Below are 57671 nucleotides of genomic sequence, written 5' to 3'. Positions count from 1 at the left end.
TTTGATAAGAAGTTGAATATTAATTTGAATGTGAAAGGTGTGTATAATACAAATCGTTTTGCAGATAAGGCTGCAATCGGTCTGGCTACTCAATACGATCCTACACAACCGGTGTACATGTCAAATTCCGATTATGGTAACGGTTATTATATGGCTATGGCTTCCGATAATAAACCTATTGGTATTGCATTGGCTAATCCGGTTGCTATGCTCGAACAAAAACATGATGAGTCTACCGTATATAGAAGTATCGGTAATGCGCAGATTGATTATAAGATGCATTTCCTGCCGGAACTCCGTGCCAACTTGAATTTGGGTTATGATATCTCAAAGAGTAAAGGTGATGTTATTATCGAAGATAATTCTCCCATGACTTGGTGTAGTGGTAACTACAAACAAGGGTGGGGGGATAACTCTCATTACAGTCAGTTGAAGCGTAACTTATTGCTGGATTTCTATTTGAATTATGCAAAAGATTTTGGAATACATAATATAGATGTGATGGCCGGTTATTCATGGCAACACTTCTACAAAAGCGAAAAAAATTCTTATCCTTATTCTGCGGCACAAGCTGAAATAGAAGGAAAGAAAGAATATAAAGATGGTGACAGTTATGAAACTGAAAATTACTTGGTTTCGTTCTTCGGACGTTTGAACTATTCTTTAATGAATCGTTACTTGTTGACATTCACATTGCGTGAGGATGGTTCTTCCCGATTTAACAAGGATAATCGTTGGGGACTTTTCCCGTCTGTGGCTTTGGCTTGGAAGATTAATGAGGAAACCTTTATGAAAAAGTTTGATTTCTTGTCCGATTTGAAGTTGCGTTTGGGCTATGGTGTAACAGGTCAGCAGAATTTGGATAATGGCGATTATCCTTATTTACCACGTTATATGGATAGTAAGGCCGGTGCAAGTTACTTCTTCGGTGATACTCAATATAGTCTGATTGCTCCATTGGCATATGATAAGAATCTGAAGTGGGAAGAAACTACTACTTGGAATGCAGGTATTGATTACGGTTTCTTGAATGGACGTATTACCGGTGCTTTGGATTTCTATTATCGTAAAACAGAGGATTTGCTGAATACGGTAGCTATCGCCGCCGGAACAAATTTCAGTAACCAGTTGCTGACCAATGTAGGTACATTGGAAAATAAAGGTGTGGAATTTACAATAAACGCACATGCCATTACTACGAAAGACTGGAAGTGGACAATAGGCTATAACATCTCTTACAATAAAAATGAAATTACAAAGATGACTATCAATGATGATCCTAACTATGTGGGTGTTATTCATGGTGGTATTGATGGTGGTACAGGATATAATGTAATGATTAATGCTGTTAATAATCCGTATAACTCATTTTATGTGTTTGAACAGATTTATGACCAGAATGGTAAACCTATCGAAGGTGCTTACGTAGACCATAACGGTGACGGAAAAGTAGGAGAGAAAGATAATGACGGAGACTTAATCGCTTATAAAAAGTCTGCTCCGGATGTATTCATGGGATTGACCTCTCAACTTTCCTATAAGAATTGGGATTTCTCCTTTGCTTTGCGCGCAAGTATTGGCAACTATGCTTATAACAATGTACAATCAAACCGTGAGTCATGGGGTGGTTCGGAAATGTTCGATAATACGGGATTTTTGAAGAATCGTGTAACAAGCGCTACTTATACGGACTTTAAAGATGCCCGTCGTCGTTCCAGCTATTATGTTCAGAACGCTTCATTCCTGAGAATGGATAACATCTCTTTGGGATATACGTTTAATAAATTGTTCAATAATCGTCAGAGTGCCCGTGTTTATGCAACGGTACAGAATCCGTTTGTTATCACTAAGTATGACGGTATTGATCCGGAAATTAGCGGTGAAGGTATTGATAATAATATTTATCCGCGTCCTCGCGTGTTTATGATTGGACTTAACCTTAATTTTTAATAGAAGAATATTATGAGAACATTAAAGTATAAATATTATATTTCAGCGACGTTGGTTAGTCTGATGCTGTCAGGAACCTCATGTATCGGAGATTTGGACACTGTTCCTTTGTCTCCTACAGAGCAGACTTCCGACAATGTGTTCGGTAATGAAGAAATAACTTATGTTGAGAGTTTGGCAAAGATATATGCCGGTATGGCAATCGGTGGTAATAAAGGTGGTGACTCCGATCAAGATGTAGCCGGTATTGATGGTGGTAGCCAGGCTTCTTTCTTGCGTGTACTTTGGAATATGCAGGAACTTCCCACCGATATGGCACATTGTGCATGGAGTGACCCGGGTATTCCCGGTTTTAATCAGGTTTCATGGGGAGCGGACAGTCCATGGATTAAAGGTTCTTATTATCGCTTATTCTATCAAATAAATCTGTCGAATGCTTTTTTGCGTGAAACTACAGATGAAAAGCTGGCTGAACGCCGTTGCGATGCAGCCTTAGTGGATAAAATGAAGGAGTATCGTGCCGAAGCAAGATTCTTGCGTGCTTTGAATTACTGGTATTTGCTTGATTTATATCGTAATGTACCTTTGGTTACGGAAGATAGCGCTATTGGCGAGAAAGTGCTTCCAAGTCAGGTTACTCCACAGGAACTGTATGATTTCATTGAAACGGAATTGACGGAATGCGTCGACGATATGCTGGATCCGGTTGTTGGATATTCCCAACAGTATGGTCATGCTAATAAAGCGGCTGCCTGGAGTTTACTCTCACGTTTGTATTTGAATGCGAAAGTATATATCGGGCAAGAGAAATATACGGAATGTATAGATGCTTGTAAGAAAGTTATTGCTTCGGGGTACACCTTAGATCCAGAATATAAAGCTATATTCTGCGCAGATAATGACCACTCGGTAGAAATGATTTTCCCGGTTCGTTACGAGGGAGATCAGACAATGACATGGGGTGGAATGACGGCTTTCATTAACTGGGGAGCAGCCGATTTAAAGGATGAAGTCAATGGTAAGGATGCTTGGCAGGGTGTTCGTGCTAAATCTTCTTTGTTGAGGCTTTTTGAAAAAGAAAATGCTTCGGAGAAAGATATGCGTAAATCTATGTTGCATACAGAACTGACTACCAATATTGAGATTGTGAACCAGACGGAATTCTTAAATAATGGTATTCCGGTAGCCAAATATTATAATAAGTATAAAGATGGAACATTGCCGCCGTCTAAAGAGGCGTATACGGATTTCCCGCTATTCCGTTTAGGAGAAATCTATCTGAATTATGCAGAGGCCGTGTTACGTGGCGGAACAGGCGGAAGTCGTACTACGGCTTTGGGATATATAAACGATTTGCGTAAACGTGCTTATGATCAGGATGCTGCAGCTACAATTAGCGATTCAGACTTGACTTTGGATTTATTGCTGGATGAACGTGGACGTGAGTTTTTCTTCGAGGCGCAAAGACGTACGGATTTGATTCGTTTTGATGTGTTTACTGGCGACAGTTATTTATGGCCGTGGAAAGGTGGCGCCGCTGAAGGTATTTCGGTAGGTGATTATCTGAAGATTTACCCGTTGCCTTCTGATGAAATCGGCTCTAATACAAACTTAGTACAAAATCCTGGTTATCAGAAATAACCTATATATAAAGAACAAATTATGAAAAAGATATATTTATATACTTTATTACTGGGACTTGTGGGATTGACATCTTGTGAAGATGATGCAACTCCGGTGCTTAGTGTTAAGGCGAATGCGATACTTCAGGAACTTCCCAAAAGTGATTATGTGTTTACTGCGGATAATGCGTCCGAGCCGTTTACTGTTAAATGGACACCTACGGATTATGGCTTTCAGGCATCTACCTCTTATACAGTAATGCTTACTAATCTTGCCAATGAGAAAAGTGTGGAATTAGGAACAACCAGCGCCAATGAATTGAGTCTTACCAATGAAAATATTAACCTTTTGATGAATGACCTGAATGTATATCCCGGGCAAAAGGGTGAACTGGCTATTTCATTAGATTACTCCGCTTATGAAGGAAAGTTGGATAGCGTGGCTGGTAATGTCATTAAATTTAAGGCAACTCCTTATGACCCGAGAACGGTGAATATAGATTGGGATTATGCTTATGTTGCTGTTTATAAACCTGCCGTAACGAAAGCTGCCGCTAATGCCGATTGGAACTGGGCAACAGCTTATATGATTGGCGATGTGAATGGTGATGGTAAATATGAAGGTTGGGTTAATTTTGAAGAGGATAACTTGATATATAAGGTATTAGACGGAAAAACATATGAAGTTTTGGGTGAAGGTCAGACTGTTGCCAAGAAAGGATTTTATCAAATCAGTGTAGTGGAAGGCGAAGTAACTCAGTCTGCAAACCCTGTTCTGTGGGGAGTAGCCGGAGATGCCACTCCTAAAGGTTGGGGGGAAATGACCAAATTGGATTATAATTCGGAGACCCGTTTGTGGTCGAAGGTCATTAAGTTACTGGCTGGAAAGGAATTTAAATTTAGAGCAGATCCCGAACAATGGTATGGAATAGCTACTACTAACACCAATAATGATGGTGGTGTGCTTGGCGGTGAGGAAAATATAAAGGTGATAGCGGAAGAGGATCAGACTTATTTGGTTACTTTGAACTTAACGGAAGTTGGTAAATACTCGTATACTTTGGAAGCTGTTGACTTTGTTCCTTCTACAGAATTTATTTATCTGCCAGGAGATTATCAGAAAGATGGAACGGCGGATGCTTCTGCAGATGATTGCTTGAAGATTCAATCACCGGGTTTGGATTATATCTATACTGGAACATTTGTTCTTTATAAAGATAAATCATTTAATTTTTATGAAGATACAGATGTGTATTATGGTATAAATGGTGAAATCAAGTGGGAAGAAGATGGTTCCAAAGGAACATTCAACATACAGAAGAATGCCGGCGATAAAATTAAAATGGATAGAAGTGGTAATTTCCGTATGGATTTGGATACAAAGAATTTGACCGGTACTATAACTAAGGCAGGTTGGGAAGTGATTGGTGATGCTACCCCTGGTGAATGGAGTGCAGGAACAGTAATGGATTATGATCCGGAAACAAAACTGTGGTCTATCACCGTTACTTTAAAAGATGGTGGAATGAAATTCCGTAAAGATGGAGATTGGAGTAAAGGCGACTTAGGTGGTGATTTAAGTGCTTTAACTGATGGTGGTGGAAATATAACAGTTACTGCCGGAACTTACGAAATAGTACTGAACGTAGAAGCCAAAACTGCAACAATGACTAAGAAGTAAACTCTTTATTGAGTTATATAGAATAAGCGGATATGTTTTTATATCCGCTTATTTTTTATACGTGATAATTTAGAAATAAAGTCTGTTATTATTTATTCATACATCTTTATCAGCACCCTGTTCAGCCATTCCCACCGAAAACGGAACCAACGACGGGTGCTGATTTGTTTCCCGCCGAAGCGAAGTACAAACTCCCGATAGCCATGTCTGCGGAAAGGCAGCCCTACATCCATAAATTCAAGATGGCGGTAGCCGCGCTCTTTCGCATCGCGTAATGCCTGCCACACGGCAAGAATTCCGGGATATTGCAAAGCGTATGTCTTGCGCATGCCGCCGGAGAACCATAGGTATGCGCTGTCATCGGAATAGATGCAGGCGCTTCCACCGATAATCTTGTCTTTATAGGTTACAATAAAAATACGGCTTTGCCGGCTCTGTGTCATTTGTTTTTCCAACTGCTGAAAAAAGTCCATGCTGGGGAAGTGTCGCCGTATCTTGGCGGAGTAGTTGTGATGCAGCATTTTGGCAAAAGCGTGGATTTCTTCCGGAGTATGCGCTTCCTTTACCTTTGCCCCGTTTTTCAGTCCTTTTTTGATTTGGCGGATACGCGAGGGGCTGAAACGGACTTCCGCTTGCTCCACGTTATGCAGTGAGTTGCGTACGCGTAGCCAATTAACGGCAAAGTATCGGTTCTTACGGAATACTTTATAACCGGATAGCGAATTATCCAGATTACGGAACTCGATAAGAAAGGCTTCCCGCAGAGCTTCGTCTGTGAGGCGTTGTAGCATATCACTAAAAACAGCTTCCCTGTCGATGGTTTCATCAAAATATTCTCCTGTGCCGTATACTTCGCATCGCTTGATAATAGAGGGTGGGAACAGACGTACGCTTTTTCGTATGGCGGCAAGTAGTTTGGCTACGGGCACTCCGCCTTCCGATGCTACAATAAGCAAAGGAGTATATCCCGGAGTTGCTTCGTAGATGCGAAACAGCTCCGTGGAATGGAATGTATTGGTGCCCGGCAGTTCGGGCACCCGGCTCCCCTGGTAATATGTAGTCAGTTTCAAGGGCATTGCTGCAAATTTAAAAAAATAATCTTGTATCTTTGCATTGCTTAACAACAAAGTATTCATTTCTAAACGATATACATATATGGAAAGTTTTAGTGAATTGATAAAAAAACGCCGTAGCATGCGGAAGTTTACGGAAGAGGAATTGACACAAGAACAGGTGGTTACACTGATGAAAGCCGCGCTGATGGCGCCTACTTCTAAACGCAGTAATGCATGGCAGTTTATCGTGGTGGATGATAAGGAAACATTGAAAAAACTATCTTTCTGTAAAGAGCAGGCTTCACAATTCATTGCGGATGCGGCATTGGCAGTGGTTGTAACTGCCGATCCGCTGGCAAGTGACGTTTGGATAGAAGATGCTTCTATCGCTTCTATTTATCTGCAGCTTCAGGCGGAAGATATGGGGTTGGGAAGTTGCTGGGTACAGCTTCGCGAACGTTTTACCGCATCCGGAATGTCTTCCAATGAATATGTACATGACGTACTTGATATACCCTTGCAATTGCAAGCCCTCAGTATAATAGCGATCGGTCATAAAGGAATGGAGCGCAAACCTTTCAATGAAGACAATCTGCAATGGGAAAAGATTCACCTTAATAAATATGGAGGGAAATAAAGGTGAGCGCGGCAAAAGCAAACAATAACAAAGACACATATAAGGCTACGGCTATCACGTTGATTGTGTTCGGTGTGCTTTATCTGGTAGACAAGTTGCTGCATTTTTCTACATTGGGTTTGTCGTGGGTGATGAACAGGGATAACTTTCTGCTTTATACGGCAATCATCTTCTTATTATTCAAGCATGATAAGTCAGTGGGATTGGTGCTGATAGGTTTGTGGTTGATATTGAATTTCGGATTGATAACGGCTCTGCTTGGTACTATGTCGGCTTATTTGTTGCCGGTGGCGTTATTGGTTGTAGGCGGTATTTTATATTTGGTATCTACAAGATAAAATGAAGAGAAGCATAGAAGATACATCTATCGTATTTATCGGAGCCGGTAATCTGGCGACGAATTTGGCAAAGACGCTTTATTATAAAGGATTCCGTATCGTGCAGATATACAGCCGTACGGAAGAGTCGGCACGGACATTGGCACAGGTTGTGGAGGCCGCCTATACTACCGATTTGTCGTCTGTGGCGACAGATGCCCAACTTTATATTGTTTCTCTGAAAGATGCGGCGTTTGTACAGTTGTTGCCGGAGATAGTTGCCGGCAAGGAAGATGCCTTATGGGTACACACTGCCGGTAGTATTCCGATGGACGTTTGGGTGGGTAAGGTAAACCGATATGGTGTGTTCTATCCTATGCAGACATTCAGCAAACAACGTACTGTCGATTTCCGGCAGATACCGGTTTTTGTGGAAAGCAATTCTGCGGCAGATACTCAGACTTTGAAAGATATTGCTTCCGTACTTTCCGAGAAAGTCTATGAGGCAACTTCCGAACAGCGTAAGAGTTTGCATTTGGCGGCGGTATTCACTTGTAATTTTACAAATCATATGTACGCCCTTGCTGCCGAACTGTTGAAGAAATATCAGCTTCCCTTTGAAGTGATGTTACCCTTGATAGACGAGACTGCCCGCAAAGTACACGAACTCGAACCGCGTCTTGCGCAGACGGGGCCTGCCATACGGTATGACGAGAATGTCATCAACAATCACTTGCAGATGCTTTCCGATGAACCGGGAATGCAAGAACTGTATAGGCTGATTAGCGAAAGTATACATCAACAAAACAGCTGACTTCTGAGTAAAGAATAACGGTATGAGTACAATCAACTATGATTTGAATAAGATAAAAGCGCTCGCTTTTGATGTGGACGGGGTATTGAGCGCTAACGTTATCCCGATGAGTACGGAAGGTGAGCCGATGCGCACGGTAAATATAAAGGACGGTTATGCATTGCATCTGGCTGCCAAATATGGAATTCCACTGGCCATTATAACCGGTGGGCGTACGGAAGCGGTGCGCAAGCGTTTTCTTGCTTTAGGAATATTGGCAGAGAATATCTATATGGGGTCTTCCGTCAAAATACATGATTATCATGATTTTCGTGACCGTTATGGTTTGCGGGATGAAGAAATATTGTATGTAGGTGATGATATTCCTGACATTGAGGTGATGAGTACTTGTGGCTTGCCTTGTTGTCCGAAAGATGCCGCTCCCGAAGTAAAATCCGTTGCCCGCTACATTTCCCACAAAGAGGGTGGATATGGCTGCGGACGGGATATTGTAGAGCAGTTCTTAAAAGTAAAAGGTCTTTGGATGGCAGACGAGAAAGCCTTCGGTTGGTAATTTCTGTCAGTTGATAACTCGCAATTCATAATTTATTAGAGTCATGTTGGATAATCTCAAAAAATATAAAGTTATACTTGCTTCCAATTCTCCCCGCCGGAAAGAATTGTTGGCAGGACTTGGCGTGGACTACGAAGTGCGTACCTTGCCGGATGTAGACGAATCGTATCCTGATACATTGCAAGGAGCGGATATACCTCTTTATATAGCGAAAGAAAAAACGGATGCCTATCGGGATATGTTAAAACCGGGTGAATTGATGATAACGGCCGATACCATTGTCTGGTTAGATGGAAAAGTACTTGGAAAACCTAAGGATAGGGAAGATGCTTTATGTATGCTTCGCGCTATGTCAGGTCGTACTCACGAAGTATTTACCGGTGTTTGTATTACTACAACGGAATGGCAACGAAGTTTTGCCGCCCAGACGGAGGTTCGTTTTTCCAAACTGAGCGAAGAGGAAATCACTTATTATATAGATAAGTTCCAACCGATGGATAAAGCCGGCGCCTATGGAGTGCAAGAGTGGATTGGCTTTATCGGAGTGGAGAATATTTCGGGAAGTTATTATAATATTATGGGGTTGCCGGTACAACGACTTTATAAGGAACTTATCAGGATATAAGTATTTTTTATATTCGGGTATTTACCGGATGATTTTTAAACAGGCACGAATTATATGGAAGTTCACGGTTTTATAGACAGGATAGTCGTGAAGTTCCATATAATTCGTGCCTGTCAGCATTATAAAACGAGTACTTGCTTACTTCATAAATAATATTGACTGATATTTTGTGAAATACTTAAAATCGCTCGTAGAGATGTCTCTGAGCGGGTAATTAATTTGTGCCAGACCGGATTTTACCCTTTTTGTACTAAATCTTACTCACATAGTTTCTTCCATTTACGGATATTTGCACAGGCATTAGAACTGCTATTTGTGAACTTTGAATATTAACTATAAAACACTAATACTTATGAAGCGTTTAATGAAATTATTATTTATTCCGCTTTTAGCTTTTTTTTCCTGTACCTCGCAAGTTGACGAGATTTGGGATAATGGTAAGCTTCCTCAAGACGAAGGTAACACTTTTCGGAAAGATGAACTGCATCCCGTTGGTGTCCGTTTCAGCCAATCGAGTATTAAGACATTTGCCGCAGAGGGTATCTCCGAAATCGGAATTTATGTGTATATGTCCGATTCTCTTATTTATGGAGAAACGCAATCTTTGGTACATGGGGCTGTTGAGGTTCCTTTGCCTTTGGGAGAGAATTTGCAGACGTTTGTTGTAGCGAATGCTGATGAAGTGTCCGGTGCCGATAAGCTCTCTACTACCGTTATCCGTCAGAAAGACAATATGCAGAAACCTGTCTACATTTCCGGGATAATGGGATTTACTTCGGACAATTCCGTAAAATCACTCGATATTGAGTTGAAGCGATTGATGGGACAAGCAGTGTTCAGTCCCAAAGAAACAGCGGAGGAATTGGACGGTATTACCCATTTTGACGCATTGGATATAACATTTACCAATGTAGGCGTGGCTTACAATGTGAAGGATGAAAAAGCAGTCCTTGAAGATGTAACCGTACGCACAGACCGTACCGCCGGTTTCGAGGCTTTTGTCTATTCCTTCCCCACGGAGAATAACGGTTCGCGTACGTCGGTTGATGTTACTTACTTAAAAGAAGGAGTGGAAGTGAACCGTACGAATGGTGCGCTTGATACGGGTATTGCTTTTAAGTCGTCCAAGCGTTCGGTCGTTCACATGGAAATACTGAATGAAGATTGGGTAGAAACGGGATGGGAAGATATAACAGAAGAAACAGAACTTTAAACTCCTGCAAAATCTAATATGAGAAAAAGTATATCATCTGCTGTGGCGGGACTGATGCTCCTGCTCGGTATAGTTGCTTGTTCCGAAGACAGTAAATACAACTCTTCGGTAGTGAAGGATATTCAAATGTATTTGGATGATGAGGCTTATTCGCTGAATACAGGCTCATCCAACAAACCGCTGTTTATTTATGCTGCCGATGGCAGCTATGTGGCGAACTATTCTACTTTATACCGTTTCCAATTGCCTGACGGTACATATCGTATTGTTGCTACTACGGAAGCCGATTCGTTGCCGCATCCGGGCAATTTGAATGATATAGTGCTTAATCAAGACCCAAAAGCTGAGAAAGTCTATGCTTTGTCTGCTCCGGTGGAGTACGCTTCTCCTTTTAATGAGCCTTTGGAGATTCGTATGTATAACCGTACCGGTACGCTCCGTTTGCGGGCAACCGACCGTAAGGCGGACAAACGTTATTCTACGATACGCGCCATCGTCTCTACGCCTATATCCGGCTATAAGATTTCGGATGCCACGTTTGTGAAGTCGCCTATCGAGGTGGTACGCAATACAGCGACCTCTACGGGTGGTGTGAACTATACCGACGACTTGGTATTGTTCGAGACCGATACGGATAACGAAGCGGTAACAGTCCGTTTTGAATATTTGGACGCAAATCAGCAAGTAATACAGACCAAAGAGATAGAAGGAACTTTCCCTATTCTGCCAAAGAACCTTACAACGGTTTCTTTCGAATTGAACAATGCGGATGAACCGACTATTCAGGATTATACGGTAACTATCGCTCCGGAAGAATGGGAAGAAGAAGATATTAATCCGGATGCTCCTATTCGCGTGCCGGAGGGATATACATACGTTAGTCCGGGAGAGAATATCAATAACGTCTTCAATAGATTGAAGAACGATGAAACTGCAACAGACATCAAACTTTTCCTGAAAGCGGGGACAACTTATCAGTTTGTTGCCAAAACGTTGGATGATATGCCTAAGGGGCTTTCTATTATGGGGCAGGAACCTAAAGAGGGTGAAAACTTGGCTGTATTGGAACTGAAATCAAGCCTGAGCGTATCGAGTACGGATGATATTGAAGCGTTCCGCTTCGAGAACTTGGTGATAAAGGTGGATGCGCAGGATTTCTTTAAATTTAAGAACCAGGAATTCCATATCGGGACTATCTCATGGAAGAACTGCGAAATAAACGACTTGCAACGTACCATGTGGTATCAGGAAGTGAATGCTGCGCAAAAGCAGACCGTAAACAAGATTGTTATTGAAGATTGTCGTTTCTTCGGATTGAATTCAAATGAAAGTGGTTTGTTCGGCCTTGCTAAGCGAGATGCTCCGGTACACAACTTTGAATTTAGAAACTCTACTTTCCATGCTAATGATTTGAATAATGCATTGATTACAAGATTGGGAGCAATGACCGGTGATTTGAATGTTACAATAGAGAACTGTACATTTATTGCTATGAAAACGGGTATGACTTTCTTCGATTTGGGTGCTAAGAGTATAACGAACGGCAGCCTGACAGTGAGAAATAATCTTTTCAGTGGTGCTGTTGACAGTGAAAAAGGTACGTGGTTTAATATTCATGAAAAGATTATTACCCGCATATTTGAGAATAACTACATCACCAACGGCTTTACATTGAACAACTGGGGTGTGGGAGAAAATGAGAAACCGAAGCAAACCGTTCTCCGAATGGATGAACTATTCCGGGATGTAGCTAACAGAGACTTTACTATTACTGATAATAACTCTGAGATTTATACGAATAACATCGGCGACCCGCATTGGATTAAATAATCGAATACTAACGAAAAACAAATAAAAGCTATGAGATATTTTCTATTCATACTGTTAGCAGGCTTGTTAGGAGCATGCAGTGACGAGGGCGAATTGAATGGCGCCGTAGGAACCGATAGCTTGGAACTATCGAAAAAGGAACTGAAACTGTCCAATGTGGCTACTTCTTCCACTGTGGATATAACCGCCACCGGTGAATGGTTGGCAACCGTAGTAGAACCGGCCACCAATGATGCGGAGCAGGCTTGGCTTACGTTGTCGAAAAATAATGGTACGGGAAATGATGAACTTCGCCTGTTTGTAGCGGAAAATACAGACGGAGCCAAACGTACGGGTAAGGTTAAGGTTACCATGGCAGGTGCAGGCTCTACCTTGGAGCAAGAGATTGCCATAGAGCAATTAGGTTCCGACCCGGATATTCTGTTTGAATTTACTTCCGAACCTATTTCTTTCCGTGGTGCGGAAGTAGAGCTCAAAGTTGTAGCCAATATGGAATGGAAGATGGATATTGATGAACAGTGCGACTGGATTGAAGTTGTGGAAGAAACTCCGGTAACCCGTAACTTCTCCGAACAGATTCTGAAACTGAAAGTCGCGTTGAATACCGGTAATGCACGTACAACGGAACTTGTATTCAGTACGGTAGGTGAGTATAAACTACAACGTGTATTGAAAGTGATGCAAGAAGCGGTAAACGGTGTGGCTGCTATCGAGCAGGATGAATATGCTATTCCTTATAAATGCCGGACTTTGGTAATTCCTTTCACACAGGAAGGAGATGAACCGGTAGATAATTTCGATGCTATTCCTTCCGAGGCTTGGATTACTCATAACAAAAGAGAGTCTACGAGCAACGAAATAGTTTTGACGATTGCTGATAATGAAGATTTTCTGCCGCGTACCTCTACCGTGCGTATTTTGGATAAGACCATAACTATCTTTCAGTATGGTAAGCCTGATACCGGTATTGGTGATGACAAGAGTGTTGAAGCCCTTGCTTTCCCCGGTGCAGAAGGGGGTGGACGTTTCACTACAGGCGGACGTGGCGGAGTACTTTACAAAGTGACGAATCTGGATGATTACGGTTTGGGCGAAACTCCGATAGAAGGTAGCTTACGTTATGGTATCGAGCAGATTCAAGGTCCTCGTACTATTGTTTTTGATGTAGACGGTACGATTGAACTGAAGCGGGGGATTTATCTGGTGGATTATCCCGATTTAAGTATTATCGGGCAGACTGCTCCCGGTGAAGGTATCACGTTGAAGAATTACAATTTTTCATTCAATCTTTCTAAAGATCCGGAAAAGGGTGCGGGAAACAGTATTAATGCCATCGTCCGTTTCTTACGTATTCGTCCGGGTGACGCTTGCTCCGATTATGCGGAAGATGCTATCGGTGGCCGTTATTTCAAGAACGGTATCATAGACCATGTAACAGCCGGTTGGAGTGTGGATGAAACGTTGACTTTCTATGGAGTTCAGAACTTTACGGCGCAATGGTGTATCGCCAGTGAGAGTCTGAACTTATCGAACCATGCCAAGGGTGCTCACGGTTATGGCGCTATGTTCAGCGGTGACAATACTACTTTCCACCATATTTTGCTGGCGCATCACGGTAGCCGTTGCCCACGTATCTCCGATCTCTCGGAACCGGGAACTCAAGGCTCTTATGACTACTGCGGATATTTCGATGTACGTAATAATGTTTATTACAATTGGAGTGAGAGCGGTTTTGGAAGTTATGGTGGCAAATATGCTACATTCAACTTGACGAACTGTTACTACAAACCGGGACCGGCCACAGGTACGGGCTATAAGTCGTATCGTGTCCTTTCTACCGATCCTACGGCCAGAGCCTATATTAGCGACAATTATATAGAGGGTAATTCAAAAGTTAGTTCCGATAATTGGACGGACGGTGTTTGGGCGCAATTTGATAAGAGCCTTGTAGAACAGGGTGTGTCGGATGAAGAAAAGCAGGCTATGAAGATGGCGGACTACCAACCTTTCAGTAAAGTGACCAGCCATACGGCGCAGGTTGCCTATGAAAGAGTATTGGACTATGCAGGCGCTTCTTTGCGTCGAGATGAAATAGACCGGCGGATTATAGGTGAAGTCAGAGCGGGAAGCGCTCCCTGCAAAGGTTCTAAAATGTCCTATTGGGATGAGAAAGGAAATTTGGTAACTCTGAAGGACTCTGATAAGAAGCCGGGTATCATCGATACTCCAAGCGATGCCGCGGGCGGTTATGTAGAGATGAAAAAGGGATATCTCTGGCCGGATAGCGATAATGATGGCATACCCGATATTTGGGAACTCGCCTATGGCTTGAATCCTGAAGATCCGAGTGATGCAAATGTAATCAGTAGCAGTGTAGACCCTAACGGTCGCTACTCCAATTTGGAAGTTTACTTCCATAATCTGGTGCAACACATTGTCTATTATCAAAACCAAGGCGGGCAGCCCATGGAAAGAAAGTAAAGAATAACAGACATATATAATACTTTAGAAGAATGAATAAGTTAATCATAAGCATATTTACCCTGTTGATGGTAGCAGTCGGTGCTGTGGCGCAGACTGCCACTGTGACCGGTACGGTGACAGATGATTACGGACCTGTGATTGGCGCCACCGTAATAGTACAAGGTACAACAATTGGTTGTACTACGGATTTGGATGGAAAGTTTTCGTTGGCAAACGTTCCTAATGTAGATAAAGCTGTTCTGAAAATCAGCTTTGTGGGTATGGAAGAAGTAAAAGAACCTTTGAAAGGACGTACTTCGGGCATCAATATACACATGACAGAGTCTGCCAGTATGCTGGAAGATGTGGTGGTTATCGGTTACGGAACTCAGAAAAGAGGTAACCTTACAGGTTCTATTTCCAGTGTATCGGGAAAGATATTGGAGAAAGTACAGACTACTTCTGCGGCTGAGGCTATCGTAGGTAAACTGCCGGGCGTACAGGTAACGACAGTAGATGGTTCACCGGATGCGGAAGTTAAGATTTTGGTGCGTGGCGGTGGCTCTATTACGCAGGACAACAGTCCGTTGATTATTCTTGACGGGTTCGAAGTAAGTAGCTTGAATGATGTTCCGCCTACGGATATAGAGTCTATCGAGGTATTGAAGGATGCTGCTTCTACCGCTATTTACGGCGCCCGCGGTGCTAATGGCGTTATTTTGGTATCGACCAAGAATCCGACAGAGGGACGTGTGTCTATCAGCTTGAATACATATATACAAACTAAAACACTCTCCAATAAACTGGACGTGATGGACCCTTATGAATTTGTACTGATGCAATATGAAAATGCCCGTCAGAAAAGTTCCAATCCGACTGACTTCAACAATAAATATGGTCATGCCTACGAGCATTATATTTATCAGGGAGATCCCGGTACGGACTGGCAGGATGAAGTGTTCGGAACCCATCCCGTGGCTTCTTATCTTGATTTGAGCGTAAACGGAGGTACTGAAAAAGCAAAGTATAAACTGGCGTTTATTCATCAAGACCAACCCAGTGTAATGGTAGGTAATGGATTGAAGCAAAATAACCTGAATGCTTCCTTTAACTTCAAGCCTTTCAAGTTTCTTACGATGGAATACCGTACGCGCCTGTTGCACAAAGAAGTGGACGGTTCAGGTACGGAAGGTGTCAGTTTGCTGGATGCTCTGCGCCAGGCTCCTACCGAAGGGCTGGACGAATATATGACTTTACCCGAAGACGATACTTATTTCGATCCCGACCAATTGGAAGAAATCGTACGTTTCAATCCGAAGGAGGAATCCGAGAAGAACTATAAGAAGCGAATCAATAAATCGCTTAATACTATGGGAGCCTTGACATGGGATATTGCGAAAGGGCTGACTTTGCGTAACGAATTTGGTTTTGAAAATAATACGGAAGAACAGCGTAAGTTCTGGGGGATGGGAACCAAAAATGCCAAGAACAACAACAACCAACCCATGGCGGAATGGATGATGAAGCAAGGAACCAAATGGCAGTTGACCAACGTCTTGAACTATAATTTTACTTTAGATGATGATGCGCATGATATCCGCCTGATGTTAGGACAGGAAATCAAGAACCAGCAAACAACTACGAAAACGTATTCCACACGTTATTTTCCGGAGAATACAACCGCGGAGAAGGCGTTTGACAATTTGTCGCTCGGTACGCCTTATGAGAATTCCTCAAAGGCGGATTCTCCTTCACGTATTTCCTCTTTCTTCGGTCGTATCAACTACGGATATAAGGATAAGTATCTGGCTACATTTACACTCCGTGCCGACGGTTCGTCTAAGTTCGCAGCCAATAATCGCTGGGGATTTTTCCCCGCAGGAGCATTGGCATGGCGTCTTTCTAACGAGGACTTTATGCAGGATGTTACATGGATATCCAATTTGAAGTTACGTTTGAGTTACGGTACGTCCGGTAATGACCGCATTGATGCCGATTTATATCAAAAGCTTTACGGAGTAAGCAGCAAGACACCTGCCGGCTGGGGAGAGATGAGCCACTATTATTATCAGTTCTACAATACCAAGTACGTCTACAATCCTAATGTGAAATGGGAAACGACCGTTACCCGTAACTTGGGTTTCGATTTCGGTTTCTTCAAAGAACGTCTTAGCGGTACGGTAGATATCTATTGGAATACGGTGAAAGACCTGTTGGTTCCTTCGGACATCCCCGGCTATACGGGCTACACCAAGCTGATGACAAATGTGGGACAAACATCCAACAAAGGTATTGAGCTTCAATTGAATGCTTACATCGTCGAGACAAAAGATTTCTCGTTGAACGCGACTTTCAACATCGGTCATAATAAAAATAAGATTGATAAACTGGCGAGCGGAGAGAAAGAGTGGATACTTACTTCCGGTTGGAATAAGAGTGTGATGAACGCTGACGATTACCGCGCTTATGTAGGCGGAACCAGCGGTTTGATTTACGGATATGTCAATGACGGTTTTTATAAAGTGGAAGACTTTGAATATTTCGATTCCAAATCGCGCACATGGAAGCTGAAAGAAGGTGTGGTAGATTCAAGCCCGCTTTCAGACACTCCGCGTCCCGGTAATGCCAAGTTCAAGAAGTTGACTCCCGTAGACCCGAACAGTTCCAATCCTTATCAACTGACAGAAGCGGATCGTACGGTTATCGGTAATACTACTCCGAAGTTCTCGGGTGGTTTTGGCCTGAACGCCACATATAAAGGATTTGACCTCAGTATGTTCTTCAACTTCATGTATGACTTTGATGTATTCAATGCCAATAAAGTGATGCTTACTACATGGGCCGACAACCACGAGAACAATTTCGGTATGGAGGTAGCTTCGGACAAGCGTTGGCGTAACTTCGATGATATGGGTAATGAAATTCGTTACAGTCCGGAACTTCTTGCCGAGTTCAATAAGAATGCTACGATGTGGAATCCCACCTCTATCGGTAAGCCTATCAGCATGTCCTATGCGGTAGAAGACGGTTCGTTCTTACGCCTCAACTCTGCTACGCTTGGTTATACTTTACCTCAGGAGTGGACAAAGAAAGCCGGTCTGAATAAAGTTCGTTTCTATGTGGCAGGCAGTAATCTGTTCACTATCACCGGTTATAGCGGTTACGACCCGGAAGTGGACATCGCTACCGGACTTACGCCGAATATCGATAACAACCGTTATCCGCGTAGCCGTACATATACTTTTGGTGCGCAGTTAACCTTTTAATTGAATCTAAAAAAGAAGGAACAATGAATAAGAAAATATTATATGCATTCATCGCAGGTTCTATGCTTTCCTTGTCATCCTGCAATGATTTTCTGGATGTGACTCCTGCATCAGGCTTTACTCCGGAATATGTGTTCTCCTCTGAGGAAGAAATGAAATCGCTGATGACCCGCATTTACTCCTCCATGACGGAAGACGGGCTTTACGGCAGTAACCTTGCAAGCGGTCTTAATACGAATACCGATGTGGAGATGTCATCCTTTAAGAACAGCACAGTCAATTCTGCCGGTTCGGATATCGGTTGTTTCGATTCGCGCCCCACTTGGGGAACGCTGAACAGTACTTGGAACAATTTGTACTATGTAATCAACTATGCCAATGACTTCCTGCAATCTGTCGAGGAGTCTCCCCTTTGGTCGGAAGAGGTGTCAAAAGACGGACCTACCGAAACACAGCAAATGTATGGTGAAGTAAAAACGCTTCGTGCCATGTTCTACCTCGATTTGATCCGTACATGGGGAGATGTGGTGTTTGTTACAGAGGCTACGCGGTCTACCGATGATTTCTTTAGCCGCGGTACAACCAATCGTGATAAGATATTGGAATTTCTTATCGACGACCTTATTGCCGCAGAGCCGATGATGAAGTACGCGGCCGATTTGGATTATGGCGTAGAGCGCGCTTCACGCGAATATTGCCAGGCACTTATAGGGCAGCTTGCTCTTTATCGCGGTGGCTGGGCGTTGCGTGCCGATAAGGATAATCCGGCTAATGTGGGTTATATGGAACGTGGAGACAATTTTGAACACTATTATCAAATCGCCATAACCTACTTAGGCAAGGTTATCAAAGAGGGGAAACACGATTTGAACCAGAGCTTTAAAGATTTGTGGGTGAATGAATGTAACTGGAAAACTGCTAATAACGATGATGTAATCTTTGCTGTACCTATGTTGAAAAGCATAAGCAGCCGTTTTGGCTATAACATTGGCGTAACGATTGCCGAAGGCAGCCATGAGTATGGAAGCGCCCGTAATTATGTAACCTTTTGTGGCACGTACGTATTTTCATTCGATAAAGATGATTTGCGCCGTGACATGACTTGCGTACCTTACAAATACGACAAAAATCTCAATCAGGAATATGACATGGGAATTGCAGGTATGGGCGCCGCCAAATGGTCCAAACTCTATATGCAGGCTCCTTTGGGTGCTACCAGCGGTTCCAATACGGGAATTAACAATGTACGTATGCGCTTTGCAGATGTACTGCTGATGTATGCCGAAGCCGTAAACGAACTTTATGGCCCGCATGATGATGCTCAGGAAGCTTTGAAACGTGTGCGGCGCCGTGCGTTCGACTCTTCTCTTCATGCAGAAAAGGTAGATGCTTATGTAGCCGCGCTCACCAATGAACAGGACTTTTTTCAAGCCATAATGGACGAACGCAAGTGGGAGTTTGGCGGTGAAGGAATCCGTAAGTACGACCTCGCCCGTTGGAATAAATACGGTGAGGTTATTTACAATCTTTACAACCAGATGATTGATTGGGGGTTGGTTGCCAATGGTACTGCCGTTCCGGGTGTGGATAAAGTGCCTGAACGTATCTACTATCAGAGTGTGGAAGATTCTGAACATCCCGAACGCAAGGTTCTTGATATTGTAGGTATTGATGAATACGGTCCGGAAGTAGGGCGTCCTGCCGGTTACGAGATGAAAGAGTATGCCATTGCATGGCGGGTGCTTAATCAGGAGACGCAACAGTATGAGGCCGCGAGCGAAATCTATTGGAGTTTCCGAGGCTTCATCAATCAAAACAATGAGCAGACGGTAAAGCCTACCGATCCTCTGCGTTACCTCTGTCCCTATCCTTCTAAAGTCATTACCGACCACCGGGGACTGATTCAAAACTATTACGGATATTAATAACAGCAAAAAGAAGAAAGTTATGATAAAATTATTCCATAAACTGATAATGGCCGCATCGCCCGTATTGCTGTGTGGGGCGCTGCTTACCGGCTGTACGGATGATAAATACAATAAGATAGACGACCTCTTTCAGCCCCGTTTCGTGTTGGACGAGCCTGAAGTGACAGGAAACTCTATCAGCCTTGTGTGGTACGAGGTGAATGATGCGGTTTCTTATACCGTAGAGTACTACCTGGACCAGTATCACAACAATCTGTTCATGGCGCAAGAGACTACGGTGCCTCAGTTGTTTGTAGATGATATTCCTTATGGAACCACCTACTATATCCGTGTACGTAGCAATGCTGCCGATGCGGTCAACAATTCACAGTGGAGCTATGCTACGGCATCTACCGAGAAACGTCCGGAATTCACGCGTTTGCTCGAAGATGTTTCCAAGACGGAAATTACCGAAACGTCGGCTGTCATCCGCTGGAAGAAAAACTATCAACAAGACCCGGTGGACAGTATCAGTGTCATGCCGATGATGGATACAACGCTGCCGGGTGTCAGCCGTTATCTTACTATTGATGAAATGTTGCAGGGCTATGCCGAGATTGAGGGGTTGACAAAGAATACGCTTTATACCGTCAATGTGTATGATACCAACAAACCTCGTAAGTATGATAAACCTTACAACTCGGTGACGCTTCGTACCGCAGGGCCGTCGGCTTCTTCCATACCTGTGGGGCCGTCGGATGACTTGTCTGCCATGTTGCAGGAAAACGACCTCAACCCTGAAGTTCCCGAAGGAACGGAATATTATCTGCCTGCCGGTTCTTCTTATCGCGTCACTCCGTTCGAGCTTGCCAAAGGTTTCCGTTTGGTGGGCAGCAGTGATGGAGTCAAGCCGAAAGTGATTCTGGATGATTGGTGGAAGATTGCGGAGGGTTCGTATATTACATCATTGGAATTTGAGAATATTGAGTTCCAGCATGCTTCCAACAATAAATACTTTATGAATGCCGATAAATCGTTTACTCTTGAGAGCGTCAGCTTTGTCAACTGTGACTTCATCGGGTTGACCCGTGGATTCTGGCGTCATCAGCAAGCAACCGGTAAGCATATTATGAACTTTGAAGTAGAAGGTTGCCGTTTTGACAAATGCGGATGGCAGACGGGTAGTTACGGTTTGGTAGACTTACGTTCGTTCAACGACCCGACATCGTACGACCAGATAGATAAGGCGGCGTTCCGTAACTGTACTTTCAGCCGTGATAATGACGGAACGGCAGGATTCGGTTGGGGCAATCTTTTCTATGCGCCTTATGTGGATAAGCCTATACAGTTGGAATTCAAGAATATTACAATCTATAACTATAGTCTCAACAAGCGATTGATTAACATCAGCTCTGCAGTTGGTTCCGAACTTACCATTGAAGGTATGGTGCTTGCGTCACCTTCGGGAGACTTATATGTGGCGGGTGCTAATACTACCACTCATTTCTCCAATAACTATACGACAAAGGACTATGCATTGGGTGGTGCCAAGATGAATGCAACGGATTTGGATATCACGGCAGCGGAACTTTTTGTTGATCCGGACAATGGAGACCTTACCATCAAGGACGGTTCTTCACCTATTGTAATTAACCGTGCAGGCGATACGCGCTGGTTACCTTGATAAAAAATGAGATAAGTAATAGAAATTAATGGAAGAAACAATAGAAATTACAAACTTAATAATTTAATAGTATGAAACTTAGATACTTATTCTTTGCAGCGGCCGCTTCCACATTGGCGGCTGCATGCAGCGAGGTGGACGAATTGGCTTCCAATGCTTTGGGTGAAAAAAAGTTGGAAACCATACAATCCGGTACCGATCGTTTTGCTACACGTGTCAGTTTGGATAGTAAGTGGGAGCAAGGGGATGCCATCGGAGTGTATATGTTGGATGCGGAAACTGATAATATTCGAAACTCTGCCATGAATATACAATATAACGCAGATTTACAAGAAACATCAGCTACCACAAATTTTGTGGCTGCTGACGGTGGTATCGGTATTTACGATCAACCTTGTTACTTTATGGCGTATTATCCGTACTCTTCTGCTGATGCGGGTAAAGTTGATGCGGGTGCAGGCATTTATAATGTAGATATTGCAGACCAGTCGGCAGGTATTTCCGCACATGATTTGATGTGGGCGTCAACCGGTGACATGAGTACGGGTGATTTGTTGAGTAAAGGACTGTCATTGACCTTTCATCACCAGTTGGCTTTGTTGTATGTCAATATAAACAATGATGATGTTAAAGTAGAGAGTGTCAAAGTCAACGGATTGAATTCTACTGCGAGATTCGACCTTCTTAAAGGTGAGTTAGCCATAGAGGATATGCCGCAAGCGATAACATTACATAAATTGTCGGATAAGTCTTTCGTAGGTGTAATGCTGCCTGCCGGAAGTTTGGCGCAAGTAATGTCGGTTACTATTGATGCTAATGGTGAAAGATTCCAGTATATGGTGCCGTCAACCAGTAAAGTGACAAAGTTTGATCCGGGTTATGAGTATACATTTAATATTAATCTGAAAGATATGTCTGGTAACTTGGTTTCGGGAGGTAATGGAAGTACGGAAGGTTGGAAACCGGGCGAGGGAGAAGATGGTGATGCTACCGAAACCAATCCGGCAATACCAAGCGGATATGCGACGGTTCCGGTGAATGAGGCTACGGATTTGACTGCTGTATTGAATAATGCTTCGGGTAAGATTGCTTTGCTGTTTGCGGCTGACGCGTCTTATAGTTTTAGCGAGAACCTTGTCGTACCGGCCGAAGTAACGGAACTGATGTTGTTGGGCGACGGAGAAGAACAGGTGGAAGTTGCGATGAAAAGTATTATAAATACAGGTCTTCAAAGATTGGCTCTGAATAATCTGAAAATAACGGGTGATAAGAATACTTCTCTATTGAGCAATGCCGCAGATGATAATCTTACCAATCAGTTTGCGGCAGATGCAGTCATTGAAGTTAAGAAATGCGAGCTTAGCGGAATGAAGCATCTCTGTAATTGGAATGGTAATACGGAATATGATGCTGACAGAAACGCTTTGGCCTCTTTTATCGTAGACGATTGCTATATGCACGATATGACGGCTGTCTTTGAAGAATATCGTTCGAAAGAATTAGTATTTACCAATTCGACTTTCTATAAAATGTCAGGACAGGCTATTCATCCGCATACTTATGGAACGGCTCCCAATCCGACCATTATTGTACAGCACTGTACTTTGGTAAGTTTGGATAAGACACCTATTCAGGGAACGAGTAATGGCTGTGTTATAACCTACGAAAACAATGTGTCTGCTTTGATAGACCCTTCACACGATAATCTTTCTTATAATACCACCGCATCCACAGGGGAAGGTAACTATGCAGCAAAGAATGATGATACGGATGTAGTTGCTACGGGAGGATTTAAAAATGTTAACTTCAATACGGATTATCAGATGTCCGAACTGATGCAGGATGCAGCCAACGGAGATTTTACGCTTTTGATTGATGCCAAAGTCGGCGATCCGCGTTGGTACAAGTCAGTAGAATAACATTTGCTTCTATCGTAATATTATTTAGAATATAAAAACTATGAGACTATTTCATACCTTATTATATCCCCTTTTAGGCCTACTATGCCTCTCCTGCTCGGATGACGAGCAGGAGACGGGTAGCAATCCTGCCCTTAATTCCGGAGCGATTACGTTCGGTGTAGATTTGACAGGATTTACAACCCGCATTACACAGGACGGAACGTCCTGGACAAACGGGGATAAGATTGGAACCTACGTATTGAATGCGGAAACTTCCGAACTTGTATCGGAAGCCGTCAATACGCCCTATGTCTGCACAGAGGCCGGACAATCGGTGGCTTTTACTTCGGAAACGCCGCTTACGGTGCAGGATGACGGTACTCCGGTGAAGTTCGTTGCCTATTATCCGTACAATGCGGATATACAGGACTTCAATTATCCTGTGGCAATAGCCGACCAAAGCAATGGAAGTACAGCCTGCGATTTGCTTTACGGTACTACGTCCGAACCGTATGTTTATGATAAAGAGAGTGATACCGATATCGCGTTGAAGTTTACTCACCGCCTTTCCAAAGTGGTACTGAAGTTCATGGATATGGAGAAAAGACCTTTGACAGTAAGTGATGTAAAGATACAGGGAATGCCCGTTTCGGCTTCATTCAACGTGCAGACAGGAGTATTGACTACGGACGAGGCTGCCGTTGCGGATATCGCTCCCTATGTGAATACTGCCACGGACTATCGGGAAGCTATTATTCTGCCTACTGCATTAAGTAATGCCTATAAAGTATCTTTTGTGCTGGATGGCAGAACACGTGAATGGGTATTTGCCGACCTCGACATCAGTTTGCCCAAGTTCAATCCGGGTTCTCAATATACATTTGGGATATACATTGATCCTACTGCCGATATTATTGTAGGACGGTTGGAAGATGTAGATGCCGGTAATAGTTCCGCTCCTTGGGATGATGGAAGCAAAGAAGAAGGTACGGCTGACGGACATAAGCCTGCCGGATATAATCTTTTCCCTGCCAATGAAGCGACCGATGCATTTGCCGATACCGAATTGAAGATTTCTTTCGAAGGTGTGGCACCTGAATTGGGGGAGAGCGGGTATATCCGTATTTACCGTAAGAGCGACCATAAGATGGTGGATGAGATTAATATGGGAGAAGGCCGGGTATCCATTAAAGATGGAGAAACATTGCTCAATACTTGGATGGATATTATTGGCGTAACGCCCCAAGGCTCTTCTGTCAGCCGCCGTGTCGTAAACTATTATCCGGCGCGGGTGGAAGGAAACGATTTTATCATCAAGCCTCACCAGCAACGTCTGGACTTTGATACGGAATATTACGTTGTAATTGATAAGAACGCTATTGTTCAGGAAGACTTTGCAGGTATCTATGGTCGTGCATGGACATTCAAAACCAAAGCTGCGCCCGTTATCCACGGTCAGGAATACCAACTGAAGATAAGTCATGCCGATATGAATGCTCATTTCTATACATTACAAGGAGCCATTGACTATTGTGCCGTTAACATTGATTTGAATGCACAAAAGATATTCCAAATGGATGATGGTATTTATCAAGAGATGATTTATCTGCGTGATCAGAGTAATATTACCATCAAAGGTAATCCGAATGACAATACGGCGGTCAATATTCAGTATGACAATAGTAATGATATAAACGGTGGTATCGGTGGCGGTACGAATATTGACCAGTTTGCACCGACAGGTACTGTTGTGCCTTCTTCCGGCGGTCGCTCGGTTGTGATACTTCAAGGGAACTCCGAACACATCCGTTTTGAAAACCTGACTATCGAGAATGCTTATGGCTGGACATTGGGTAAAAATGGACAGGCAGAGGCTCTTTTCATCGACAATAAGTCGGCGGCACTTCTTAATTGCCGGATTCTGAGTTATCAGGATACGTTGCTTCCCGGCGGTGGATACAACTGGTTTTACAACTGCTACATTGCGGGTGGTACGGACTTCATTTGGGGATCGGGTAAAGTCGTATTATTTGAAGATTGTGAACTGCATGCGCCTACCGGTACCCGTGCCGTGATGCAGGCTCGTGTTAAGGCAGGTTATCTGGGTTATGTATTCGACCGTTGCAGATTTACAGTAGGGGCAGGCTATCAATCTACGTTAATCTATCAGTATGAACCTGATAATCTTACCTTCTTGAATTGTACGTTTGCCGATACGTACGGACAGAATTTCGTTGAAAAAAATAAACCGCTGGTTCCCAATCAACCTACTGTTACCGAAGGTTGTAAGATGTATGGTTGTACGAATGAATCGGGTGCCGAATTCTATAATCTTATTCCTGAGGCGGTGAGAGCCACTGTACGTAATCTCAATGAATCGGAGTTTAATGCAAATTTCGGTAGCCGGGAAAAAATAATGAGTTGGGACAGTAATGCAGACGCTTCATGGTTTCAAGAGTAAAGTAACCATACGGCATACTAATTAAAAGCTTTATAACAAATATGAACAACTTACTGAAAATGACGGGCTTCGTGCCCGTCATCTTAGGGATGCTTTGCGCTTGCCAAAGTACCTCGACAGAACAACACAACGATACATATATTGAAGACCTCTACGAAGCTCTTCCCTTTGATATGCCCGTTGTACAACGTCCGTCCTTTCCCGACTATCAAGTGGATATTCGTGATTTCGGTGCAAAAGCGGACGGTGAGACACTGAACACCGAAGCCATCAACAATGCCATTAAAGCAGTAAGCGAGAAAGGAGGGGGAAAGGTGGTTATTCCCGAAGGCCTGTGGCTCACAGGCCCTGTCGTACTGCAGAACAATGTCAACCTGCATGTCGAAAAGAACGCCCTTGTGCTTTTCAGCGGTGATGCCGATTTATACCCGTTGGTGCGTACCTCGTTCGAGGGTTTGGATATGCTTCGTTGCCAGTCGCCTATTTCGGCGATGAATGCGGAGAACATAGCCATTACAGGCCATGGAGTACTCGACGGTTCGGGCGATAGCTGGCGACCGGTGAAACGTAATAAAATGACCGACGGTCAATGGAAATCCTTGCTCAAGTCGGGTGGAGTGGTAGATGAGTCCGGTAAGGTATGGTATCCTAATGAAGGGGCTCTGAAAGCTTCTATTCTGACCGGAAGCAAAGAAAAAAGAGAAATATCGGATAGTGAGTGGGAAGGTATGAAGCGTTGGTTGCGCCCTGTACTGCTTAGTATTGTCAAAAGCAAACGAGTGTTGCTGGAAGGCGTTACGTTCCGCAATTCACCGAGCTGGTGCTTGCATCCGCTCTCTTGCGAAGACCTGACTTTGAACGGCGTCAAAGTATTCAATCCCTGGTACTCGCAGAATGGTGATGCGCTCGATGTGGAGTCATGTAAGAATGTAGTGGTGACAAACAGCCTGTTCGACGCAGGTGACGATGCTATCTGCATAAAGTCGGGTAAGAATGCCGACGGCCGTCGCCGCGGAGAACCTTGCGAGAATGTGCTGGTAAAGAACAACACAGTGCTGCATGGACACGGCGGGTTCGTAGTAGGCAGTGAAATGTCCGGCGGTGTCAGGAATGTATATGTGGCAGACTGTACATTCATCGGTACGGACGTGGGACTGCGCTTTAAGAGTACGCGCGGCCGTGGCGGAGTAGTGGAAAACGTCTATGTGGATAATATCAATATGATAAACATTCCGGGCGATGCCCTGATAGCCGACCTGTACTATGCCGTGAAAGATGCTCCCGGCGCTCCTGTGCCCGCAGTGACCGAGGAAACTCCTTCTTTCAAGAATATCCATATCTCCAATATTTCCTGCAAAGGCGCAGGACGTGCCATGTTCCTGAACGGACTGCCGGAAATGCCTATCGAGAACTTTTCCGTCAGAAACATGCGGATAACCGACGCGCAGAAAGGAGCTTTCATCAATAAGGTGGCCGGCGTCACTTTGGAAAATATCGAGATAGAAACCGCCGACAATACTTATCTGCAAGTGGAAAACACCACGAATATTACCATCGACGGTAAAGAGTATGATAAGATATCGGAAAAGAGATTGTTGACACAGAATTAAACTTGTCCGTATTTCTTTGATTGATTAATATTCCTACGCAGTAAGGGGATAAACCGAACTTCAGCATTCCGCGGTTGGTTTATCCCCTATTTATTTAGGCTTTCCTGTACATTCCCTGATACATTCCGTCCTTGCATACGGTACTGATAAGTTTTCTCCCTGATATTACCGGAAATACCAACGGTTGAAACTTCAAGTACCAACCGTTGGTATTCGAAGTACCTGCCTTTGGTAGCAGGTGTACCAACCGTTGGTATCTGAAGTTCCAACCGTTGGTACCAAGTGTACCATGTGGCGGTACTTTCTGTACCACGTGCCGGCACTTTCGTTGCTACATGGAGAAGCCGGGAGTCTCTTTGGATAAGACTCCCGGCTTCTTATATGGGAACCGCCGATGGCAGGCGGTATGGCTGTATTGATTTATAAGCCTTACGGCCGTCCTTTTATAGCAGTTTCAGCGTTTTCTTCTGTAAATCGCTGTCTTTGGAACTTCCACCTACCATCACATCGAATGTGTTGGGCATGGTACGCATCGTATTGGTGGCGCTGTCCCACCATTCCAATTGTTTGGGCGTTAACTCCAATTCGACTTTCACGGTCTTTCCTGCGGGGATATACACGCGTTTAAAGGCGCGTAAAGTCTTGACAGGCCCGTCAGTTTCGCCTTGCTTTTTGAGGTACACCTGCACTACTTCTTCGCCGTTGCGGCTGCCTGTGTTGGTCACCGGTACGGTGATTTTTACGGTTTCATCTGTTTGGGCGGATGATTTCAGTTGTATTTTGCCGTATTTGAACGTCGTATAACTCAAACCGTAGCCGAAGGGGAAGAGCGGTTCGCCGTTAAAGAAACGATAGGTATGTCCTGCCATATTATAATCCTCGAAGTCCGGTAACTGGGCAAGATTGCGGTAGAATGTTGCCGGCAGCCGTCCTGCGGGGTTGTAATCGCCGAACAGCACTTCGGCAACGGCTTTACCGCCCGATTGTCCCGGATACCATGCTTGCAGTATGGCCTGGCAGTATTCCGTTTCCGGTTCCATGGCAATGGGCGAGCCCGAACAGTTGACGAAAATCACTTTCTTTCCCGCGTCATGAAGCGCCTTAATCATTTCCCGCTGAACGGCAGGCAGCTCGATGTCCGTACGGTCGCCACCTCTGAAGCCGGGCAGCTTCACACCCATTTCCTCGCCTTCCAGTTGAGGGGAGATGCCGCCTGCAAAGATTACGACGTCGGCGTCTTTCACCTTTGCTACCGAACGCTGTATGTCCGCTTCTTCTTTAAAGCCCAAATCGAAGTTGAGCTGGGCATCGCTGGAGAAGTATTGGAATTTGATTTCGATGTCATACGATTTTCCGGCATCCACGTGCATTCCGTAGGCGCGCGGACGGCTGCCGTGTTTGTTTGTGAAGCTGCCTATCTCTTTGCCGTCCACCAGCAGTTTGACGGAACCGTAGCAATAGAAGTCGAAGACTACTTCTCCCGTCTCCTGAGGGGTGAATACGCTTTGATACGTGGCGGAGAAGTCGGTCAGGTTTACGTCCGGAGCGAAAACGGTGGCTCCGGAAGTACAGAGACGGAACGGGGTAGTCAGTCGGGAAGTGGCTGCGGGTGCGCCTTTAAACTCTGTGTTGTTCCAGTAGCGGGCGCTGAAACCGGCGCCTTCCTTGGATTTACATTGGTTGAATACGCTGCGTATCAGTGTGCGCTCCACCCATGAACATCCTTGTTCGTAGATGAGTTTGTCATCCTTGCCCATGGCCGAGCGGATACCGTCCAAAATGGTTATGGTACGTTTGGGGAGACCGTTGTAATTGCCCCACTGCATTACCGAGTCATTGGCATTAGGCCCCATTACCGCGATAGTCGTTCCGCCTCGTTCGAGAGGCAGTGCATTGTTCTTGTTCAGGAGCAGTGTCATGGATTTGCGTGCCATGTCCAGCGATAACGAGTCGTGCTTGTCGGAACAAACGACCGAGTAGGGTATCTGCGCCCATCTCACCTGGTCCGGCTCGTCCATCTCGCCTAATTCAAAACGTGCTTGCAGAAGCCGCTTTACTGAACGGTCGATATCCGCTTCATCGATGAAGCCTTTCTTTACTCCTTCCGTCAGCGAACGGTAATTGGAACCGCACTCCAGGTCTGTTCCGCTCAAGACGGCGGCGGAAGAGGCGGATGCCGCATCGGCATGGGTCTTGTGTCCTTTGTCGTTGTGGAAGTCGCTGATGGCGCTGCAATCCGCTACGACAATGCCGTCGTAACCCCATTCCCGGCGGAGTATATGGTTCAGCAGCCGGTTACTGCCGCAACACGGTTCACCCTCAAAGCGGTTGTAGGCACACATCACTTCTTTTACTTTTCCTTCTTTTACCAAGGCTTCAAAAGGCGGGAGATAGGTTTCATACAGGTCGCGCGGACTGATGTTCTCCGCATTGAAACTGTGGCGGTTCCATTCGGGGCCGGAATGTACGGCAAAATGTTTGGCGCAAGCGTGTACTTTGTCATACTTCTCGTTTTCGTCCAGGCATTGCAGGCCTTTCACGACGCTGACACCCATTACGCTTGCCAGATACGGGTCTTCTCCATAGGTTTCTATGCCGCGTCCCCAGCGAGGGTCACGGTAGATATTGACGGTGGGAGTCCAGATTGTCAATCCCTGATAGCGTTTGTAGCTTCCTTCCGCGGAATATGCGGCATTCTTGGCGCGGGCTTCATCGGATACGGCGACGAAAGCGGTGTGCAGGGCTTCGGGAGAGAATGAAGCCGCCATGCCGATGGGTTGCGGAAATACGGTTGCCCAACCGCTGCGGGCCACTCCGTGCAAGGCCTCGTTCCACCAGTTGTACGGCTTGATGCCCAGCCGCTCTACCGGCTTGGAATTATCCATCATCAAGGCGACTTTTTCTTCCAATGTAAGTTGCTTTACCAAATCTTCCGCACGCTCTGCCGGACTGTAACTGTTGTCCTTGTAGATAGATTGTGCAAGGCTGCCGCTCGAAACGACGAGACAGGCGAGTAAGTATGTGATTCTGTTTCTCATAAGTTATAATAGGGATATTTGTTTCTTAAAATGATATTTTGATTAAGGTGACTATTTCTTTGTGATGCGGAACCAGTCGACATCGGCCCAGCCGCCGTCATTGGCGCGAATGGCGGGACGCGTGCAGAACATGCCTACTTTGGCGCCTATCCATTTACCCTCTCTGGCTTGAAACGTCTCTCCGAGCGGTCGGAACTTCTTGCCGTCGAGGCTGTAACTGAATTGGCAGAGTACAAGCAGGTCGTCTGTCTTTTTCACTTTCTCACCGTCGGCGCTGAACTTGACACGCAGATATACGGTGGGATTGTTCAGGGAAATACTGCCGTTTGCTTTTTCGGCTGTTCCTTTATCCGCTTTCCGGCAAGTGACTTGCGAAAGCATAAGGCCTTGCTCCGTATTTTCCATGATTAGTCCGGCATAGTCCATACCCATGACAACCAGCCCGGTACGCTCTCCCTTGTATTTGGGATTGGGGCTGAATGTCAGTTTCATGGTTGCCGTAAAATTGTCCGCCGGGGTTTTCTGCAACAGCAGATTGGGTACATCCCATAGGTTTTTGTAATCTTCCGTTACGGGATGCGAGTAAAGGCGTACCATGCTCCGGTCGCCGGCATAATAGGCCCATTTGTCGTTGATGTTGGCATGCCATTGCCATTGGGGGGAGAGGGTATATCCGTCGAACTCGTCGCTTTCCTGCGGGGTACAGGTCGGATATGTTCCGCCTACATCGGGCTTGCGGTAAGTCAGCACGGGTTCGCCGCATCCGTCATTGTCTTTATCCGTGCCTATTACGGGCCATCCGTCTATCCACTTCATAGGCTGCAAATGTACCACCCGTCCGTAGGCGCCTACATCCTGAAAGTGCATGAACCAGTCCTCGCCGGTAGGAGTATCCACCCATCCGCCCTGGTGAGGCCCGTTGACAGGGGTGTTGCCTTGTGCAAGCACGGTGCGGCTTTCGTAAGGGCCGTAAATGTTCTTGGAGCGAAGCACCACCTGCCAGCCGGTTGCTACTCCTCCGGCAGGGAGGAATATGTAGTAATAGCCGTCTTTTTTGTAGAGTTTCGGGCCTTCGCATGTCTGGTGGGCTTCGTGGCCGTCGAAAATGATACGTGACGGGCCGATTGCTTTCGTTGCGCCGGCATTCAGTTCGCATACGGAGATTACGCTTTTCAGCCCGGCGCGGCTGCCGGCGTATGCATGCGCCAGATATACTTTGCCGTCCTCATCCCAAAGCGGACACGTGTCGATAATGCCTTTAATCTCTTTCACCAGTACAGGTTCGCTCCATGGGCCTTCCGCTTTAGCGGATTTCACCATGAATATTCCTTGATCGGGATCTCCCCAGAATATATAGAACTCACCGTTGTGATGCCGGATGCTGGGAGCCCATACGCGGTTGCCGTGTTCCGGACGTTCGGGTGTTGTAACGGGCGGCAGCGCGGCAGGCACGGCGGCGCTGATGATAGACCAGTTTACGAGGTCTTTGGAGTGAAGAATCTGTAATCCCGGCAGACAGCCGAAGCTGGATGAAGTCAGGTAGAAGTCGTCGCCTGCACGACATACATCCGGGTCGGAGTAGTCCGCAAAGAGAACGGGGTTCTTGTAAGTTCCGTTTCCTTGGTCGGCAACCCATACCTCGGAGACATAGTTTGATTGTTGCGCCTGCACGCTTGCCGTTAACATACCGGAAAGGCAGACGATAATCCATTGCTTTTTCATCTTGACAGTTTTTTATGGTATTCTATATTAACGACTGCAATAGTAGGCACTTTCTTGTATTTTGACGGGTAATATCCGGTCGAAACGGAGTGATATTTTTATTTCTCTTTGTATTCCGTGGGCGTTACTCCCATTACTTTCTTAAAGCATTTGCTGAAATACTTCGGATCGCTGAATCCGGTCATGTAGGCTATTTGCGAGAAGTTGTACTCTCCGCTGTCTATTAACTGGACGGCACGCTTAATGCGGATTTCACGTATGAAATCCACGGGGGTAAGACCGATTATGGATTTCAGTTTCCGGTAGAATATGGTACGGCTCAGCATTAAATGCTCGGCAAAGGCGTCGATGGTCAGTTCGCTGTTGTCCATTTGCGTTTCCATGAACTCCATTACTTTCTGCATGAACTTCTCGTCGTACGGAGTAATCTGAGGTTGCGACGGGGTGAGACCGGAAGATACGCAGGCGTTTTTGCTGTCGGTTAATTGTGCCATATACATTTCCTGTAATGATTTGCGTTGGCGAAGCAATGTTATGATACGGGTTTTCAGATAGGTGGCGCTGAAAGGCTTGGTGATGTAATCGTCTATACCCTGCTCCAATCCGGCGATGCGATCGTCGAGTGAGGCTTTTGCTGATAATATGATGATGGGAATATGGCAGATGGCGCTGTTCTCCTTGATTTGTTTAACCATTTCCAGGCCGTCCATTACGGGCATCATGACATCGCTGATGATTAGGTCGGGGAGGTCGTCGATGGCATGTTGCAAACCTTCTTTTCCGTTGGCTGCGGTGATGACGGTGTAGTGTTCGGACAAGCTGTTCTTTAAGAATGTTCTCAATTCTTTGTTGTCTTCCACCACCAGTATGGAATGACATTCGGAAAGATTGCTGTCGAATTCTTCCTTGGTTTCCGTATCTTCCTGCCCTTTGGTTTCTTCATCTGTCGGAGCGGATGCGGTCTGGATGTCGTTCAATATGAATTCCACTTGCGCGTCTTCCTCAAAGACTTGCTTTCGTAACGGTAAAGTCACGGTGAAACGACTGCCGATGCCGGGCTGACTGTCTACTTGAATCGTTCCGTGATGTATCTCTACCATCTCTTTCACTAAGGATAGGCCGATACCGGAAGACGGTTGAAGGATATTCTGCTTTACGAGCGTTTCAAAGCGTTGGAAAAGGGTACGCTGCTTTTCGGCGGCGATTCCGATACCCTCGTCCGCCACCTCAATATCAATGGTTTCATTGTGAGGGAGCACTTTTATTGTAATGGCTTTGCCTTCCGGCGTATATTTGAATGCGTTGGAAAGCAGGTTGAAGAATATCTTCTCGAATTTGTCCCGGTCTACCCAACCGTAGACGGACTCGATTGGTGACTTCATTTGATAGTCTATGTTCTTTTCTTTGGCGATAAGACGGAAACTATCCATCACTTTTTGCAGGAGAGGAATCAAATCGGTCTCTTCTACCAATAGTTTCATCTTTTGATTCTGAATCTTGCGGAAGTCGAGTATCTGGTTCATAAGGCGGAGCATTCGTTCCGTGTTCCGGCGTACCAGGGTAAGGTGCTCGCGGGCAGTCGGAGAGAGGGGCTCATTCTCCAGAACTTCAGCTACCGGACTGCCTATCAGGGTCAGCGGGGTACGTAGCTCGTGAGATATATCGGTGAAAAAGCGCAGTTTGATATTGGCGAGTTGTTGTTCCATATCTACACGATGACGCAGGCGATAAATATAGAACAGTACGTATACAATAGTTGCGGTGAACAGGATGAACAGCAGACAATAGAGCAGCCATGCCCAGTATGTTTCCCAGAATGTGGGGAGTACATGGATGGAGAGTGTGCGGATATTATCTGTCCATACACCGTCACTGTTGGTCGACTTTATTTGTAAGCGGTATTTCCCTGCGGGCAGGTTGATGTAACTTGCGGAGCGGTTGTTATCCGCTTCGTTCCATTCATCCTCCAGTCCCTGCAAGCGGTAAGCGTAAAGTATGTTGTCGGGATTTACGTAGTCGAGCGCTGCAAACTGGAAAGTGACATTCCGTTGCGATGCCTTTAGCTCCAATTCTGTCAGGTTATTGATGGAATGGGAGGCCGGGTGTCCTTGTATTTTGAAACCGGTGAATACAATGGGAGGAACATAAGCGCTTTTCCGCATCTTTCCGGGAGTGATTTCCAGAAAGCCTTTGTCGGTTCCCAGCACGACTTGTTGCCGGGCGTTGATTACCGGAAGGGCTTCCGAGAAGTTAAACTGCTGCTGATAGGTGGAACCGAGCGTATAGTTCTCAAAGGTTTCTTTGGCGGTATCGAATTTGGACAAAGCTATCTCGGAAACAATCCATAATTGGGAGTATGTGTCTTCTATCATCGAAAGTGTCAGGTCGGAAGCCAGCCCGTTGCTTTTATCGTAGTTTTTGAAACGTATCTCTTCACTAAGCAGCCGGGTTGAAATAATTTTGCTGATGCCGCCTGTAAAGCTAACCACATACGTCGCTTTTTGCTTGTCTGTATAGATTTGCATAATGTCATTGGTGATGAGGCTGTTCTTGTCGCCCGGTTTGTGGCAGTTTCTATAGAATTTTACTTCTTCCGGCAATTCGAACTTATTGGAAAAGGTGAGCAGTCCGTCCGTGGTACCTACTAAGATTACTCCGCCGGATACTTCTGTGATGTTGCGTACTTTCATGCCATAATCCGTAGGGTAATTCTTCAGCTCATTATTACTGTGGATAAATATGGGGGAACCGTTGCTTCCGGGGGTAAACAGATTCAATCCGCCACCATAGCAACCTATCCAGATGCGGTTGCGGCTGTCTTGGAAAATCGAGTATATGCTGTTGTCGCTTATACTGTAAGGGTCCTCGGAACGATGCTTGAAGTGCGTAATGGAATATTGATTCAAGCTTTTTGGGGTGAGCAAGAAAAGGCCGGCTCCTTTGGTGCCCAGCCAGATATTCTTTTCCTTGTCTTCCATAATGGCGTATACTCCATTATGGAAGACTTGTTTTTCCTTGACAATGGTACCTTGGTTGGAAAGGTAACCTTCTAAACTGCCATCGGGAGCATATATTTGAATATAACTCGCTTTGGATGCACTCCACAGACGATTGTGGCTGTCTCGCAGAAAAGCACGCGTTTCCGCTTCATAGTCGGTTTGATTAAATTGATAACTTTGCGGGAAAAAGCTTATCCGGTCTATCCCACGTGCTGTGGCCAGCCAGCAATTGCCCTGCGTATCGAGAGTATAAAAACGGACTAACGGGCTGAATATGGATTTCGGATTGTCGATATCTGTAAGTAAGGGCTTGAGCTTCTTTTCTTTTCGATCGTAGTAGGAGAGATTACCGCCGGTAGGCAATACCCATAAAATACCGGTTTTGTCCTCAAATATCAGTTTACGGCTGTTACGTCCGTGCTTGATAACCTCATTTTGAGGGGTGAACAGGTGTTCTTTTTCATTGCTGTTGAGGTGGAGACGGACAATACCCGGATTGCGGGGAAATACCCAAACGTCTTTTTGCCGGTCTTGATATATCTGCTCCACATAGTTGGAGGGTTGGGTGGAAGTACGGATATCAATTTGTCGGAACATATTGTCATGGGCGGAAAACAGTATCAAACCATTATCCGTACCTAATGCCAGCGTGTCTGTTCCCAATGCGGCGATAGTGTTGATTCTGTTATGCGGACAAGGAATGTTTATAAACTTAAGTTTCTTTGTACGAAAGTTGTATTGAGCCAATTTGCCTTTATCGGCTACAAGGTAGACGTTTTCCTTGATTTGCGTGATATATTGGAATGGGAAGTCTGTATCTACGGCTTTACTTCCCACGATGGTAACGCCTTTGTTTGTTAATATCCATTCGTCTTCATCGGAGTCCTGGTAAACGGTGAATATATGTTCTCCTTTCAAATTCTGAGTGAATGTCGAATACAGGGTAATGCCTTCTCCTTTTTTACATAGCTGTTCGTCTGCTCTGTATGTATATCCGTTTTCACAAATAATCCAGGCTACTCCTTTTTTGAGCGATTGGATACGGACGACATGGTTGGAGTGTTTGGTGGCGTATTCAAGCGGCTGCAAGACATCGATGAACTTTTCCGTCTCTACATCAAACAGGCAGGCTTGCCCGTCGTAGGTGGGACACCAGATATCTCCGTACTTGCTTTCCATGATAGTACCCATGCGGTTACTGCCGAATGCGTACCGGTCTTCTTGGGAAGTCTTATAAGTTTTAAATGTATAACCGTCATACTTGCTCAGCCCATTCCATGTACTGAACCAGATAAGTCCGTTTCGGTCTTGCAACATACCCATAACATTACCTTGGGCAAGACCGTCATTAACGGAAAAGTGTTTCACCTGACACACCGGTTGTGCAATGACGGAAACAGTCACAAGTAGTGAAAGGAGTAGGATGTAGAGTCGTTTCATGGTATTTACTTTAAAGCTAAAGCAAAAATAAGCAAATACCTTCAATTGAAAAATAAGAAGAAGTAATATGAATAGAAAATCCACCCTTTTGCCTATTTTTTACTCCGATAGGCGAGCTATGTACCTTCAGTAATGAGTTTTAGTGAAGGTACATAGAGGATGCCATGTGTATTGGTCAAACCAAATCTCTTATTAGCGGTATGTCGTTTTCATCGATACCCAGTTTGATAAGGGTTTCTTTATCTTTGTCGAACATGTCAAGGAAAGTCTCCCGATTTCCGCTTTCCGAGGCGGCTTTCCCATATAATTCGGCGGCCTTTTCCATATCACCCAGTCGCAGCGCTACATGCCCCGCATTAAGATAATCTGTGGCAATAGGTTTTAAGACGAGTACCTTTTCATAATATCTCATGGCCTGCTCGGATTTTCCGCTGACAAATGAGCACCAGCCTATGGCGCGCCATGCTTTGATGCAATCGTTCTCCATGAGATCCAGCTTGAAGAAACATTGCAAGGCTTCTTCGTAACGCTCCTGTTCGGCGAGACAACTGCCGATGAAGAATGTAACGTTTCTGTTTTCGGGCTGCATTGCCTCTACCTTTCTGTAATATTCCAGCGCCGATGCAAAATCGCGTAATTGGCGATAACAAGTGGCAAGGTGGCGGATGGTCCATATATGATCGGGCTTCAGCACATCCGCTTTTCGGTAAGCGCTGATGGCCTCTTTGTAGCGTTTCTCCTTTTGCAGGCAATAACCGGTCTTTTGGAAAATATCTGCATCGGCATAATTCATATCTATTACTTCCTGATAGATGCCTAAAGCTTCTGCCGGATGCTCTTTGCGGAAATGAAAATCGGCTATGGTAACCAATAATTCCGGTTTGCGTAAAATATCTTTCAATGCAGGGATACGGTGCAACGCTATTTCCTCTTTGAAAATATCGCGGAATTCATGACGGCGCTGGCTGAGCTTGAAGAAACGGTATAAGTCATGAATATACTGGTTGCTGATAACATCCGGACGCTGTGCGTACTGTCTCAGGCCGGACGACTTGCTTTCGTCCATTAATTCGTTCAAATCTTGCGATGTCATTTGGCTCAGCATCATATTACGTTGCGCCTGCGGGATATGCGCCATGGTGAAGCACAATGAGTACTTATCGCTATTGCAGAAAAAGCCTGATTGCAATATAAGCGATAGGATGGCATTGTCTCCTGTCGGTTTCAGCCCGAATTCCCGTATAATACCGGAGTGCTGCATATCGAACGGATAGAACCAGTTGTGCGGGTTTTGGAAGAACGGATAGCTCTTGAGCTGGGCGAATGTGCTCATATATACATCGGCGCCTTCCAGTTGCAGTTCGTTCATTTCACGTATCTTGTCACCCAAGCCGGATTCTTCGAATGCTTTTTCCCAATCCGGGTTACGGTCGTCTTCATCCATGTTTTCTTCGAAGCCGTACTTCATGTTACGCATGATACTTACGTTCTTCATCATCTCCGGGATGATTTCTTCACGCATCTTCTTGTCTATCTTCTCCGTCTCCTGACTGCGGAGCAGTTGGATGTAAACCCGGTTCAGCTGTTTGCCGAAGCTGCCGTCTTCATTGAGAAGCGATAGTCTGGCTTCCAGCTCGGGGTATAACCACAGGCGGTTGGGGTGTATGTGCAGTACAATGGCGATAATCACCAAAGCACGCTGGCTGACTTGTGTGTCGGCGTGTGTCGCAGCATCCAGCAGCCATGAGAACTTACGCGGGTCGAAACATTCCATTAAGCTGAGTAGGACGGCTCCCGTAAATAAACACAAATCATTTACCGGCAGTAACTCGGATTCCAGATACATTCTGGCTTCCCGCTCCTCTTCCGCCGTCCAGCCGCTGTTTCCCCACGTAGTGAGAAATAGATATTGGGCAGTTTCTTCATGCCGTTGCAAAGCGCTGTCCAGACTTTGTTTATTGTCCGGCATAAGTTGGCAAACCGCCATATCGTCAGGAAAAGATTCCAGTACTTTAAGCCAGGAAGACATACCGTAGCCGGCTGCCATATTCCTTTTGTTCTTGTGCAGGGCATGGTAATAATGCGTAGAGACTTCATCGAGTAAGCTGATACGCGCTTGTTCGGCAAGTTCCCGGGTTTCTGCCAAAAGCTGCCGGTATAGTTTCTGCCGTTCCGGATCGTTTACGCCCTGGCGCATATACTGTAACATGTATTGGTAGGACACTTTGGCCTGTTCCAGACGGTTGCGAAGAGTCCAATCGTTACAGTTCCATAAAAAGGCCTCCAGTTGTATCTGCGCCTCTTTCAGACGTTTCTGTTCCAGTAAGCTGACTATATGTTGGTATTGCTCTTGTATGGCTTGCTCGTTCATAAGATTGTATTCATTAAGTGATTATACTCTACAAATGTACAAAAAGAATGCCAAAATGTTTGGTGAGGGTTAAAGAATCAGAAACGAACCTGCAACTGTGCTTGCAGCAGGTTGGAGCTTTCTCCCTTGTGAGGGTCGCAATAAGTATATTGCGCCTGCAAGCGGCATTTGGGATAGAACCACCATTGCACACCGGCTACATAGTTGCTTTGTTTGTAATCCTGCGCTTTGTCTTTGTTGAAGTAGTCGTAAGATGCTATAACGTCGAACTTGGGAAACACGTGTACGGATGCGGTGGCATAGTATCCGTCGCTCTTTATATGCCCGTCCTTACCGGCAAGATATTCGGTACGCAGGCTGACGGGTTTGGTTTGGATGGTAGCTCCTGCCGACCAACGGTTACGTACATAACTGTCGCCTGCAGCAATGTCCGGATTGACGGAAGATGCGGCTACTGCGCATCCCTTGCCCTTGATGAACGAACCGCCTACCGACAGCCAGTCGAGCGGATGAACCATCAGGCTGCCTACTATGTCTTTGTGATTATTCTTGTCTTTCAGATTGATGCCTTGTCCGTTCATAACAGCAAGGTTATAACTAACCTTTTTCTTGAAAAGGTCGCCGTAAATAAGGAGTCCCATATCACGGCCGCTATTCGAACCGTACAGGGGATCGCTACCGTTGATACCTGCCAGATAGTTGACTGCCTGCGAATAACAGTTTATCAGTTCGACAAAACAGGGCGACATGGGATTCTCAATGGTGTACATCGTTTTGAATTGCCCGATACGGGCTGTGAGTTGGGGCAGAAACTGATATTCCGTATAGGCTTCCAGAATCTTTCCGGTGTTGGCGAAGCTGTACATGAAGTAGCACGACCATTTGTCGGTAATCTTACCGCGTGCCATGAATATAACCCGTTTGAGGTCGAAAGTATTGCTGGCTTTTTCGCCGGCATCATCATAGGTATATCCCACTTGGGCATAGCCTGCCAGACTGATACGTTCTTTCAGTGTATTCACTACATCATTCAGGCACGCATCCTGGGCTCTTAGTGTATATACGGAGAGAAGAAGAAAGCAGGATAGTAGAATTCGTTTCATGTGTCGGATATATAATTAAAAAAAAAGCAACCCTTTTTTCAAAGAGCTGCCTTTTGTATTAATGAGATTCTTTTTATTCGTTGATAGCAGCGATACCCGGAAGAACTTTTCCTTCGATTGCCTCGAGCAATGCACCGCCACCGGTAGAAACGTAAGAAACACCGTTTGCCAAACCGAACTTGTTAACGCAAGCTACGGAGTCGCCACCGCCTACGAGTGAGAATGCGCCGTTCTTGGTTGCTTCTACGATAGCTTCACCTACCGAACGTGAACCGTGAGTGAAGTTCTCAAATTCGAATACGCCTGTGGGACCGTTCCAAAGGATAGTCTTGGAGTTCTTGATAACTTCAGCGAAAATCTTTTCAGTTTCAGGACCTATATCCAGACCTTCCCAACCGTCAGGTATTTCGTTTACTTTGCAGAACTGAGTATTGGCGTCATTGGAGAATGAGTCGGCTATTTTGGCGTCTACAGCCAGTACGAGGTTCACACCTTTCTCTTTTGCCTTCTTCAACAACTCGAGAGCCAAATCCAGCTTATCGTCTTCACAGATGGAAAGACCGATTTTACCGCCTTGGGCTTTGGTGAAAGTATAAGTCATACCGCCGGTGATAATCAGGTTGTCTACCTTATTCAGCAGGTTTTCGATGATTTCGATTTTGGAAGATACTTTAGAACCACCCATGATAGCGGTGAACGGACGTTTGATGTCATTCAACACCTTGTCCACAGCTTTCACTTCTTTTTCCATCAGGTAGCCGAACATCTTGTTGTCTTTGTCGAAGTATTTAGCGATCAATGCCGTAGAAGCGTGTGCGCGGTGTGCGGTACCGAACGCGTCGTTTACATAGCAGTCGGCGTAAGAAGCCAATTTCTTGGTAAATTCTTTCTGGCTCTCCTTAACGGCGGCTTTGGCGGCTTTCTTTTCTTCGTCTGTCGCGTCTTCAGCCAAACCGCGCGGTTTGCCTTCTTCTTCAGCATAGAAACGGAGGTTTTCGAGCAACAGCACTTCACCCGGTTGCAGAGCGGCAGCCTTAACAGCGGCTTCTTCGCCCATGCAGTCGTTAGCAAACTGTACTTCAACACCCAGCAGGTCTGACAAATGTTTCAGAATATGCTTCAAAGAGAACTTGTCAGTCGCGCCTTTCGGACGGCCGAGGTGAGAACCGATGATAATACTGCCGCCGTCAGTCAAAATCTTCTTCAATGTAGGAAGAGCGGCACGCATACGGGTATCGTCTGTAATGTTGAAGTTTTCGTCCAAGGGCACATTGAAGTCCACGCGAACGAATGCCTTTTTTCCGGCAAAGTTAAATTGGTCAATTGTCATAATACTCTATTTTTATTTAAAAGTGTTACTATTTTCTTTTTGTGACGGCAAAGTTAGTATTTATTTCTTTTTTGCGCTATGAAATCATTATTTATTCTTCCCCTTCATTGCTCTCTTTGCTAACTTTATACTTCCGGCAGTAATATTTGCACATCAATTGCAAACCGCAGTTGTCACATTGAGGGGTACGCGCCTGACATACATACCGTCCATGCAGGATGAGCCAATGGTGGGCAATGGGAATCTCCGTTTCCGGAATATGCTTGACCAGCTCTTTCTCTACGCTGAACGGGGTGGTACATTTGTCGGACACTAATCCTAAACGGTGGCTGACACGGAATACATGGGTGTCTACCGCCATGGCGGCTTTGTTGAACACAACCGACTGGATTACATTGGCCGTTTTACGTCCCACACCGGGCAGCTTTACGAGCTCTTCCAGCGTATCGGGTACTTGGCTGTCAAAGTCTTTCACCAGCATTTTGGCCATGCCCACAAGATGCTTGGCCTTATTGTTGGGATAAGAAACGCTGCGTATGTATCCGTATACCACTTCCGGGGTGGTGGCGGCAAGAGCTTCGGGAGTAGGAAAGTCCCGGTATAGTGGGGGAGTTATCATGTTTACCCGTTTGTCCGTGCATTGGGCGGAAAGGATTACCGCAATCAATAGCTCATACGGATTGTCGTAATGCAACTCGGTTTCCGCTACGGGGCGGTTTTCCCTGAACCAGGCGAGTATTTTTTCGTAACGTTCTTTTTTTCTCATCGTAATTTGTTTTTATGATAATGAGGGGTAACCTTGCCATTGAAGTAAAGCATGGAGATTATCGTCAGGCAGGCTCCGAAAAGATAAGCCTTGTCGAAAGTGCTGACCTCGGCGATATATCCGCCTGTCAGCATACCGATACCTATTCCTACATCCCATGAGGTCAGGTAGGTGGAAGTTGCCGTACCTCGCTGGTTGTTGGGGGCTAGATTCACGAACAGCGTGTTGTAAGCCGGAAACATGATGCCGAAACCAACTCCGAGCAGTAATGCTACGGCAAAGAAGATGATGCCGCATGCCATGCTGTTCCAATTGATAATGTAGACGCAAGCCGAGAGCAGGAAGAAACTGAACACTACAATGTATAGTCCTGCCGAGATTACTTGCGTTATCTTTCCCTTGTCCACAATCTTACCGGAAAAGATGCGGGAGATGGCCATGCCCACCGCCATGAAAGTAAAGAAAAAGCCGGTGGTTGCATTAATGCCGATTTCTTTGGCATACATGGCCACGTAGTTGGTGGTCATCCCGTAAGGAATGGATAATAGAAGCAGGCTGATACCCGCCGGAATGCCTTTCAGCAGGATAAAACGGTCGAGCGAAATCGGCTCGCGCTTGACAGGCGGTTTGTATGGTGTCTTCACCAATGAGGCGCAGATAAATCCGGCAATGCAGGAACCCAACGAGCAACAGAAAATGGTAGTATAGCTCATGCCCGCATCGTGCAGAAACAAGCCGGACATCGGCCCCACCGCCATGGCTATATTGTTGGAAAGCCCGTAATATCCGAGCCCTTCTCCGCGCCTTGATGAGGGCATGATATCGATGACTACCGTATTTCCGCCTACAGTCACCATGCCGAATGATACGCCGTGTATGATACGGAACAGAATGAACAGTACCAGTGAACCGGCTATGATATATCCGGCAAACATTGTCATAAAGATGAAGTAAGCCAACAGATACAGCGGTTTACGGGCAAAGCTGTCCAAAAAATAGCCGGAGAACGGACGGATGCATAAAGCGGCTACCGTATAGCAGGAGAGGATGATACCGATGGTAGAGTTTCCCGCATTGAATATCTCGGATAGATAGAATGGCAATACGGGTATCAATAGCCAAAAGCCGAAGTACAGCAGAAAGTTGGCTGCGAGAATAAAGCAATAGCCGGGAGTTACGAGCCTATCTTTCATTGGGTGGAGATTTAATAAGATTGATAATAGGGCTATCCTTTTAGGCACGGATTACACGGCTTTCACGGTTTCCTTTGATTAAATCCGTGTTTTCCGTGTAATCCGTGCCTGATATTAAAGAAATCAATAAGTAAGCGAGTTCAGTTCGGACACATCCCAACCTTATGCTTAATATAGAAATATAAGAGTGCTCTATATTAATAAGCCGCTTCGAATTCTTTCAGGAAGCGGGTATCGTTTTCAGAGAACAGGCGCAAGTCGTTTACGCGGTATTTCAGGTTGGCGATACGTTCTATACCCATACCTAAAGCGTAACCGCTGTACACTTTGCTGTCAATGCCGTTTAACTCCAACACATTGGGGTCGACCATACCGCAACCCAAGATTTCAACCCAGCCTGTTCCTTTACAGAAAGGACATCCCTTGCCGCCGCAGATGTTACAGCTAATGTCCATTTCGGCGCTTGGCTCCGTAAACGGGAAGTACGAAGGACGGAGACGAATCTTAGTGTCTTTGCCGAACATTTCCTGGGCGAAGAGCAACAGGGCTTGTTTCAAGTCGGTGAACGATACGTTACGGTCTATAAACAAGGCTTCTACTTGGTGGAAGAATGCGTGCGCGCGATAGCTGATAGCCTCGTTGCGGTATACGCGTCCCGGACAAAGCACCCGGATAGGTGGTTGGGTCGTTTCCATTACACGGCTTTGTACGCTGGATGTATGTGTACGCAGGATGATGTTGTGCGATACATTTTCAGTATTGTTTTCGATGAAGAAAGTATCCTGCATATCGCGTGCCGGATGATCTTCGGCAAAGTTCATGGAAGAGAATACGTGCCAGTCGTCTTCCACTTCCGGACCGTCGGCGATGTTGAATCCCATACGGGCGAATATGTCGATGATTTCATTCTTGACGATGCTGAGCGGGTGACGTGTTCCCAATTTTACGGGATAGGCCGAACGGGTAAGGTCGAGGTCGTCGCAACCGTTGTCCTGACTTTCGAATTGTTCTTTGAGAGCGCTTATCTTTTCCTGCGCTTTGTTCTTAAGTTCGTTCAGACGCATGCCGACTTCTTTTTTGAGTTCGGCGGGTACGTTGCGGAAGTCCGCCATCAGTTCGTTAATGGCTCCCTTCTTGCTGAGGTACTTGATGCGCAGTGCTTCCAGTTCCTCGGCGTTAGCGGCTTTCAGTGCTTCTACTTCTTGCAGAAGCTCGTTGATTTTAGCTATCATATCGTTGTTATTATTTATTCCTTACTATATAAAACGGTGCAAAGATACAATTTTATCATTGTTTTGCCCTCAATCGTTGCATATTATTTTTTATTAACCCAGGCTGTCCTTTGAATACTTTACGTACCTTTGCGCCCGATTTCAATAAATGACAGTTAGGATGACATCAACTCAAAGACCGCCGGTTCGTAGAATCGCTTTCCCCATATTGATTGCGCTGAGCGCTTCGCATTGCCTGAATGATTTGCTTCAATCCGTTATTACGGCGGTGTACCCTCTGTTCAAGCAGGATTTGTCATTGAGTTTTGCACAGATTGGTCTGATAACGTTGGTGTATCAGATGTCGGCTTCCGTGTTTCAGCCGATAATGGGGCTGATTTTCGATAAGCGTCCCATTGCCTGGTCGTTGCCGTTGGGAATGTGTTTTACGCTGGCGGGTATTCTGAATTTGTCGTTCGCCACTAATCTGTATTGGCTCTTGGCTTCTGTTTTTGTGGTGGGCATCGGTTCCTCCGTATTGCATCCCGAAGCGTCGCGCATTACTTTTTTGGCTTCCGGAGGCAAGCGCGGGTTGGCGCAGTCGCTCTTTCAGGTGGGCGGTAATCTGGGAGGCTCGTTAGGGCCGTTGCTGGTGGCGCTGCTGGTTGCTCCGTATGGCAGACACCACATTGCGCTGTTCATGATTTTTGCGGTGGCGGCTATTTTGGTGATGCTGCCCATTTCCCGCTGGTACCGTTCTTATCTCAACCATATCAAGCGGCGTCCGTTGCTTACGCAGAAGGCGGTGGAACGTCCGTTGTCTTCCCGAATGACGGTTTTCGCCATTGGGGTTCTATTGGTTCTTATCTTTTCCAAATATATTTATATGGCGAGCCTGACGAGTTACTATACATTCTATCTCATTCATAAGTTCGGTGTAAGTATCCGGGATTCGCAGTTATTCTTGTTTGTCTTTTTGGTAGCCACTGCCGCAGGTACTTTGGTAGGCGGACCGGTAGGCGACAGGGTGGGACGCAAGTATGTTATCTGGGCTTCCATTCTCGGGACGGCGCCGTTTAGTTTGCTGATGCCGCATGTGGGACTTGCGGGGACGGTCATTCTTAGCTTCTGTGTGGGGTTTATGCTGTCTTCCGCTTTCCCCGCCATCTTATTGTATGCGCAGGAATTGTTGCCCAATAAGCTGGGACTGATTTCCGGTTTGTTCTTCGGGTTTGCGTTCGGCATTGCGGGTATCGCTTCGGCTGTACTTGGCGGTATGGCGGACGCATACGGTATCGAGGCGGTTTATAATGTATGCGGATTTATGCCTTTGCTGGGATTGGTGGCTTGCTTCCTGCCTAATTTGAAAAAAGGTTGACTGTGAAAAGTCAACCTTTGTGGAGCGTATGAGACTCGAACTCATCACCTCGACACTGCCAGTGTCGCGCTCTAGCCAGATGAGCTAACGCCCCGTTGCTAACGTTTGCAGAGCTATCTGCTTTTTTGATGGCGCAAATATAATGCATTATTCTGAAATAATTGCTATGTTTGCGAAATAAAATGAAAAAAGAAATTATGCTGATATATAATACGACCTATCACGTGGAAGAAGGGCAGGAGAAATTCTTCCTTGCCTGGATGAATGAATTCTACCTTCCCGAAGTAGAGAAGCACGGTACATTGCATGCCCCGCGCATAGCACGGATACTGAGCCATATTGAAGAGGGAAGTGTCTGTTACTCTGTGCAATTCGAGGTGGAAGACTCTGCCATACTGCATCGCTGGCATCAGGAACAAGGCGTGAAGCTGAATGAAGAATTGCAGAAAATCTTTAAAGACAAAGTAATCGGTTTTCCTACATTAATGGAGGTGATAGTGTGATACAACCGGTAAAGGAAAAAATTATTTTGGGCATCGACCCCGGTACTACCATTATGGGATACGGGGTGCTGAGGGTAGCGGGAGTAAAGCCCGAAATGATTGCCATGGGTATCATAGACCTTCGTAAGTTTGGCGACCATTATCTGAAACTTCGCCACATCCATGAGCGGGTGCTGAGCATCATCGAGAGTTATCTGCCGGACGAACTTGCTATTGAAGCGCCTTTCTTTGGAAAAAACGTACAATCCATGCTGAAGCTGGGACGCGCGCAGGGAGTAGCCATGGCTGCCGCTCTGAGCCGCGACATTCCTATTACCGAATACGCTCCTTTGAAGATAAAAATGGCGATAACGGGCAACGGCCAGGCATCCAAAGAGCAAGTGGCGGATATGCTGCAACGCATGCTTCATTTTCCGAAAGAAGACATGCCCGTATTCATGGACGCCACCGACGGCCTTGCCGCCGCTTACTGCCACTTCCTGCAAATGGGGCGCCCTGTTGTCGAGAAAGGCTATCACGGCTGGAAAGACTTTATAGCCAAGAATCCCGACAAAGTAAAACGATAATCCGATCCCATGCTTTAAGACTTACTACTTTATACTTCATACCTAATTTAAAAATACCAACCATGAAACTAAACGATCTTGTCATTATCGGAGTAGCGGCGACAACAGTTGTCAGTTGCGCCCCCTCAAAAAAAGAATATGCTTCATACGAACTTTATCCTGTCCGTACGGGCAGTCTGACAGAAATGGAATACGCTCCGGATGCTACGCGGTTTACGCTCTGGTCGCCTACGGCGGACGAAGTGCGCTTGATGCTGTATGATGCGGGAGACGGCGGGCACGCTTACGAGACGGTTGCCATGTCACCTGCCGAAAACGGTACGTGGACGGCTAAGGTAGAGCAGGATTTGAAAGGCAAGTTCTACACTTTCAATGTAAAAATCGACGGTAAATGGTTGGGTGATACCCCGGGTATCAATGCGCAGGCAGTGGGTGTAAACGGTAAGCGCGCGGCCGTTATCGATATGCGGGAAACCGACCCGGAAGGCTGGGCGGAGGATAAACGTCCGCCGTTGGCATCTCCTGCCGATGTGATAATTTACGAAGTGCACCATCGCGACTTCTCCATAGACCCGTCTTCGGGTATCCGCCACAAAGGCAAGTTCCTTGCGATGACGGAAACGGGAACGGTCAACCCCGATAAACTGGCAACCGGCATCGACCACTTGAAAGAGCTGGGAGTGACGCACGTACATATCCTGCCTTCCTATGATTATGCTTCCGTGGACGAGTCCAAACTGGATGAGAATAAATACAACTGGGGTTACGATCCGCAGAATTACAACGTGCCCGACGGTTCGTACTCTACCGACCCTTACAAACCGGATGTACGTATCCGCGAGTTCAAGCAGATGGTGCAGGCCATGCATAAGGCAGGTATCCGTGTAGTGCTGGATGTGGTGTACAACCACACTTTCAACACGGCCGAGAGTAATTTCGAGCGTACCGTTCCCGGATATTTCTATCGCCAGACACCGGACGGCGGTTTTGCGGACGCTTCCGCATGTGGCAACGAAACGGCGAGTAACCGCGCCATGATGCGCAAATATATGGTAGAGTCCGTATTGCACTGGATAAACGAGTATCATATCGACGGCTTCCGCTTCGACCTGATGGGAATCCATGATATTGAAACCATGAACGAAATACGCAAGGCGGCGACAGCGGCAGATCCTACCATCTTTATCTATGGTGAGGGCTGGGCTGCGTCGGCTCCCCAATTGCCTCAGGACTCATTGGCGATGAAAGCCAACACATATAAGATGCCGGGCATCGCCGCTTTCTCCGATGAGATGCGTGATGCGCTGCGCGGCCCGTTCAACGATAATCATCAGGGCGCTTTCCTTGCCGGACTGCCGGGGGGAGAGGAGAGTATCAAGTTTGGTATTGCAGGCGCTGTCAAGCATCCGCAAGTCAATAATGAAGAGGTGAATTACAGTAAGGCCCCGTGGGCGGAACAACCTACGCAGATGATAAGTTATGTATCTTGCCACGATGATATGTGTTTGGTGGACAGACTGAAGGCCAGCGTCCCCGGTATTACGCCCGAAGAACTGACCCGATTGGACAAACTGGCGCAAACGGCGGTATTTACCTCACAGGGAGTACCCTTTATCTATGCAGGCGAGGAAGTGATGCGCGATAAGAAAGGGGTGCATAACAGTTACCAAAGTCCGGACTCAGTCAACGCCATCGACTGGAAACGTAAGACGGAGCATGCCGATGTATTCGCCTATTATAAGGGATTGATTCAGTTGCGTAAGAACCATCCGGCTTTCCGTCTGGGAGATGCCGGTTTGGTACGCGAACATCTGGAGTTCTTACCGGTTGAAGGCAGCAATGTGGTAGCTTATAGGCTGAAGGGACATGCCGGCGGCGATACGTGGGGAAACATCTATGTAGTGTTGAATGCACGCAAGGAAACGGCTAAGGTGTCAGTGCCCGAAGGCAAATATACGGTGGTTTGCAAAGACGGATTTATCAGTGAGCAAGGTTTGGGCACGATGTACGGACCGGAGATTTCGGTTCCGGCGCAGTCGGCGATGATTTTCTATCAATGATGATATCCGGTTTCCAATCGTATCAAACGAAATTATCTCCATAGGATAAAAAGATTATCAACCGTAGCGAATCATATTGGCGGGCGCGCGTACGGAATCATCCCGTGAGATGAAATTATTCATCCTGTGAGACGGATTTATCCGGCTTACAGGATGATTTTTTTTGTCTCGCGGGATGGATATTTTTGTCCTGCGGAACGGATTTGCCGGTATGGTAATGTCCGGATACGTAGTTGCGGTTTCTTCAGGCGTTGCGATGTGAAAAAACAGGCTTCACCCGCTATTTCCCATAAACAGGGGCGTGGAAGGTGAAGGCCGATGTTGATGAATTGAAAATATGGAAGCTTTGCGCTACTTTGGAACCCGAATTCTTCCCACAGAACCAAAATCTTGGTACCTTTGCGGCGTCAACTAAACAAAACCATTTAAAATGACGCAGCAACATACCTTATATATAGAGGGAGGCGTAGCGCGCAATCCGCTTATCCGTTTATCCCAACCCGTCACTCTCGATTTTCTCGACGGAGAACATATCGCTGTCGTAGGCCCTAACGGGGCAGGAAAAAGCCTGTTGGTGGATTTGCTTACGGGTAAATACCCTTTGCGCGACGGTACTCTGACATATGATTTCCGTCCCTCCGTCACGCAAACCGCTTACGACAATATCAAGTACATCGCTTTCCGCGATACCTACGGCTCCGCCGATGCCAATTACTACTATCAGCAGCGCTGGAATGCCCACGACCAGGAAGATGCCCCAATGGTGCGCGAACTGTTGGGCGAGGTAAAGGACGAGGCTCTCAAACAACAGCTATTCGACCTTTTCCGTATCGAACCGATGCTCGATAAGAAAATCATTCTCCTCTCCAGTGGCGAACTCCGTAAGTTTCAGTTGACCAAAACATTGCTCACGGCTCCCCGCATCCTCATCATGGACAATCCTTTCATCGGGCTGGACGCCGCCACACGCGACCTGTTGTTTACGGTTCTGGAGAAGCTGGCGCAACTCGCCTCCCTGCAAATCGTGCTGGTGCTCTCCATGCTGGATGATATACCGTCTTTCATCACCCACGTAGTCCCCGTGGATAATAAAGCGGTGGGGAAGAAAATGGAGCGTGCCGCTTATATGCAGGCTTTTCGTGAGCAAGACGCCATTCGTGCCGAGGCCGATGCCGTTTCTTTCAGCGAATTGCAGCAACGCGTTATCGACCTTCCTTACGAAAACACGAACTTTACTTCGGACGAAGTTGTCCGGCTGAATAAAGTCAGTATCCGCTACGACGACCGTACGATTCTGAAAGAGCTGGACTGGACGGTGCTGCGCGGGCAGAAGTGGGCGTTGAGCGGAGAGAACGGAGCGGGCAAATCTACTTTGCTCAGTCTGGTATGCGCGGACAATCCTCAATCTTATGCCTGCGACATCAGTCTGTTCGGCCGTAAGCGGGGTACGGGCGAGAGTATTTGGGAAATAAAGAAGCATATAGGCTACGTCAGTCCGGAGATGCATCGCGCTTACCTGAAAAACTTGCCGGCCATTGAAATCGTAGCTTCCGGGCTGCACGACAGTATCGGCCTGTACAAACGTCCGCATGCCGACCAAATGGCTGTGTGCGAGTGGTGGATGGATATTTTCGGCGTGGCCGATTTGAGGGACAAACCCTTCCTGCAACTCTCCAGCGGCGAGCAACGCCTTGCCCTGCTGGCGCGAGCCTTTGTGAAAGACCCCGAACTGCTGATTCTCGACGAACCTCTGCATGGGCTGGATACGTATAACCGCCGTCGCGTCAAGAAAATCATAGAAGCCTTTTGCCGTCGCCGGGATAAGACAATGATAATGGTGACCCACTACGAGAGCGAACTGCCGGCCACCATAACCGACCGTCTGTACCTGAAACGCAACCGCTGAAATATCCCGCTGATAAAGAACAAACCATGCCGTAAATCGTTATATTTGTGAAATCAATCCTTAAACAATTTATATCATGAAATTCTTTATCGACACTGCAAATTTAGACCAGATTCGGGAAGCCTACGATATGGGCGTACTCGACGGAGTGACTACCAACCCTTCGCTCATGGCGAAAGAAGGTATCAAAGGGGTGGAAAACCAGCGCAAACATTACGTGGATATCTGCAATATCGTGCAGGGCGACGTCAGCGCGGAGGTTATTGCCACCGATTATGAAGGTATGATTAAGGAAGGTGAAGAGCTCGCCGCGCTCAATCCGCATATTGTGGTGAAAGTGCCCTGCATCGCGGACGGCATAAAAGCCATTAAGTACTTCTCGGGAAAAGGCATTCGCACCAACTGCACGCTGGTGTTTTCCGTAGGACAGGCATTGCTGGCGGCAAAAGCCGGGGCTACTTACGTGTCGCCGTTTGTAGGCCGTCTCGATGACATCTGTGAGGACGGTGTCGCTCTGGTGGGTAAGATTGCGGAGATGTACCGCTATTATGGCTATACCACTCAGGTACTTGCGGCATCCATCCGTCATACGGCGCATATTATTCAGTGCATAGAGGTGGGGGCGGATGTAGCTACGTGCCCGCTTTCCGCCATAAAAGGACTGTTAAACCATCCGCTGACGGATGCCGGATTAAAGAAGTTTCTGGAAGACTATAAACGTGTAAACGGATAACTCTTAAAATCTTATAAGCCTATCTTTCACGTATTTCTTAACCAATATTGGCGAGAAATAGAATAAAAAACTTTATTTTTGCCGAATATATTCAGTTTAAGAAAAAGCACCGATGAAAGAAAGGCTTATAGGATTCCTCAAGACATATTTCTTGTTTGTTTGCATATTCGCATTACAAAAACCGTTTTTCATGCTCTTTTACCGGCCGTTGTACGAAGGTGTCTCGTGGACGGAATGGCTGGGTGTGATGTGGCACGGACTGCCGCTGGACTTGTCGCTTGCAGGCTATCTGACGGCTATTCCGGGATTGCTTTTTATCTGTTCCGCCTGGGCTGTGCCTAATCTTCTCCGCCGTATATGGTGCGGTTACTTTATCTTCGTTTCCGTTTTACTCTCTATTATATTTACCGTCGATTTGGGCTTGTACGAATACTGGGGATTCCGGTTGGACGCCACTCCTTTGTTTTATTTCTTTTCTTCGCCCAAAGATGCGGTGGCAAGCGTCAGTGTCTGGATGGTAATCGGGGGAATTATTGCCATGGCTGTTTACGCGGCGGTATTATATGGGATATTCTATATCGTGCTGTTGCGGAAAGGCGCGTTCAGACGCATGAAGATACCTTACCGGCGTTTGAGGGTGTCGGGCGCGCTGTTGCTGCTGACCGGGTTATTGTTTATTCCGATTCGCGGCGGCTTCACTGTTTCCACCATGAATACGGGAAAGGTGTATTTCAGCACTAACCAACGCTTGAACCATGCTGCCATTAATCCGGCTTTCAGTTTGATGGAATCCCTTTCCAAACAAAAGGACTTCGGCAGTCAATACCGTTTTATGGAAGCGGATGCGGCCGACCGTATTTTCTCCGGTTTGGCAGACCCTGCTGTCTTGAAGAAAGACAGCGCGGCGGATGCGCTCCGGCAGGCTCCGGACTCTTTGCGTTCATTGTTCACGGTAAAGCATCCCGATGTGCTGTTTGTTATCATGGAGAGCTTCTCTTCACGGCTTATGACAACGCTTGGGGGAGAACCGGATGTTGCGGTACAGCTGGATAGTCTGGCGCAAGAGGGTGTGCTCTTTACGAATTTCTACGCGAACAGTTTCCGTACCGACCGCGGATTGGTTGCCGTCTTGAGTGGTTATCCGGCGCAACCCACTACCAGCATAATGAAATATCCCCGTAAAACGCAGTCTATCCCTGCCATTGCAGGCAGTTTGAAGAATGCGGGGTATAAAACGAAATACTACTATGGCGGTGATGCCGACTTTACCAATATGCGTTCTTATCTGATGTCGTCCGGCTTTGAGGATATTGTTGCCGATCAGGATTTTCCGGTGTCGGAGCGTTTGAGCAAGTGGGGGGTGCACGACCATCTCGTATTCCGCCGTTTGCTGGACGATTTGAAAATGGAAGCCGCCGATAGCGGTTTGGCAAGGAAAGATGCACCGCATTTCCGTGTGCTGCAAACTTCCAGCAGTCACGAGCCGTTTGAAGTTCCTTACAGCCGTTTGGAGAACGAACGCTTGAATGCTTTTGCATATACGGATAGCTGTATCGGTGACTTTGTGAAGCAATTCCGTGAGTTGCCGCAATGGAAGAACACGGTAATCGTACTTGTGCCTGACCATTTGGGAGCCTATCCCGAACATATCGGCAATCTTGAAATAGACAGGTATCAGATTCCTTTGTTAATGGTGGGCGGTGCGGTACGCGGACCGAGGCGTATCGATGTTTACGGTTCCCAGCAGGATATTGCCGCTACCTTATTGGCGCAGTTGTCGGTGCCGCATGGCGAGTTTACGTTCAGTAAAGACATGCTCAATCCGGCTTCTCCTCATTTCGCGTTCTTCACCGTGCCGGACGCTTTCGGTTTTGTGACTCCGGACAATCAATTGATATTTAATAATGAAGCGGATGCAATAGCCGTGGATGAAGGCTCGAAGAAAGGACAGAACCTTTCTTTGGGACAGGCTTATCTGCAGAAGTTGTATGACGATATAGCCAAAAGATAGAATGATATTAGCGGATGTTTTGTCGGGGTTGGTGGAAATAGATACCGACCTGTTGCTCGCTATCAACGGATGGCGTGCCGAATGGGCGGACTTTTTCATGTATGCCTTTAGCGGGAAGTGGATTTGGGTACCCTTGTATGTAGCTCTTTTCTATGTGATAGTACGTAACTTGCATTGGAAGGTGGCCATAGGCTGCGCAGTGGCCATTGCGCTGACGATAACTTTTGCCGACCAGATGGGAGCGACTGTTATCCGTCCGTTGGTATGCAGACCCCGTCCGGCGAACCTGGAGAATCCTATCTCGGAGTTCGTACAGATAGTAAACGGTTATAGGGGCGGACGATACGGTTTTCCATCCTGCCATGCCGCCAATACGTTCGGGCTGGCTTTCTTCTTGTTCTATCTGTTTCGTAACCGCTCCTTGAACTGGTTCATTATGTTATGGGCGTTGTTGACATGCTATTCCCGTTCTTATCTGGGAGTGCATTATCCGGGTGATTTATTTGTAGGCGCTTTTGTCGGCTTTGTAGGCGCTTCTCTCTGTTACTGGCTTTTCAGCCGGTTGTGCCGATATAAGCGGCAAGAGCATTATAAGCATATCCTTGTTCCAATCTGGGTAGGGGGGATTACCACGCTCGGCATTCTGGTTTACGCATTGATGCGAACCTTGTTGTAGCGTCTCTTTTATGCCAGCTTCTTCCGGGCAAAGAGTAAATAAACATCTTTCCTTTTGATTTGTTATCTTTATCGATAGACTAATAAAACAGATACTTATGATGAGTTTAGGAAGCTGGATGAATAAAATCCTCATCGATTGGGGAGTAGACCCGAAACTTGCGAACATGTTTGATGAAACGATAATTGCCGTATTGATGATAGGCGTGTCAATAGGGCTGGATTATCTGTGTCAGGCCATATTCGTAGGAGGGATGAGGCATTATACGAAGCGCGCGCCCCACCAGTGGAATACACTGCTGATGAAGCGCAGGGTAGTGCATCATCTTATTCATATCCTGCCCGGTATATTGGTGTATTTTTTATTACCTCTGGCCTTTGTGCGGGGGAAGGAAATCCTGGAGTTCTCACAGAAAATATGTGCGGTGTATATCATCGCCGCAATACTGTTTACTATCAATGGTTTGCTGCTGGTGATGCTGGATGTGTACAATGCAAGGGACAAACAGAAGAATCGTCCGATGAAAGGCTTTGTGCAGGTTCTGCAGGTATTATTGTTCTTTATCGGCGGTATTATTATCATTGCGGTGCTGGTGAATAAATCCCCGATGACTTTGTTTGCGGGTTTGGGGGCGTCGGCGGCTGTGTTGATGCTGGTATTCAAAGACAGTATTCTCGGATTTGTGGCGGGGGTGCAGCTCTCCGCCAATGATATGCTGCGCATCGGCGACTGGATAGCCTTGCCCAATAATACCGCCAACGGTACTGTGGAAGAAATTACTTTGAACACGGTGAAAATACGGAATTGGGATAATACGATTTCTACCGTACCGCCTTATACATTGGTGAATAACTCTTTCCAAAACTGGCGCGGAATGCAGGAGAGTGGCGGGCGTCGTGTGAATAAGAATATTTATCTGGATATGACTACCTTGAAATTCTGTACTCCGGATATGCTGGATACCATTCGTAAGGATGTTCCTTTAATGGCGGATTATCAGCCGGCCGAAGGGGAAGTGCCTACCAATGCACAGCTTTATCGTATCTATATTGAAAGGTATCTATGCAGTCTCCCGGTTGTAAATCAGGATTTGGATTTAATTATCAGCCAAAAGGAACCTACTACCTATGGAGTTCCCATTCAGGTCTATTTCTTCTCGCGTAATAAGGTGTGGAAGGAATACGAACGTATTCAGTCCGATATTTTCGACCACTTGCTGGTGATGGTGGGTAAGTTTGATTTGAAGCTCTATCAGTATTCCGATTAATATCGTAATGTAAACTCCGCCCATACGGGAAGGTGGTCGCTGTATCCCGCTTGATATTTCATACCGTAGTAGGTGCGGAAAGGCTGGCTGTCTCCGTATTTCTTATCTTCAGTCAGAAGAAAAGGAGCACTGAATATGCCGGCTTTAGCTTCTGCGGTAGATAACGGAGAATCTGTTATTAGCAGGTTGCCGGAAAGAATGATATGGTCGAGCAGTCCCCATTCTCCTTGATATTTATAACTGCCGAAATGTTTGTCGGCAATGTTTTTTCTTGCTAAAAGATGGTAAAGAGCGCGGGTGTCTGAAGAATCCGCTTCTATCGGCGGAACTCCTGCTCTCAGTATCTTTTGTACGGACTTATTGCAGGGATAATCATTGAAGTCTCCCATAACGATTATTTGAGGGTGAGTACGGACCCGGAACAGGCTGTCTGTTACTTCCTTCAATCTTTGTGCGGCTGACAGACGGTAGGGCTCGGACGCCTTAGCCCCGCCGGAACGGGACGGAAAGTGAACGACAAATACATCCAGCGTGTCTTTATTTAAAAGTAAGCCGCTGACATGAAGGATATCGCGTGTGGGGCGGTTGCTTTTATGGGCTTTCGTTACCGAATAGCTTTGGCCGGACAGTAATTTAAAAAGTCCCCTTTGATAAAGCAGCGCTACATTGATACCCCGTTCGTCGGGAGAGTGTGTAATGACATAACGGTAATCGGCTTCACGCAGGACAGAGTAACGGGTAAGGTCACGCAATACACTGTCATTCTCTACTTCACAGAGGGCTACTAATGCAGGCGGAGACCATTCGCCTACGGCAATAATAACACGTGCAACGGCGTCTAACTTCTTTTTGTATTTAGAGTAGTTCCAGTGCCGGACGGCATCGGATAGGAATTCATAATCGTTTTTCAGGGTGTCATGACGGCAATCAAACAGGTTTTCTACGTTATAACCCATGACGCGAAAGGTAAGGGTGTCTTTCTTTGTCTGTCCGTATAAAGAAGATGCGAAAGTAAGAAGCGTTAAAGCGGATAGAGAGATAAAAAGAAGCGGAGCACTTCTTTTTTTGCTCCGCATCTTTTCTTTGTATCTCCGTATTGGTATGTTCATTAATTCTTGGCGGGGATATGTTTCAATATATCCAGCAAATGATCCCAGAATTTCTGTACGGTGGGAATAAGCATCCGTTCGTCGGGCGAATGTACTCCTTGCAGGGTAGGACCGAAGGAAATCATATCCAAAGAGGGATACTTGTCGAGGAATAATCCGCATTCCAGTCCGGCATGGATGGCCTTTATCTGAGCGTCTACACCGAACAGCCGTTTATATGATTCGGCTGCGACTTCCAGAATTTCCGAGTGCGGGTTGGGTTTCCAGCCCGGATAGCCGTCGCCGAAGGAAACGTTTGCTCCTGCCATCTCGAATACGGTGCGTACCATATTGGCGATGTCCTGTTTGGAAGACTCGGTAGAGCTGCGCTGGCTGGTTTCGATACGGATGATATTGTCCGGTTTCATTTTTACGGATGCCAGGTTGGTGGAAGTTTCTACCAGGCCCGGAATATCCTGACTCATGGCATATACTCCGTGCGGAGCTGCATAAAGGGCTTGTAACAGACGCTTAGTCGTATCTTTATCGATAGCCTTGGTACGGGGATTTTCCGATTCGAGAGTAAACTGTAAATCTGGGTCTGCTACCGCATATTCTGCTTCCGCTTGGGCGGCGAATACGTTTAAGTCGGTGCGTAACGCGTGTTTGTCTGCTTCGGGGATGGCGATGACTGCATGCGCTTCGCGTGCGATGGCATTAC

39 protein-coding genes and 1 tRNA gene (2 of these 40 cut by a window edge) are annotated in these 57671 nt (G+C 46.1%); 26 read left to right on the top strand and 14 right to left on the bottom strand.

Features of this window, described 5'->3' with window-relative positions:
- The 3 genes in view from BUB52_RS02635 to BUB52_RS02625 are tightly spaced (at most 21 nt apart) and all read left to right on the top strand, a layout consistent with a single transcriptional unit that may run on beyond the window.
- Positions 1-1950: the 3' portion of a SusC/RagA family TonB-linked outer membrane protein gene (locus BUB52_RS02635; protein WP_009122417.1), read on the top strand. It extends 1059 nt beyond the left edge of the window; 1950 of the gene's 3009 nt are visible here — the last part of the coding sequence; the start codon falls outside the window, past its left edge; its stop codon occupies positions 1948-1950.
- A gap of 12 nt (positions 1951-1962) precedes the next feature.
- Complete coding sequence (locus tag BUB52_RS02630; protein WP_009122416.1) at positions 1963-3591, top strand: RagB/SusD family nutrient uptake outer membrane protein; 1629 nt, start codon at positions 1963-1965, stop codon at positions 3589-3591.
- Between the two features lie 21 nt (positions 3592-3612).
- Entirely contained in the window at positions 3613-5253 is a 1641-nt protein-coding gene (locus BUB52_RS02625) for a SusE domain-containing protein (RefSeq protein ID WP_009122415.1), read from the top strand.
- Between the two features lie 92 nt (positions 5254-5345).
- Here the strand turns inward: BUB52_RS02625 and BUB52_RS02620 are convergent, their stop codons facing one another.
- Positions 5346-6329, bottom strand: a complete 984-nt coding sequence (locus BUB52_RS02620) for a GNAT family N-acetyltransferase (RefSeq protein ID WP_022219186.1) — start codon at positions 6327-6329, stop codon at positions 5346-5348.
- A gap of 79 nt (positions 6330-6408) precedes the next feature.
- Between BUB52_RS02620 and BUB52_RS02615 the strand changes: the two genes are divergently transcribed.
- The 14 genes from BUB52_RS02615 to BUB52_RS02550 all read left to right on the top strand — a co-directional run bounded on the left by BUB52_RS02615 (position 6409) and on the right by BUB52_RS02550 (position 27589).
- Complete coding sequence (locus BUB52_RS02615) at positions 6409-6945, top strand: nitroreductase family protein (RefSeq protein ID WP_009122413.1); 537 nt, start codon at positions 6409-6411, stop codon at positions 6943-6945.
- A gap of 2 nt (positions 6946-6947) precedes the next feature.
- A complete protein-coding gene (locus BUB52_RS02610) occupies positions 6948-7283 on the top strand; it encodes a hypothetical protein (RefSeq protein ID WP_009122412.1) in 336 nt (111 codons plus the stop codon).
- A gap of 1 nt (position 7284) precedes the next feature.
- Positions 7285-8076: a Rossmann-like and DUF2520 domain-containing protein gene (locus BUB52_RS02605; RefSeq protein WP_009122411.1), complete on the top strand. Its 792-nt coding sequence runs from the start codon at positions 7285-7287 to the stop codon at positions 8074-8076.
- Positions 8077-8098: 22 nt separating this feature from the next.
- Entirely contained in the window at positions 8099-8629 is a 531-nt protein-coding gene (locus BUB52_RS02600) for a KdsC family phosphatase (RefSeq protein WP_009122410.1), read from the top strand.
- A gap of 43 nt (positions 8630-8672) precedes the next feature.
- Positions 8673-9254 carry a Maf-like protein gene (locus BUB52_RS02595; protein WP_009122409.1) on the top strand — a complete coding sequence of 194 codons (582 nt, stop codon included), beginning with the start codon at positions 8673-8675 and terminating at the stop codon, positions 9252-9254.
- Between the two features lie 352 nt (positions 9255-9606).
- Positions 9607-10467 carry a hypothetical protein gene (locus BUB52_RS02590; protein WP_009122408.1) on the top strand — a complete coding sequence of 287 codons (861 nt, stop codon included), beginning with the start codon at positions 9607-9609 and terminating at the stop codon, positions 10465-10467.
- 18 nt (positions 10468-10485) lie between these two features.
- A complete protein-coding gene (locus BUB52_RS02585) occupies positions 10486-12297 on the top strand; it encodes a DUF5123 domain-containing protein (RefSeq protein ID WP_009122407.1) in 1812 nt (603 codons plus the stop codon).
- A 30-nt stretch (positions 12298-12327) separates the two neighbouring features.
- Entirely contained in the window at positions 12328-14778 is a 2451-nt protein-coding gene (locus BUB52_RS02580; RefSeq protein ID WP_009122406.1) for a BACON domain-containing protein, read from the top strand.
- Between the two features lie 32 nt (positions 14779-14810).
- Complete coding sequence (locus BUB52_RS02575) at positions 14811-18026, top strand: SusC/RagA family TonB-linked outer membrane protein (protein ID WP_009122405.1); 3216 nt, start codon at positions 14811-14813, stop codon at positions 18024-18026.
- A gap of 23 nt (positions 18027-18049) precedes the next feature.
- Positions 18050-19951: a RagB/SusD family nutrient uptake outer membrane protein gene (locus tag BUB52_RS02570; protein ID WP_009122404.1), complete on the top strand. Its 1902-nt coding sequence runs from the start codon at positions 18050-18052 to the stop codon at positions 19949-19951.
- Positions 19952-19973: 22 nt separating this feature from the next.
- A complete protein-coding gene (locus BUB52_RS02565) occupies positions 19974-21617 on the top strand; it encodes a DUF5123 domain-containing protein (RefSeq protein ID WP_009122403.1) in 1644 nt (547 codons plus the stop codon).
- A 71-nt stretch (positions 21618-21688) separates the two neighbouring features.
- Positions 21689-23536, top strand: coding sequence for a fimbrillin family protein (locus BUB52_RS02560; protein WP_009122402.1), 1848 nt, complete (start codon positions 21689-21691; stop codon positions 23534-23536).
- A gap of 40 nt (positions 23537-23576) precedes the next feature.
- Positions 23577-25979 (top strand): pectinesterase family protein, encoded by a 2403-nt coding sequence (locus BUB52_RS02555; RefSeq protein ID WP_009122401.1) that lies wholly within the window; start codon positions 23577-23579, stop codon positions 25977-25979.
- 41 nt (positions 25980-26020) lie between these two features.
- Entirely contained in the window at positions 26021-27589 is a 1569-nt protein-coding gene (locus tag BUB52_RS02550; RefSeq protein WP_009122400.1) for a glycoside hydrolase family 28 protein, read from the top strand.
- 94 nt (positions 27590-27683) lie between these two features.
- On the opposite strand, the gene BUB52_RS15540 is transcribed toward BUB52_RS02550, so the two are convergent.
- The 10 genes from BUB52_RS15540 to pheS all read right to left on the bottom strand — a co-directional run bounded on the left by BUB52_RS15540 (position 27684) and on the right by pheS (position 44783).
- Entirely contained in the window at positions 27684-27902 is a 219-nt protein-coding gene (locus BUB52_RS15540) for a hypothetical protein (RefSeq protein WP_087942770.1), read from the bottom strand.
- A gap of 130 nt (positions 27903-28032) precedes the next feature.
- Positions 28033-30627 carry a xylan 1,4-beta-xylosidase gene (gene xyl3A / locus BUB52_RS02545; RefSeq protein WP_009122397.1) on the bottom strand — a complete coding sequence of 865 codons (2595 nt, stop codon included), beginning with the start codon at positions 30625-30627 and terminating at the stop codon, positions 28033-28035.
- A gap of 51 nt (positions 30628-30678) precedes the next feature.
- Complete coding sequence (locus tag BUB52_RS02540; RefSeq protein ID WP_254302500.1) at positions 30679-32313, bottom strand: glycoside hydrolase family 43 protein; 1635 nt, start codon at positions 32311-32313, stop codon at positions 30679-30681.
- Positions 32314-32447: 134 nt separating this feature from the next.
- Positions 32448-36788 carry a hybrid sensor histidine kinase/response regulator transcription factor gene (locus BUB52_RS02535; RefSeq protein ID WP_039950919.1) on the bottom strand — a complete coding sequence of 1447 codons (4341 nt, stop codon included), beginning with the start codon at positions 36786-36788 and terminating at the stop codon, positions 32448-32450.
- A 175-nt stretch (positions 36789-36963) separates the two neighbouring features.
- A complete protein-coding gene (locus BUB52_RS02530) occupies positions 36964-39159 on the bottom strand; it encodes a tetratricopeptide repeat protein (protein WP_009122394.1) in 2196 nt (731 codons plus the stop codon).
- A gap of 77 nt (positions 39160-39236) precedes the next feature.
- Positions 39237-40262 carry a porin gene (locus BUB52_RS02525; RefSeq protein WP_009122393.1) on the bottom strand — a complete coding sequence of 342 codons (1026 nt, stop codon included), beginning with the start codon at positions 40260-40262 and terminating at the stop codon, positions 39237-39239.
- A 73-nt stretch (positions 40263-40335) separates the two neighbouring features.
- Positions 40336-41595 (bottom strand): phosphoglycerate kinase, encoded by a 1260-nt coding sequence (locus tag BUB52_RS02520; protein WP_087942769.1) that lies wholly within the window; start codon positions 41593-41595, stop codon positions 40336-40338.
- Positions 41596-41683: 88 nt separating this feature from the next.
- Positions 41684-42358 carry an endonuclease III gene (nth, locus tag BUB52_RS02515; RefSeq protein WP_009122391.1) on the bottom strand — a complete coding sequence of 225 codons (675 nt, stop codon included), beginning with the start codon at positions 42356-42358 and terminating at the stop codon, positions 41684-41686.
- Positions 42355-43551 carry an MFS transporter gene (locus BUB52_RS02510; RefSeq protein WP_009122390.1) on the bottom strand — a complete coding sequence of 399 codons (1197 nt, stop codon included), beginning with the start codon at positions 43549-43551 and terminating at the stop codon, positions 42355-42357. Before BUB52_RS02510 ends, nth begins: the two co-directional genes overlap by 4 nt.
- Before the next feature lie 197 nt (positions 43552-43748).
- Positions 43749-44783, bottom strand: coding sequence for a phenylalanine--tRNA ligase subunit alpha (gene pheS, locus BUB52_RS02505; protein WP_009122388.1), 1035 nt, complete (start codon positions 44781-44783; stop codon positions 43749-43751).
- A gap of 160 nt (positions 44784-44943) precedes the next feature.
- On the opposite strand from pheS, the gene BUB52_RS02500 reads away from it, so the two are divergent.
- Entirely contained in the window at positions 44944-46140 is a 1197-nt protein-coding gene (locus BUB52_RS02500) for an MFS transporter (RefSeq protein ID WP_022218871.1), read from the top strand.
- Positions 46141-46160: 20 nt separating this feature from the next.
- Here the strand turns inward: BUB52_RS02500 and BUB52_RS02495 are convergent.
- Positions 46161-46234 (bottom strand) — tRNA-Ala (locus BUB52_RS02495).
- A gap of 103 nt (positions 46235-46337) precedes the next feature.
- Between BUB52_RS02495 and BUB52_RS02490 the strand changes: the two genes are divergently transcribed.
- The 8 genes from BUB52_RS02490 to BUB52_RS02455 all read left to right on the top strand — a co-directional run bounded on the left by BUB52_RS02490 (position 46338) and on the right by BUB52_RS02455 (position 55862).
- Positions 46338-46643, top strand: coding sequence for a DUF4286 family protein (locus BUB52_RS02490; protein WP_022218870.1), 306 nt, complete (start codon positions 46338-46340; stop codon positions 46641-46643).
- Positions 46640-47209, top strand: a complete 570-nt coding sequence (gene ruvC / locus BUB52_RS02485; RefSeq protein ID WP_009122384.1) for a crossover junction endodeoxyribonuclease RuvC — start codon at positions 46640-46642, stop codon at positions 47207-47209. The genes BUB52_RS02490 and ruvC overlap by 4 nt, the downstream gene beginning before the upstream one ends.
- A 62-nt stretch (positions 47210-47271) precedes the next feature.
- The gene (gene pulA / locus BUB52_RS02480; RefSeq protein ID WP_009122383.1) at positions 47272-49269 is read left to right on the top strand and encodes a type I pullulanase; all 1998 of its coding nucleotides are present in this window, start codon (positions 47272-47274) and stop codon (positions 49267-49269) included.
- A 430-nt stretch (positions 49270-49699) separates the two neighbouring features.
- Positions 49700-51175, top strand: a complete 1476-nt coding sequence (locus BUB52_RS02475) for an ATP-binding cassette domain-containing protein (RefSeq protein WP_009122381.1) — start codon at positions 49700-49702, stop codon at positions 51173-51175.
- A 76-nt stretch (positions 51176-51251) separates the two neighbouring features.
- Complete coding sequence (gene fsa / locus BUB52_RS02470) at positions 51252-51908, top strand: fructose-6-phosphate aldolase (protein WP_009122380.1); 657 nt, start codon at positions 51252-51254, stop codon at positions 51906-51908.
- A 112-nt stretch (positions 51909-52020) separates the two neighbouring features.
- On the top strand, positions 52021-53919 hold the full coding sequence (locus BUB52_RS02465; RefSeq protein ID WP_009122379.1) for an LTA synthase family protein: 1899 nt from the start codon (positions 52021-52023) through the stop codon (positions 53917-53919).
- Between the two features lies 1 nt (position 53920).
- Entirely contained in the window at positions 53921-54595 is a 675-nt protein-coding gene (locus BUB52_RS02460) for a phosphatase PAP2 family protein (protein WP_009122378.1), read from the top strand.
- A 97-nt stretch (positions 54596-54692) separates the two neighbouring features.
- Positions 54693-55862: a mechanosensitive ion channel family protein gene (locus BUB52_RS02455; protein ID WP_009122377.1), complete on the top strand. Its 1170-nt coding sequence runs from the start codon at positions 54693-54695 to the stop codon at positions 55860-55862.
- On the opposite strand, the gene BUB52_RS02450 is transcribed toward BUB52_RS02455, so the two are convergent.
- Positions 55859-56971, bottom strand: a complete 1113-nt coding sequence (locus tag BUB52_RS02450; RefSeq protein ID WP_009122376.1) for an endonuclease/exonuclease/phosphatase family protein — start codon at positions 56969-56971, stop codon at positions 55859-55861. The genes BUB52_RS02455 and BUB52_RS02450 overlap by 4 nt on opposite strands.
- Positions 56971-57671 carry the 3' end of an aminoacyl-histidine dipeptidase gene (locus tag BUB52_RS02445; RefSeq protein WP_009122375.1) on the bottom strand. Its footprint extends 760 nt past the window's final position, so only the last 701 of its 1461 coding nucleotides appear in the window; its start codon lies off the right edge, out of view; the stop codon is at positions 56971-56973. Before BUB52_RS02445 ends, BUB52_RS02450 begins: the two co-directional genes overlap by 1 nt.

Origin of the sequence: Bacteroides clarus YIT 12056 (genome assembly GCF_900129655.1) — a bacterium.
In the GTDB taxonomy this organism is placed as follows: domain Bacteria; phylum Bacteroidota; class Bacteroidia; order Bacteroidales; family Bacteroidaceae; genus Bacteroides; species Bacteroides clarus.
Note: the sequence above shows the minus strand (reverse complement) of the source record. Positions and strands in the feature narration are given on the sequence as shown.

Bases quoted from the DNA above. Each gene is read 5' to 3' on its own strand.
- BUB52_RS02630 (WP_009122416.1), top strand. From the start codon at position 1,963: ATGAGAACATTAAAGTATAAATATTATATTTCAGCGACGTTGGTTAGT.
- BUB52_RS02625 (WP_009122415.1), top strand. From the start codon at position 3,613: ATGAAAAAGATATATTTATATACTTTATTACTGGGACTTGTGGGATTG.
- BUB52_RS02620 (WP_022219186.1), bottom strand. From the start codon at position 6,329: ATGCCCTTGAAACTGACTACATATTACCAGGGGAGCCGGGTGCCCGAA.
- BUB52_RS02615 (WP_009122413.1), top strand. From the start codon at position 6,409: ATGGAAAGTTTTAGTGAATTGATAAAAAAACGCCGTAGCATGCGGAAG.
- BUB52_RS02605 (WP_009122411.1), top strand. From the start codon at position 7,285: ATGAAGAGAAGCATAGAAGATACATCTATCGTATTTATCGGAGCCGGT.
- BUB52_RS02600 (WP_009122410.1), top strand. From the start codon at position 8,099: ATGAGTACAATCAACTATGATTTGAATAAGATAAAAGCGCTCGCTTTT.
- BUB52_RS02595 (WP_009122409.1), top strand. From the start codon at position 8,673: ATGTTGGATAATCTCAAAAAATATAAAGTTATACTTGCTTCCAATTCT.
- BUB52_RS02590 (WP_009122408.1), top strand. From the start codon at position 9,607: ATGAAGCGTTTAATGAAATTATTATTTATTCCGCTTTTAGCTTTTTTT.
- BUB52_RS02585 (WP_009122407.1), top strand. From the start codon at position 10,486: ATGAGAAAAAGTATATCATCTGCTGTGGCGGGACTGATGCTCCTGCTC.
- BUB52_RS02580 (WP_009122406.1), top strand. From the start codon at position 12,328: ATGAGATATTTTCTATTCATACTGTTAGCAGGCTTGTTAGGAGCATGC.
- BUB52_RS02575 (WP_009122405.1), top strand. From the start codon at position 14,811: ATGAATAAGTTAATCATAAGCATATTTACCCTGTTGATGGTAGCAGTC.
- BUB52_RS02570 (WP_009122404.1), top strand. From the start codon at position 18,050: ATGAATAAGAAAATATTATATGCATTCATCGCAGGTTCTATGCTTTCC.
- BUB52_RS02565 (WP_009122403.1), top strand. From the start codon at position 19,974: ATGATAAAATTATTCCATAAACTGATAATGGCCGCATCGCCCGTATTG.
- BUB52_RS02560 (WP_009122402.1), top strand. From the start codon at position 21,689: ATGAAACTTAGATACTTATTCTTTGCAGCGGCCGCTTCCACATTGGCG.
- BUB52_RS02555 (WP_009122401.1), top strand. From the start codon at position 23,577: ATGAGACTATTTCATACCTTATTATATCCCCTTTTAGGCCTACTATGC.
- BUB52_RS02550 (WP_009122400.1), top strand. From the start codon at position 26,021: ATGAACAACTTACTGAAAATGACGGGCTTCGTGCCCGTCATCTTAGGG.
- xyl3A (WP_009122397.1), bottom strand. From the start codon at position 30,627: ATGAGAAACAGAATCACATACTTACTCGCCTGTCTCGTCGTTTCGAGC.
- BUB52_RS02540 (WP_254302500.1), bottom strand. From the start codon at position 32,313: ATGTTAACGGCAAGCGTGCAGGCGCAACAATCAAACTATGTCTCCGAG.
- BUB52_RS02535 (WP_039950919.1), bottom strand. From the start codon at position 36,788: ATGAAACGACTCTACATCCTACTCCTTTCACTACTTGTGACTGTTTCC.
- BUB52_RS02530 (WP_009122394.1), bottom strand. From the start codon at position 39,159: ATGAACGAGCAAGCCATACAAGAGCAATACCAACATATAGTCAGCTTA.
- BUB52_RS02525 (WP_009122393.1), bottom strand. From the start codon at position 40,262: ATGAAACGAATTCTACTATCCTGCTTTCTTCTTCTCTCCGTATATACA.
- nth (WP_009122391.1), bottom strand. From the start codon at position 42,358: ATGAGAAAAAAAGAACGTTACGAAAAAATACTCGCCTGGTTCAGGGAA.
- BUB52_RS02510 (WP_009122390.1), bottom strand. From the start codon at position 43,551: ATGAAAGATAGGCTCGTAACTCCCGGCTATTGCTTTATTCTCGCAGCC.
- pheS (WP_009122388.1), bottom strand. From the start codon at position 44,783: ATGATAGCTAAAATCAACGAGCTTCTGCAAGAAGTAGAAGCACTGAAA.
- BUB52_RS02500 (WP_022218871.1), top strand. From the start codon at position 44,944: ATGACATCAACTCAAAGACCGCCGGTTCGTAGAATCGCTTTCCCCATA.
- BUB52_RS02490 (WP_022218870.1), top strand. From the start codon at position 46,338: ATGCTGATATATAATACGACCTATCACGTGGAAGAAGGGCAGGAGAAA.
- pulA (WP_009122383.1), top strand. From the start codon at position 47,272: ATGAAACTAAACGATCTTGTCATTATCGGAGTAGCGGCGACAACAGTT.
- BUB52_RS02475 (WP_009122381.1), top strand. From the start codon at position 49,700: ATGACGCAGCAACATACCTTATATATAGAGGGAGGCGTAGCGCGCAAT.
- fsa (WP_009122380.1), top strand. From the start codon at position 51,252: ATGAAATTCTTTATCGACACTGCAAATTTAGACCAGATTCGGGAAGCC.
- BUB52_RS02465 (WP_009122379.1), top strand. From the start codon at position 52,021: ATGAAAGAAAGGCTTATAGGATTCCTCAAGACATATTTCTTGTTTGTT.
- BUB52_RS02460 (WP_009122378.1), top strand. From the start codon at position 53,921: ATGATATTAGCGGATGTTTTGTCGGGGTTGGTGGAAATAGATACCGAC.
- BUB52_RS02455 (WP_009122377.1), top strand. From the start codon at position 54,693: ATGATGAGTTTAGGAAGCTGGATGAATAAAATCCTCATCGATTGGGGA.
- BUB52_RS02450 (WP_009122376.1), bottom strand. From the start codon at position 56,971: ATGAACATACCAATACGGAGATACAAAGAAAAGATGCGGAGCAAAAAA.